This is a genomic window from Pseudoalteromonas sp. SWXJZ10B, from assembly GCF_015864475.1.
Lineage (GTDB): Bacteria > Pseudomonadota > Gammaproteobacteria > Enterobacterales > Alteromonadaceae > Pseudoalteromonas > Pseudoalteromonas arctica.
This window is the reverse complement of the sequence record NZ_JADYXD010000031.1, coordinates 1-44,135: the sequence shown is the minus strand read 5'-3', so window position 1 is coordinate 44,135 and position 44,135 is coordinate 1. Positions and strand designations below refer to the sequence as shown.

The window sequence follows — 44,135 nt, the reverse complement described above, 5'->3', positions numbered from 1 at the left end:
TTGACAGGATAAGTCAGGCTTGTAGTTAGCCATAACAGTTTACCGTGGGTGAATAATATCTATTAGATCACAGCGAACAGATGGATTCAAGGTTAAAAAGCAACCAACCAAGAATAGTTGGATACGTTCCTAAAAAGAGTAATTCTACAGCCTCAACGAGCCTGTAGATTAACTCGTTTTTTTATTTATTTTTATTGATAAACAAACCATAGCTGAGTTCCTATTTTGGTTCAATCGATTACTGTATTTTATGCAGAATATAAAGTGGGAGTTTGGTGTTGTTTTAATTGGCGTTTTGGACGGGATTACGGGTACTTGAGTGGCTTTTATTTAGGGTAAAAGCGCTTACCCTTCTTAATGCATCGTGTTTTGCAGCTTTTCTATATTATGAACAAGACAATACAGTTGCCATTGCGCATTCACTTTCGTTTGACCCCGTAAGGTCAATTTATTCATGCCTTTATTCACTGTAATGTTCCCGAACACTGGCTCAATACACCCGAGTCGTTTGCTATATTGTCGTCGACCTATGGGGCTGTCTATTTTTACTTTCATTTTGTCTACATAGCTCAGCTTTTTGCGTGATTCATTATTTATAAACTGTACTTGTCGCCCCGTTTTAATGGGTGGCTTTCGCATGCATTGCTGCTGTAGCGGGCACGTTTTACAGTCTTTTAAATAACCACAGAATCGCGTGTATTGCTGATTGTGACTTTTTACATTTATCCCGCTTCGCCACATGGCATTGCCTGCAGGGCAGCGGCATGTTTGCGTTGCCTCATCATAATGAAAATCATCTGAGGTAAATAATCGTGGCTTGCCTTTGCTGCGTTTTAGTCGGCGCTTTTCTTGCTCTGTTTCGTATGTTTCGCTGGCTTTAAACAATGGATTTCGTTTTCTAAATTGGTTGTCCGCAATGTAGGTATCGAACCCACTTTGCGCCATAAATTCAAGATTTACTTCGCTGTTAAACCCACTGTCTGCGGTGAATTTGATGGTATGCTCATCTTCCATTTTTTCTGTATTGAGTTTAGCGAGTTGCTGTTTTAATTGTGCAACGGCTGGCTGTAAAGTTTGTTGCTCGCCTACTGAGCCCCACGCTTGTGCTTGCAGGATAATTTGGTGTTTATCATCGTTTATCGCGATGCCGTTGTAACCTTGGATTGTGCCTTTTGAGGTCGTCATTTTTGCACTATCTGGATCAGTGATATTACTTTTAACAGGCTTGCCTTTACTGCCTGTTTTCTCTTCGTGAGTGGCTAAAAACTCGGTGATTTTATCTGCACTTTTATCTAGCTTTTCTTTTTGTTTTAAATCCTGAGTTATCAATTCTTCGCCCAGTCCATCTTGTGATTGGTGGCGTTCAATAATACGTTTGCTTGCGCGTTCTAGTTTTGCTTTTTTGCGACCTAACTCATCGAATGTGCCACTCCACTCTTTACTCGCATTGGACTTTAATTTACACCCATCAATGGCAAACATGTTGCGGCCTATCAAGTCTTCCTCATCACATATCATCAGCACTTGCGTAAAAATCGGCTCAATCTGTTCATGCATTTTAGCAACGAAGCCTGCTATTGATGCGTAATGCGGCTGGATATCTCCCGACACACTCATAAATAAAATGTTCGTCTCACACGCTTTAGTAATGCGGCGGCTACTAATAACACCATGCGCATAACCCAGTAAAATAATCTTTAGCATTACCGAGGGTGGATACACCGCCGCGCCCGTTTTGTCGTTGTTATACCACGTGTCAAAGCCCGACAAGTCGATTTTATTTTCGACAATATAACAAAGGGCATACCCAAAGGTGCCAGGCAAAATTTGCTAAGCAAAATTGATAGGAATGAATTTATTTTGACAGGATAAGTCAGGCTTAACTTCTCTCCCAAAGAAAGTGCCATAACGGTTTACCATAGGTGAATAATATCTATTAGATCACAGCGAATAGATGGATTAAAGGTTAAAATGCAATCAATTGAATGTAGTTGGATACGTTCCTAAAAAGAGTAATTCTACAGCCTCAACGCCGAGTTAAGGTGTGAGCAACGCAATACCGATGCCGATGCCGCCGCATAACACCTTAACCACTAAAACCAACGGATAGTAAAAATGCCGCGTGTTGTGAATCACTCTTAAACAGTTTGCTATGTTTATTTTCTTGGCCATGGGTTATCAGGTTCAACATGTATCATAGGTTTGTCATCAGAGCCCTTTCCCTGACTGCGCCCCTTACCACTAGGAGTACCCCGCCACGGACCCTTACCTGAATCACCACGAGATGCTTTACCTCGCCCAACACCGTCTTTATCGCTACCTTTCGTAGAGCCTTTACCTACGTCGTTACTTTCTTTTTTTGACATCTCAGATACCTTTTGGAACAAAGAAGCTTTCAGGTGGATATGCTTTGAGAACTTCATCGATACATTTTGTTTTTACTGCTTTTTTTTCAGTGCTTTCAGGAGACTTACTGACTAAAGTCGCTTGTTTTTCCATAATTTCATTGAACTTAATTTCGTGAGTTTCATTGTATTCCCTAGTCGTACTGATACTCACTTTTAGCTGTATCAACTCATATGATAAAACTCGATATTCGCTAAGTACTTCTTCATATAGACGCACTCTTTTGGTTATACCTAAGATTGGTTTCGCAACAGATATAACCGCCGAAATGACCAAAAATACTTGCCAAAAAACACCACCCAGACCGTCACTCCACAAAGTTAAGCCAGCTATAGCAGATGTCGAGGCTGTTGCAGCGATAGTAAACTCCATTAAATTGTTAATTCGTACATACTTTTGGAGCCTGTATCCAAAGTATTTCTCATTCAACTTTGCTGTTCGTAGCAAGTCATATACTTCCCAAACGGGATGCCTCTCTCTCAAGTTACCTCCTGTAAATATAACGAGCCTGTAGATTAACTCGTTTTTTTATTTGTTTTTATTGATTAATAAACCATAGCTGAGTTCCTATTTTGGTTCAATTGATTACTGTATTTTTACGCAGAATATAGAAGTATTTGATATTGTTTTAATTGGCGTTTTGGAAGGGATTAAGGGTGCTTGAGTAGCTTAAATTTAGGTTAAAAGGGCTTCCCCTTCTTAATGTATCGTATTTTGCAGCTTTTCTATATTATGAACAAGGTAATACAGCTGCCGCACAATAAATTAAAGGCATTCACTTTCACCAGGCCCCGTAAGGTCAATTTATTCATGCCTTAAATCACTGTAATATTCCGCTTTCTATTTGAAGAAAAGTAGGCTCTATACGGTCAAGTCATTTGGCTTTCTTTAATAAACAGCTGTTGTCGAGCAATTGGTCTGTCTATTTTTACTTTCATTTTGTCTACATAGCTCAGCTTTTTGTGTGATTCATTATTTATAAACACTAAAGGCAAAAAGAAAGACCTGAGCCAAATTATTAAGGCTGTACTTAACATTTTTCTTAAGTACTTAACTATGACATCCGTGTAGGTAACAAAGGAGCATCTTCCCTAGAAAAAACCAAAGGTCAGCGCGCTCTAAAATAGCAGCGCACTATAAGTAATATTTTATATACATTAAGGTTTCTTTATCACGTAAACTTTAATCAGAGTAATTAATTTTATAGTACTATATTTTGTAAGCTCCAAAATATACGGTTTCTTTTATTGCACCCATTTTTCTATAATCGTTTTTCTAAAGTGATATCTAAAAATCTAAACCCACCTGTAGGTAACTGAACATTAATCTTCCCATTTGTGATTTTAAACTCATCCCCTGACAAAATATCTTTAATTTTTTTAGGCGATATAGTGTTAAAGGTTACCTCAGCTAGTGCTGTTTGTGGATTAATATAACCACCATCAACCAAAGTTAAACGTAAGTTAGTCGGTGAGGTTTGCGCGACAACCCAAGCTACATTGCCCTTTACTGTAATGGGTAATAGCTTTGATTTATCCTTAATACTTTTTTCTACCGTTTTATAAAATTCTTTTGCTGGAAAACGTTGTTTACCATCTGCAGAAACATACTCCCTACCGTCAGTTAAGTACTCTTGCATAATGTTTTTATAAATAGGGTGTAAATGATCAACTAAAGCACCTCTAGCTGCTTTATCATCAGCGAATACGCCCTTTTGTGGTGGTGTAATTAACACTAAACCGTTTGGGTATTGAGGTAAGAAACCCAAACGCCTTTCTTTAACACCTGCGGCATAACGTGAAAAATCCCACTCAGTCACAGGAGCCCCAGGCCATGAGCCATTTAGTCGGCTGAATACCATTGGATTTTCATCTTCGACCTTTTGATCATACAGCGACGTTGTTTTAACATTATTCCCTTCATCTAAATAATGATTATCTGGTGGCAACATGCCAATATTTACAGGTGAATAGCTTAAAATTTCATTAGGTTTAGGTATGTACAACGCGCCTTTGCCAATTAAATCCCAAAAGGTTTTCATGTGTGTTTGGTCAACAGGAAAATTATTAATATAAGTCGCGCCATTGGCTGCACTATAGATGTACTGTCGCAGAGCATGATTAGGCAACATTTGATGCGAATTTTGTCTTAATCGATCATAACTTGTGTTATCTCGAGCTAAACGCGCTCCCCAATTGTTAACCGAACCACTAGCCCACAAACCGACTCTACCGGCAATGCTTAATTCCATCGATTTATCAGTAGTTTCTTCCATTGCAGGTACAAAAACATCGGCGAATTCACCGGAAATTAGCCTTGACCACCCTTTTTTATAAACCATTGATTGCCAGAACGTGTGCTTGTTCCTTAAAAACAAGTTGCCGTTGAGTTTTTGTGCCGCCTCCGCTAAAGGAAACATAAAATCTTCTAACATTATTTCAAAATCTTTATCGTAGTGAGCCACTTCAGGAAAAATTAAAACAGATTTTTTCCCATTGGCTACTTTTAAGGTTTTAATATGAGTATCTAAACTACGGTAGTATGGATCGTTACCATGACCGCCCCAATAGGCTGCACCAACATCACCGCTATAGAGTTGTTTGGCTTTTTCTAATATTTCTGCTTGCGATAAATCATATTTTTTTCTTCGGTCACGTTTATTTTGATAAACCTTGTTCGGTATTGCAGAACGATCCCAATTTTCAGTACCCAGGTTGCCTGAATCAAGAAATATAGGGCTATCGTATTCATTCGTGATGTGTTTAACCACTTTCTTTGATGTCTTATTTATATCAGACATTAAATATACAGGTAATGGTTTATGTTTATATGTCGTTTCTTGGTAATGCGTTAACTGCTGGTTTACCTTGTCAATATTATTCAAAATAGCAGCAATTTTCCCAGGAGGATTTAAGTTTTTAAATTGATTATCCCATCCTTTTTTCGCAATATCTAAAACGTGAATGCTGCTACCACCACTTTGACTACTGGCTAAAATAATTTTATTTGTTGCAGGGTCTTTCCACATATCGTTATACGAATACTTTCCTGTAACCACATTAGTTTTAGTTTTAACTTTTTTCATAGTGGCAGGAATAATAGTTAAACTATTACCGTAAAGGATAAATATACTTTTTTCACCTTGATATTCAACTAGTTCGGTTTGAGCTATTCGATAACCAAACTTACCGAATATAGGTGATATTGTTTTTAATGGAATAACGGTTTCAGACTTTGTTTTAGGATCATATAAGGCGATGCTTTGGTTTTTCATTTTAGTGCTGCCCAAAAGCACCTCTTGATTTGCGTCGTCATCAATATCTACTACACGTATATCACCAATGGGTGAGCGCATCGCTTTTAATGGGTCAGCAATAAATGGCTTATCTGCGAGTGGTTTAAATAAATATATAGCGCCAGATCCTTGCATTGAATTAACAACACCTAGCACCGCTAAAACATCACTACCGTCGGCTTGTTTAAGTGCTCTTAAAAAGTTGATTGAGTGACGTTTCGCTGGTTGAGAACGCGCCTGAGGGTTATCTTTGGTTGCTTTGTTTGGGCGCGATTTTTCAATTGAATAAGTTGAAGATGCAATGGTTTTTATTAACTTACCTTGAGTGTCTAAATAATAAAAATTATTATCAAAACCACCGGCGACCACATATGAAGTATTATCTTTTTTTATAGCGGTAACAGAGTACATAGGTGCATCATTAATTTTAAATGACCATTTCAATTTACCTTTGTCGGATAAACAATACACATGACCATCTGCATTAGCGGTCAATATTTCATCATTACCATCACCGGTAATATCTTGTGTCCAAACATCATGGTTCATAAAACCAGACAATTTATTTTCCCATAAAACTTTACCGTCATAATCTACTGCAAATAAAGTCCCCTCGTAACTTGAGCCTACGATGTATGAGCCAGATTTGCGATTAGCTGATCTCACTTTACTAATAGTGTATGGGGTTTCAATACTATACAACGCAGGCGTTACATCAGGCCCTAATCTACTAGGACTAGCGGTAGTGCAACCGCTTGTTAGCAATACACATAATACAAGGTATGACATTTTTTTGATTATAGTTTTCATTTTTATCCCTGAATTAAGTATTTACTCAAACATTTGATATTTCTATTATGCGGAAGGATTAAACAAGAGAACCACTTTAATTACTATAATTAAATAGACAAAGCCGAGTCACTAAATTTACTTTTGGACTAAGCGTTCATCTTTTTACTGAACTAGACTGCCACCCTAATGAAATATACAAAACGGTGCCATTAAATTTAATTTTAGATTAATAATTTATCTTTTATCGCCGGGTTATTTCATTTCATCCATTAAATAAGTCATTAGCGCTCTTACTACAAAACAAGACTGTTGTGATCAACTAATTCCGGACAGTGGGTTAAGTTTGTCTTCTGCTACAGCAGGGGCAAGCATTCGATTATAGCTATATGGCCCGCGCCAGTTATAGTAATTCATCAAATAACGTTACCCATAAAGAAAAAAGCACTCTATAAGAGTGCTTTAATTTAAGTTTTCAATCAGGCTATTCGTCTAGCCAATCTATGGCTGCGGTAGCATTTTCAAAGTATTGAACCTCACCCGATATAAACCAGTTACCTATTTTTGCCATTCGAGCTTGCCACTCTTTATTGCCGTAAATAGCTACTTTTTTAAATTCTTTAGAGTGCTTAACACCTAACTTGAGGTCATCCCACGCTGCGCGTAGTTCCCAGCCTTCAAGTTCGCTGCCATCTATTAAAACATTTACTACAGGATGATTAACTTCGCTAAGTGCTGAATTTATCATTGGGGTAATTATTTTATAGTCGTCATGAGTAAGTGTACCAACGGCTTTAAGTTTTAAAAAAAACTCTCGTCCTGCACGTTCAAGACCAATAGATAAACCATGTGTTGTGTGTACCATTGCCACTCTCCTTAAATAGTAAGTAACAAAAATACACCTTCTAAAGTTAATTAGTCCTGAACTAAATCAATAAATAGTCCTGAACTGGATCAATAAATAGTCCTGAACTGGATCAATAAATAGTCCTGAACTGGATCAATAAATAGTCCTGAACTAGATCAATAAACAATCTCAAATAAACGACTCAATTATGCGTTTTGTACACGAGATATCTGGTTTTCTACATCAGTTAAATGGCCCGTTTTAAGCCATACTTTTGCACCATTACTTCCCGCTTTAACGTTAACAGAGCTATTAATAGGCACTCTTAACCAACTATTTTTTACAAGGGTATCGGCTTGTTCATCAAATGAGCCTTCAAGTACTAGCAGCTCTGCTCCACCTTTTGCGTTTATAACCATGCAGGCGCTGGGCTTAAAGTGCAACAAGCTTACGTCTTCAAAATCGTCTTTGTATAAAGGGGTTACGGCTACATTTTTAAAACTAGGGTGCGCCGTACTTTGCATCAAGTCTGTTTGTAAACGCACGTGGGTTCGATCATCTGGCTGAAACTGCCATAACTTTACAAATATAACGCAGCCATTTTCAGACCCCGGTTTGTGCTTTGATTGCGGTGGGTTACGGATATAAGAACCTGCCACAAAGTCACCATGTTCATCTTGAAATACCCCTTCAAGCACAACAAACTCTTCACCGCCTGTATGAACATGCGGCGAAAATTCACTGCCAGGTGCATAACGAACAATAGTCGTTGCGCGAGCAACTTCGTCGCCCACACGGTCCAGTGCTCGTCTATCAACACCCGCCATTGGCGATGCAACCCACGGTAGCGTTTCGCTATGTACCACAACTCGTTTACTAAAATCGGCAGCAATTTTCATATTTGGCTCCTAACCGTAACTCCACTTAAATTTTAAACTAACAACCTAATTAAGCCGCAACACTTGGGCGTTTTGCTACTTTTTCTTGCCATGCAACTAAATGGGTTAACTCACTCGGGATTGCTATTTGTGCAAATCCAGCAAATACCAAACCAGCATACAATGTAATATCAGCAATACTAAACTGCTCACCACCAACAAATGCTGATTGCGCTAATACATCATTAAAATAGCTAAACCCTTGGCGTGCCTTTTCACCTTGTTTTTCACCCCACGCTACGTTTTGATACGTTTCTAGCTCTGGGCCTAAGCCATCAGTTGCATGATGAAAGTAAGTTGCCACAGCGTCAAGCACCATAGATTCTGCGCGCTTTTGCATCATATTAATTACTGCACGCTCTTTTGCGGTTTCACCCATTAACGATGGACCTTCAAACGCGGTATCAATGTACTCAGTAATAGCGGTACTTTCAGATATAAACGTACCGTCATCCAGCTCTAAAACGGGTACGCTTGCTAATGGGTTTTTAGCTAAAAAAGCATCTGTTCTATGTTCACCATTTAGTAAATCTACAGGCACAAACTCAACATGTGCAGTGGCATTTTTTTCAGCTAAAGCAATACGAACACGAAGTGGATTTGGAAAGTTTTCTACATCATAAATTTTCATAGCAATCTCTATCTTTATTGTTTAAAAGTGAATTAATGGCAGCAACCTACCTACCGGTAGGTAATTTATAGTATTAAACTAAATTTAAGTCAACGTTTAAATTTTTCTGATTTATAGGATTTAACTTAATTCATAATAAAATTAGGGGGTTGCTTAAAAATAAAAACGCTTGTAAATAACTACCTACTGGTCGATAATTTTGCTATTCCAATTGCATTAAATAAGTGATCTATTATTGCGCTAAGAAAATAGCGCAATAACAAGGCGAAAATTATGACATCTAGTTATTCTATATGAATAATTTTTAACGCAGTTAGTGAGTTGTTTAATGCGATACAATGATCATGTTTTAATAAAATTGGTATTACTGCAGATAGGAAAATATTAAAAGTGAGTAAAAAAGAAGCGTTATTAAAAGCAGCTGAAAACAAGGTGCGCCTTGGCGGGTACAGTAATTTTAGTTTTAGAGAGCTCGCAAGCGAAGTTGGAATTAAGAGCGCCAGTGTGCACTATCACTTTCCGACTAAGGCCGATTTAGGTGCTGAGCTTGCTCATCAATATACTAATTCTTTTTTAGCTGCGTTAGGCGAGCCAAACGAGCTTAAAGCAAGCGGTAAAAATCCTATTGATGTGTACACTCAGCTTTTTAGAAGTGCATTAGTAACCGATCGTAAAATGTGTTTATGTGGTTTGCTAGGAGCCGAAAGCGATAGCCTTCCAGATAAAGTACGCCTTGAAGTAAAACGCTTTTTTAATCAAAATTTAACATGGCTTAGCGCTGCGCATTTAGCTAATGGTGAACTCAACCCTACTAAAGCGGCTATTCAAACAGTGAGCTTGCTTGAGGGTGCTATGATGATAAGCAAAACGCTCGACGATAACAGTTACTTTGAACTTGCAACTCAGTAATACCTAAATTTAGTACACAAAAAAAGCGAGCTATTCATTATGAATAGCTCGCTTTTTTAATGCTTGAAATAACTTATGTGATTATTATTAAACCGCTGTTGGTTTAACTTTATGCTTAGAGTGCACAATAGCTAAAACAATTAAGCCAATCACTGTTACTACAGCGCCAATAGGTTTACCTAAATCACTTGATAAGTTAAGACCAATTGCGGCAGTACCAATATAAGAAACCGTTACCGCAGTTGCTATAACAGCAGGAACACTGGCAATCCAATGGAATGTACCACGGTCAAACAGGTACTTAGTGGCAAGCCATAATACGCTTGTAGAAAGCAGCATGTTTGAAAATGCAAAGTAGCGCCAAATTAATGAGAAATCGAGCTTCGTCATAAAGTACGCTATAGCAAGTATAGGCACCGCTACTAATAAACGGTTACGTAAACTTTGCGGAATATTAAACGCATCAACAACGGTTAAACGTAATGAGCGGAACGCTGTATCACCAGAAGTAATTGGGAAAACGGCTACTGCAATAATTGCCATTATACCGCCAAATACACCTAAGTAACTGTTAGCTACATGGTTAACAACTAAACCTGGACCACCTTGATCAAGCAATGCTTTTAAGCCCGCGTAACCATCTGGGAACGCTGCAATACCAGCAAGTGCCCATACACAACCTACAATACCTTCACACATCATTGCGCCGTAGTAAACTGGACGTACGTATTTTTCGTTAGTTAAACAGCGCGCAATAATTGGCGCTTGAGTAGAGTGAAAACCACTAATAGCACCACAGGTAATTGTTATAAATAACAATGGCCATGTTGGTAGTCCATCTGGATTTGGCTCTAAAAAGTCATGAGCGTGATCAGCTTCAAAGTAAGCTAAAAAGTCACTTGGTACCGGTAAGTGCGGCGCATTAATAAGTAATGAAATAGCAATTGCCACTGTCATTACAATCATTAGCCCACCAAAAATTGGGTAAAACTTAGTAATGATTTTATCAATTGGTAGCAAGGTAGCTAAAAAGTAATACGCTAAAATAGCGAGTACCCAAAAGGTATTATTTGCCAGTATTGTACCTTCAAAAAAATCAAGGTTACTTAGCAAACCTGCAGGGCTCATAATAAATACTACACCTACAAAAAACAGTAGCATGGCAGTAAATACAAGCATAAAGCCTTTAAATACGACGTTGTAATAATGGCCTGCGATTTCTGGTAGGCTTTTACCGTCTTCTTTTATACTCATTACACCTGAGAAGAAGTCGTGTACAGCGCCACCTAAAACATTACCAAGTACAATCCATACTAGTGCAACTGGTCCGTATAAAGCACCTAAAATTGGGCCAAATATTGGACCTACGCCAGCAATGTTTAAAAACTGAATTAAAAATGCTCGTACAGGGTGAATAGCTACGTAATCAACACCTTCGCTAAAGCGTTTTTGTGGTGTGTCAGCAGTTGAATCCAAACCGGCTTGTTTTTCAACAAATGGGCTGTAAAACTTATAGCCCAGTATTAAAATAGTGAGGCAGATAAAAAAGATGATCATAAAGCACGTTTCTCTTTTTGTATTTTAGTTATAGAGCGCATTGTGTGTCGCCCCGCCTTTTCAATCCGTGAATAATCGACGAACAATAACAAAGCTTCAACCCTCAAACAATAAGACGTTTAGCTAATACAATAATCGATATAAGCCACTATTTACGCAACCTGCACACTTAACGCTCCACATTGAATATTTATTACACACGTCTTATTTTGGGCACAAAAAAAGCGGTTAAACTTTTACGTTATAACCGCTTTCACACACAATGTTTTTTAAAGTGGGTTCATAAACTCACTAATTTGTTGATGCGTTAAAGTAGGTGTTGCGCCAGAACTTTCGGCGACCATTGCTCCAACGGCACATGCAAAGTCAACGGCATATTGCGCGTCGTCGTTGCTACAAAGCTGATAAATTAACGAACCTAAAAACGAATCCCCTGCGCCAACAGTGTCAATTACGCTAATTAAATAACCTGAATTATAAAAATTCTCGCCTTTGATTGTTAATAAAGCACCGTGGCTACCTTTGGTTACGCATAAGTAATCGGTATTTGTTTGCTGTGCTATAAACGCTAAATTTTGTTCAAGCGAATGAAACTTACAACCCATCGATTTTGCTATTTCGTATAGCTCTTCATCGTTTAATTTAATAAAATCTGCTTTATTCATTAAGTCTACAAGTGTTTCTAGCTTGTAATGCGGTGCACGTAGGTTTACGTCAAATACTTTAAAGTTTGCTACATCAACTAGTTGATTTAATGTTGCTAAAGACGCTTCGCTTCGCCCAATTAAGCTGCCAAATACAAATACATCGCTACTTTTAACTTTACTAAGTAACTCATCAGTAAGCGCTATATTATCCCACGCAGTGTCTGCCACTATTTCATAACTTGCTGAGCCACCACTGTCGAGTGCTACCTCAACCGTGCTAGTTTTTTTGTCACTATTAATAGCAATGTATTCGCAGCTTACGCCTTTGCTAGTAATTTCGCCAAGTAACTCAGCGCCTAACTCGTCGTTACCTACTGCACTTATCATGTCGGCTTTAATGCCTAGTGAGTTAATACGCACACACATATTAAGTGGCGCGCCACCTAGGCGTTTACCTGAATCAAAACAATCCCACAGCACTTCGCCAAAGCAGCTAACACTTACGTTTTCGCCTGATTTATGATTAATTAAAATGCTCATAATTAGTTACTCTTTTGATCAAGTACAGCCTGCATAATGGCTTTAATTTTACTATTAGGTGCATACAACGCAGCAATCGACTTTTTATATTCAGCAGTAAACGTTTCGTTATGCTCAAGCTTACCAAACAAGCTCGTTAACTTTAAAAATGCAATTGGGCTAGTTTGAGTCTCTTGCGCGTAAGAATTAAGCTCTTTGTGCATAGCATCTTGAATTTCAAGTTGCTCACCGTTTTCACTTAAACCTTTATCGCTGTATAAACACCAAGTTGCAATAACAAGCGTTGCCAGTGATACATCTCGACCTTGTACTAGGTTTTCGTTAATAGTGGCAATTAAAAACTTAGGCAGTTTAGCTGAGCTTTCACTACATATACGCGCTAGGCTGTCTTTAATATTAGGGTTAGCAAAACGCTCTATTAACGTATCTTTGTAGCTTTCAAGGTCAATGCCTTCAAGTGGTTCAAGATTTGGCGTTACTTCTTTATCCATAAAAGCACGCAGGTATGTGGCAAATAATTCATCAGATACCGTTTCGTCAATAGTGCCATAGCCATGGATTGAACCTAATAAACCAAGCACAGAATGCCCTGCATTAAGTAAACGTATTTTCATGGTTTCATAAGGCGTTACATCAGTAACAAACTGTGCACCAACAACATCCCAATTTGGACGAGAGTCACTAAATGTGTCCTCTATTACCCATTGTGTAAATGACTCACAGGTAATTGGCCACTCGTCGCTAACACCATATGCATCAACCACGTAATCAATATCACTCTTTTTAGATACCGGTGTAATACGGTCAACCATCGCATTTGGAAACGATACGTTTTGCTCAATCCACTCACTTAGGTCTTTGTCTTGCTCTGTAGCAAAGGCTAAAAGCATTTTGCGTGTTACGTTACCGTTGTGCTGAATGTTATCGCACGACTGCACTGTAAATGCGCCTAAGCCTTGCTCTTTACGCAGTTTTAACGCAGCAGTAATGTAACCAAACGCTGTAATTGGGTCGTTCGGATTATTAATGTCGTTAATAATATCTGGATTGCTGGTGTCAAACTCGCCCGTTGCAGGGTTAAAGTTGTAGCCGCCTTCGGTAATAGTAAGCGACACAATTTTAGTATCGCTGTGCGCTAACTTATTAATTACCGCTTGTTTGTCCTCTGGAGCAAACAAAAAGTCGATCATTGAGCCAATTACTTTGTTATCTATTTTACCGTCTGGGTGTCTAACAGTAAGCGTATAAAGGTAATCTTGCTGCTTTAAAATATCACGCAGACCACGGTTACCCTCTAAAAGGCCAACACCACATATGCCCCATTGCTCAGAGCCTGGGGTTTTTAAAAGCTCGTTAACATATACCGCTTGATGAGCACGATGAAAACCGCCCACGCCAATATGAACAATACCGGCTTTAACTGCGCTACGGTCGTAGGTTGGTGTATCAACATGGCTTGGTAATTGAGCCAAGCTTTGTTGGTTTAGCCCTGTAACTAGAGCGTCAGTGTGTTGATGTTGCGTCATGGTGCGACCTTACTAAACAAAAATAAAATATAAATTACGATACTGTATTACGATAAGTAATTACGATGCTGTATTGAGTACTTTATGGCGTTTTAACGACCAGTACGCAGTAACAAAATAAATAACAGTACAAATAAAACAGGCTATTTCGAATTGCGATTTATTAGCGCTGTACATACTCATAGTTTCACTGAAAAACATCACCTGGCTGGCAAATATAAAAATAATAACCAGTGAAACCGTAGAAACCGCATTAAGTACTTTGGTAAATACAGAGCTGTCAATTACTGGCTTTGGAATGTCTTTAGCTTCAGCAGCTTGATATTCTTTAATATCACGTTGCTCTTGCTCTTCTGCTTCAATCTCTTGTGTGTAATCTTCAGCGGCGCCGTATTTTTTAGCTAAAAGCGTATAAATAACGATTGTGAAAATCCACGTAGGAATAAATAAGTAGTAAAACGACATAACATCAATAGCATTTAAGCCAAAACCAAACACAAGCGCCAGCGCCCAAGAGGCAATAGCCGGTACACTGCGGGTAATATTTTTATACTTAGCCCAGTAACGTGTTAAACCAATTTTAGGAAATAACACATGCTCAGCAAATACAATGCCGCCTACTGGTACTACTAATAAACCAGCGTAGGTAAGTAGCGGTAGCATTTGTGAAAATACAAACGGGAAACACGCAATAATTACGGTTACAACACCTACAATAGCGGTTGTGCGTTCACGTGATTGATTAACAAATATAGATTGTGCTGCAAGGCCTGCACGGTAAAGGTTTGCATTAGCTGTAGTCCAACCGGCAATAATTACAATAACAAAGCCAGTCCAACCTAATGCATGGTATGCAACATCGCCCGGATCAAGTGATGAAATAGTTGTTTTAAGTAATACCGCAACACCTGCGCCCATAATACCGGCAGAGATCCACGCTAAGTAATGACCAAAAAACATGCCCACGCCAGAAAACAAGCCATAGCTTTTGCGTTTAGCAAATCTAAAAATAGCCATGTCAATCAAACCAAAGTGAGTAATTGAGTTAGCAGCCCATGCAAAACCAATTACTTCGAGTAAGCCAATGCCTTTTTCGCCATCCGCATTTGTGCCGGTCCATATGGAGGAGTCGCCTATGGTCATAAAGTCGCTAAAGCTAGTTAAAGAGGTAGAACCTAATACGTGGTTTGAAAGTTCAGGGAATAACGCGAACGAGCCTGCAATAAATATAACAAATAGCCACGGTGCACAAAGCTTTGAAAAGTCAGCAACGGTTGAAAAACCGTACATCGCAACAAACACAACAATAGAGCCTACCGCTAAAACAATGGCTACAAACCAAAAGCTATTTGGATACCAATCAAGTTGCGCTGGTATATCAAACAAAAACCGTACGGCGGTGGAGGATACCGTGATCATCGCGGCCGATATAACACTAAAAATAACCACGTTAGCCCAGTTATAGAGCTTGGTCATTGAGTTACCAGCGATTTTGTTTAAGTAGTTATATAAACTTAAGCGGGTTTCTACTGCAATGGGTGCAGTAATCAGCCACCAAGAACACATTGCTAACAGGTTACCTATTAATAAACCCAGTAGAATGTCGATGGTTGAAGCGCCTAATGCAACAAACGTTGCACCAATAACAAATTCAGTAGCCGCAACATGTTCGCCAGCATATAGCCCTGCAAAATGTTTCCAGCCGTGAAGCTTATTATTAGCAACAGGAAGTTGCTCTTCGTTTACATCTTTAAATGTTTGTGTGTGTGGACTCGTTGCCATGGTATTTCCTATTGTTAACAGCAAAAGATTTAATACCTAAATACTTTGCCTTTTATAATTTGGCTTATAAACGCATGATGTTTCGCCATGTCTTGTTTTATTTTTAGTAAAGCAAAACCATCTACATTTATATTTTGCGTTTGCTTGCCTGTCAGTGTGTAAGGCGAGCAAATCACGTTTAAAACTTTGTTTATTTAAAAAGCCGCGTGTTTACTGCTTTTTAAGTGCAGGGTATGCACTAAAAAAATCTTGCCAATGCGGTAAATGATCAACATTTGGGTAAGCACTGTGCACATGATTAACAGAGCCTTGCATATGTTGCCCACCGCTGTAATGCAGTACTTGCATGTTGGCGTCGATTCCTGCATTTACGCCGGCTTTACTGTCTTCAATCACTAAACAATGCTCTGGCTTTACACCCATTTGTTTAGCTGCATGTAAAAATAAATCGGGTGCTGGTTTGCCACGCTTAACTTCGCTGCTGGTAAAAACCGTATCGCTAAAGTACTTACTTAAACTCACTACGCTCAACGCTTTTGCGGTGCGTGCTGGGCTGCTGCTAGTAGCTATACAAATAGGCACAGCTAAATTGTTAAGTACGTCTTTTATACCGTCAGTCGTGGTTAGCCCTGTTTCAAATTCGTTTAACAGTGCTTCGCGGTAGTCACCTTCAAAGCTTTCAGGAAGAGTGACATTAAATGCATCCGCTATTTTTTGGCTTACTGTTTTAAAATTGCAGCCTAAAAAGTGTTGCTGTACATAAGCACGGTCAATATCAACGCCTTTTTCAACAAGCATATTAATGAGTACTTGTGCGCTTAAAATTTCGCTATCAATAACAACGCCATCACAATCAAATATCACTAGCTCAATGTTAGTATTCATCTTGTCACCTTATTAAAACTGTTTGGTTTAGCTAATTTAAGTATAACGAGTTAAGCGCGATTAATAGTGTGCAGCTTTTTAGTGCAACTTAATAATGAGCATAAGCTCATGAGTTGAGCATATTCCCTTTATTGCACGAATATGTCAACACACTGTAAGTATAAAACGCACCAGCTTGGTGAAAATACACTCTGATAAAACTAAAAATCGTTGTATTTAATCAACTTTATAAAAATGCCTATCGACTAAGGTCGTAGATGGTAAGGCTTAAAAGCACCTCTGAAATTTATTTCATCTATTTTACAAATCATATCAATCTAATTAATCAGTTTTACCGAAGTTAATAAAATTAATACTATCGTTAACAGATTCACAGCCTGCACCACTGCCGGCACTTTTAAATAGATGAGGTCGACAATGAATACTCAAATAAACAAAACAAAATTAACACTAAGTGCGCTAGCACTTGCAATGGCATTACCGGCAAGCGCAGCAATAACTCTTACTAAAGATAACGGCGCAGCTGTTGGCGACAACCAAAACTCGATTACTGCTGGTGAGCGCGGCAGTGTATTACTAGAAGACGTACAACTAATTCAAAAACTACAACGCTTTGCACGTGAGCGTATTCCTGAGCGTGTTGTGCATGCTCGTGGTACTGGCGCACACGGTGTGTTTGTAGCATCAAAAGAGCTAGACGATTTAACAATTGCAGCACCGTTTGCACAAGCTGGTAAAGAAACAGACGTATTTGTTCGCTTTTCATCAGTAATTCATTCTAAAGGCAGCCCAGAAACACTGCGTGACCCACGCGGCTTTGCAATTAAGTTTTATACTGATGAAGGTAACTGGGATTTAGTCGGCCTTAACTTACCGGTATTTTTTATACGTGATGCGATTAAATTTCCAGATATGATCCATTCTTTGAAACCATCTCCGGTAGATAACATTCAAGATCCTAACCGTGTATTTGACTTTTTCTCCCACGAACCAGGTTCTACACAAATGCTAACGTGGGTTTACAGCGACTACGGTACACCAGCAAGCCTTCGTAAAATGGACGGCTGGGGTGTTCATTCTTACAAAATGATTAATAAATCGGGTGATGTTAAATACGTTAAGTTTCATTGGGTAAGCCAACAAGGCATTGATAACCTTGACGCAAAAGAAGTAGCAAAGGTGCAAAGTAAAAACTTTCAGCATTTAACACAAGATTTATACACTGAAGTTAATAAAGGTAATTTCCCTAAATGGGATCTGTACATTAAAACGCTTGATCCGTCGCAGCTTGATGACTTTGATTACAACCCATTAGACGCAACAAAAATGTGGTTAGATGTAAAAGAAACTAAAGCAGGAACACTTACATTAAATCGTATGCCAACTAACTTTTTCCAATCGACGGAACAAGTAGCTATGGCGCCATCAAACATTATTCCGGGTATTGAGCCCTCAGAAGACCGCTTATTACAAGGCCGTGTATTTTCTTACGCAGATACACAAATGTACCGCCTAGGTGCTAACCACCAGCAATTGCCCATTAACCGTGCAAAAGTTGAAGTAGTTAACTACAACCAAGACGGCGCAATGAATTACGGTAACACTACAGGCAATGTAAACTACCAGCCAAGTCAAGAAAACGTTGCTGAAAACCCAATTGCACGTAGAAGCCAAACCGAGCTTAAAGGCTACGTACAGCAAGCCGCGATTAAAAAGCAACAAAACTTCGCGCAAGCCGGTGTTTTATACCGTGGTTTTAGCAAGCAAGAACGTACAAACCTCGTTAATAACCTTGCAGGCGATTTAGGCAAAGTGCAAAACAGCAATGTTAAACACAAAATGCTTAGCCACTTTTACAAAGCAGACAGTGAGTACGGTACACGTTTAACTAAAGCTGTAAACGGCGATATTAAAATGGTTAAACAACTAGCAGCTAACTTGTAAGTAGCTAGTTGTAATTAACTAGCTGTAAGTAATCAGTTGTAAAAATTAGTCCCAACTAAGCAAGCAGCTATATAAGCAACCACAATTATGAGGAAGGGATAACCCCCCTTCCTCTTTTTATAAGAGACAATTGTTATGCGTAATTTATTAATTATAGTCGCTCTACTACTGAGCTTTACCAGTAGCGTTTACGCTCAAAATACCCCAAGTACACAAACACCCAGTACGCAAGTTGAAAGCCAACATTCTGCAAAAACACAATACCAAAGCTTATTTGCTTATTACTTTGCCGCAGCTCGTACAAACGATACAGCCGTAATAGAGCAATTTGTAGATGCCGGTATTCCTATCGACAGTTACAACAATAAAGGTTACACCGCATTAATGATAGCCACTTATCATGGTAATAAAAACACGGTAAACACGCTTTTACACTTAGGCGCTAATGCTTGCATGGAAGATAACCGGGGTAACACAGCACTTATGGCCGCTATATTCAGAGGTGAATTTAGTATAGCTAAAACACTCGTATCACTTGATTGCGACAATGCGCATCAAAACAAAGCTGGCCAAACAGCCGAGCAATTTGCACAAAAATTTGGTCAACAAAAAGTTATAGAGTTACTAGCACAGGTAAATAATGGAAAATAATCTGCACGCAACAAAAAGCCCTAAAATAATAGGGCTTTTGATTTACTAAATATATGTTCAAATTAAACGTACTTACTCTAAAAACAGTGTGTTTATTAAGCTTTCTTGTTCTTTCCCAGCTTCATGTTTTAATGCTCGTATAAAATCCATAGAATTGGCGGGACTGTTTGGATAACCATGATTTTCCCAAACCAACTTGAGCGCATTAATAATGGGTTCATCCCCAATAGCAGCGCGTAGCTTAGCAAAGACAATGGTTGCTTGCGAATATTGGTCAAAGCTTTGTGTAGCATCAACTAAGGCTGATCGCTCCTTTATGTTCATCAACATACTTTGCTCGTAGCGTGTTGTTTCATACTCAACCAGCGCTTGCATTGTCGCTTTCCCATAACGCTGCTCTATAACAACAAGCTCAATATACTTTGCCATAGACTCCACTAAAAAAGCGCTATCTGAAAGTATCCCATTACCAATATCATGGCCAAACCATTGATGAGAGGTTTCGTGAACTGCACGGCGATAGCGTTGATCAAAGCCTGCATTAGCGCTTGGCTTTGATCTAAAACCAACACTGTCTTCAATAAGTATAAGTTGCGGCAATGCATAACCTGTAGCACCAACACTAGGCGAGCCTATTAAACTCAATTGTTTTGCTCTATAAGGGCTTATATTATTAAGCCATTTTATTGTATCGCCCATTGCGCTGAGGTTTATAGCTATAGACTCCGCTCGTGCTGGCTCGTTTTTATCTTTAGCAAACACGTTTAACATCACGCCATTTTGCTGCTTGGTAACAGGGGAATAAGGCACCGTCACCCAAGCTGGGATTGCATTTATGGGTGTACGAGTCTCAAAATGAAATATTTCGCGGTCATCTTTGCTGGTACGTGATATTTCCTCTCCTTGGGTTATAACCTGATAACCACTTGTTGTACTCACTTTACTCGACATAGTAAGCCACTGGTAATGAGTACTTGCTTTCACCGTTTTAGCAAATAGCTTCGTGGGTCTAATAACCGACTTCACTTTAAGTGCGTGTTGCTGACGAAGTATAGGATCGGTTAATTCATAATTACCTTGATAGCCAACAGTCGGCAATAAAGGCACTGATCGTATATAGCTAAATTCAGGGGTTATTATCTGATGGCCTCTTACTGGCCAAAGCTTAGCTTGATGAACATCAAACCGTGTAACTAGTTTACGTATTTCTCCTGGCTGCATTTCATTCTCAAACTTAAACACAGCTTGATTAAGCAAGGGAAAGCTTTTAGCCCTTTGTGCGCCATCGATTTCAATATCGGCCCATTTATAAAAACCAGAGCGCCCAACCAATATCTCTTTAATAGGATCTTGATGGGTGTTTTTTAAGGTATATATTAAGGAAAAATGAGCTTGCTGCTGATGCGGATAAAAGTCTACATTAGCATCAATGTGCACAATTTTTGGCTGTGCTACATTGCGCCATTGTGAGAATGCTTTTTCGTATTGTGCTTTAAATGCCTCGCGTTTATGCGAGTTGGTTAAAAGCTTCTCCTCAACCAGTCTTAAATGTAATTGAGTAAATAGTGCCACAGTGATAAGTAAAGGAATAAGTAACCAAAAATGTTTAACCCCCATTACTCTTTGGCTCAACCCGGCACCTCGGTGATTAAAAATTCCCGTAATTATAACTAAGCTTATACACGCAACTAACCAAACTGATATATAAGGCCAATAACTACTTATACTTGCACGATAACCCCAAAAGTTATCAGGTGCCTGCAAAGGCGTCCAACCAACACTCCACAATGTATGCGTAAGACCAAGATAAGTCATTATCGGTGTAAATTTGATCAGTAAAATAACAGCAATTAGCAAACCTGCAATAAGCTGCGAACGACACAAATTAAATACACACAAAAATACACACGCAATAATGGCAAGCACAATTGCCATCAAAAATAAAATGGTTAAATGTACTTCAAATTGATATGCACTGTGTAAAAACCACTGAGCTGCACTTGCCCCTAATAAGCTCATTGTTAAAAAAACCAATATCATAGTACCTAGGACCAATAACTGACTGTTTAAAAAGTAATATGTTTTGAGCGGTGTGGCAGCGATCAGCTCAGCTATATTATAGTATTTAGCAAAGCAGCTTACTTGCCAGCTCCACAAAGCCATTAATAAAGTGCCAAACAACAATTGCATATCAAATGCATAATAGCTAATTGCATCAAGGCTTGTGGTGCTCATAACACTCATTGGTTCAACATAACCAGACGACGAGGCAACACTATTAAAAACCATCACCGGCCAAACAAAAATAATCAGTAAAGTAACTGGGTGTGAAACCAAATTAACCAGCGTAGTTTTGTATAAACTGGCCATCATCAAAAATGGCTTTTGCGTGACTCTCGCTGTTTTATATTCAGCGGGTTTTAACGTGTTGTAACGAATGTATTCGTTAGTATTTTTACTTTTTTTACTCTTTAATAATGTGTGTTTTTTATTTTTACTAAAAGTAATATAAAAAATACCAACAGCAAGCATACTCACAACAACGCGATTAATAGCAAATGAAGCCCCTAATGAATTGGTTAAACTGTTTATTACGGCTGTGTATGCAAAAGGGTCTAGCCAAACAAATAATGTATAAAAGCGATTGCTTATAATACTACTTCCAGCAAGCATTGGATTTCCGGTAATACTTGCAAGCATTATGTAGCCTATCCACAACACTGTAAAAACAACATAATTGGGTAATGAATTAGCTGATTTATGGCAAACAAAAAAGGCAATAACAACTAAAAAGCAGCTATTTGGTAACAATACTAAAAAGCTATTAAATACAGTAAAATAAACCACATTTGGTATATAGCCCAATTGCCTTACATGCATGTATATCATTACTAAATCGCTAATTAAGCTGATAATAAAAACCAAGAAAATCAGTAAGCATACTCTTGCTAAACTGCGCTTAAATAAACTAGTTTGCGTAGCATAAATAAGCTCCTGCATTGACGCGTGCTGATCTCGTAAAAATATAACGGGTGCCAATACTCCTACAAGCACAGGTAACTGCATCATTTGTAGCATTGTAATATTTAACTTAAATTGTTTTAACGAATCAACTTCAACTGCTGCAAGCCCAGAGGACAACATAACCGCAAATACCAAAGGGATAATAATGCACAGCCAAACAAGTGGTTGGCGCACTGCATATCGCCACTCATTAAAAATTAACATGTTTGACTTCCTTCATTAAGTGCAAAAAAGTACTTGTCTTGAAGCGTAGCGGGCGAGTTTATTGCATTTTGTGCAGGAGCCGTGTCTGCATACACACGAAATGACGCTCTACCATAGCGATGGCTCTTACTTAATACATACTGATTCGGTATGCCCGTGGGTAAACTTTCGAGCTGCCAAATCTTACCTTCTAAAGGAACTAGTAACTCTTTTACGTCACCGCTTTGTATGAGTGTTCCTTGATCTATAATGGCCACGTAGTGACATAAATTTTCAACATCTTCAACAATATGGGTCGATAACAATACCAACCTATTTTGACTAATACTAACGAGTAAATTATTTAAACTTTCTCGTTCCACAGGATCAAGCCCAGCAGTGGGTTCATCCATAATAATTAGCTTTGGGTTGCCTAACAAAGCCTGAGCCACGCCAAAACGCTGCTTCATTCCTCCCGAAAAATTAACAACTTTTTTATTAGCAAACTGAGTCAAATTGGTTAGTTCAAGTAAACTATTAATTTGGTTTTTGCGTGCATTACCATCTATACCTTTTAATACGGCAATATGCTCAAGTAACGCTCGACAACTCATATTGGGATACACACCAAAATATTGTGGTAAATAACCTAGCTGCGATCTAAGCGCATCTGGTTGGCTAATTACATCAAGGCCATTAAAATTAATATGTCCGGAGTCGGCATTTTGTAAACACGCGAGTGTGCGCATAAGTGTTGACTTACCCGCCCCATTTGGGCCAAGTAGACCAACCATACCGGCGGGTAGAGTGATCGTCACATCATTCAAAGCCTGCGTACCATCTGCGTATTTTTTGTTGATATTTTTCAGTGTAAGCATTAGTTTCTTCCTTAATTGGTATAGCACCAGCTTAAGAAAACAAGTCAATACAAGCGAGAAGATAATGGTTAACGTCTTGAAATAAATGATGAACATAAAAAAGTAACGTTGGTCATTTAAATATGACCTTTCATCATTTAGATAAATGGCCTAGTGTGCTTAAAACGGTTACTAACCCTATGAAATAAAATAATTATTTTAAAAATAAATTATGATTGAAACAGTTTTATGGATAAACTAGCGCGCTCAGCGTAGTGAATTGTGCAAAGGTAATGTTTAAAATAAAAAGACAATTTTATCTGAGCGTACCCGCTCAGAAACTATAATAAAAACGGAGTCACATATGCAGCAAGCCAATACACCAATATGGCAACGCTTTAGCATTACCCAGCTAATAATTTTTTTACCGCTAATAGCCGCTATTATGCTCGACTCTCATATACGCTTTTTGTCATCACATATGGATTCAACTAGCCAATATCTGGCTATTAATATTCAACTTTTTTTACAGTGTATTCCCTTTTTTATTGCCCATGCGTTTGCATATCGTTTATTACTTACACCCGCAATCATAGTTTGGCTGTTAGGCTTTTTAGCCTATCCATCTCTCTTGCTAGTATTTAATAACCAACTTCTTAACTTTTCGCAATGGCAATACCTTGATGCACAATGTTGGACACTGTGCGCATCTGCAAGTGGTATATGGCTTATTACTAAACGCACTAATAAAAATAACAATGTGTTGAGTAATAAATGGCTTAAATCCTTGTTTTCACTTGATACAGTCGTGTTTATAGTACTTTTAGGTTGGGCAATAGTTACATCAAGCATACTCAATACGCACACTGATCCTATGTTAAACCAGCCTATTGAGCCTGTTATTGATGTTTATAAAGTATTCACACAGTTTGATACTTTTTTGGGTTACCTTTGGCAAATTACTGTTTGTGCCGGATTAGTATATGGAGTGTATTTATTAAATAGATATTTATTAATACGCTACGTATTAACCTATCATGGCGTATTAATATTTTTGTTTGCAAGTTTAATAAGCCTCGTTGTACTTACACCTATATTAACATCGTGCTTGCTACTGTTACCTATTAACGATTTACCCTCAGGCATTGCTAACTTAACACCAGGCGGTAATGATAATATTTTCAGCCCTGAAAATTATCAGTTCGTATTTTTGTTTTTAGCTATAAGCACACCGATTATTTTAGCGTTTGAACGACAGCAACAACACGTTCAAATTAGCAACATTGCCCAGCAACAAACAAAAACAGAGCTAATGCTACTTCAGCAGCAAATTAACCCTCATTTTTTATTTAATACATTAAACAACCTTTACGCGCTGACATTAAAAAAAGCAGATAATGCACCAGATCTTGTTATGCAATTAGCTAATTTACTGCGTTACAGTGTTTACGAAGGTCAAAAAGCACAGGTGAGTTTAGAAAAAGAAATCAATTACTTAAAAGGTTTTATTGCATTACAGCGTTTACGAAGTGCTGAGCGCTGTAACTTTGATGTGCAATGGCCTGAATATCAACAACACTATTTTATTTCGCCACTACTGTTAATAATGATTTTAGAAAACGCGATAAAGCATGGTGTAGAGCCCACGTCACAAAAAGTAACGGTTGTGTTTAAAATCACCATGGCCGATAACATACTAACGCTATTTTCCTCCAACCCTATTCTACCTAATAACAATTCAGAGCATGGGATGGGACTTAACAATTTACGCCGTAGGTTGACTCTTTTATATCCAAATAAGCACACATTAATTATTAATGAAAATAAAAACCTTTGGCAAACCACACTTAAATTGGAGCTGGCTGCATGCTAAACACAATAATTGTTGATGACGAGCCGCTCGCGCATGACGTTATACTGCATCATTTAAGTGCCCATAAAGATATTAATATAAGCGGACAATACCTTAACGCTAAAGATGCATTATGTGCTTTAGCCACATCATCTATTGATTTGTTATTTTTAGACATAAACATGCCCGAACTATCGGGCATTGCATTACTAAAAGTGCTCGCGAATCGACCACAAGTGATTATTATTAGTGCGTATCAAGAATATGCTTTAGCCGGTTTTGAACTTGACGTAACTGACTACCTACTAAAACCAGTCTCTGCGCAACGCCTTGAACAAGCACTCAATAAAGTACGGAAAAAAAGAAAACACATAACGCTAAATTCCAAGGCACCTCTGACTATTACGCTTAAAATCGATCGTAAAAAACATAAAATTCAATTAAGCGACATAGACATGTTTGAAGCGTATGGAAATTATGTAAAAGTATGGCAAGGTGAAAAAGCATTACTTGCAAGCAGTACTCTCAAATACATATTGCAAGAGCTTGATACTTCATTTATTCAAGTCCACAAATCTTACGTTATTAACAAAAATAAAGTTGTTGCGTTAAGTAATGAAAGCGTTCAACTAGCATCAGGCGTGTCAGTTAAAATTGGCAAGTCATTTAAACAACAAGTGCGCGACATTATTTAATTTAAGCTCGGTTAAAGTTCCCCTTTATTTAAAAGCCCTAATGCTTTAGGGCTTTAAATTATTTTACCTTTAAAAAGTAGCGTTACAATTTCCAATTCATTATTTTAGAAGCACGTTAAAAACGATACGTTACTGAAGCACCTAACGTTTGAGGATTCACTACCGCAACATAACCCGTTGGGTAACGACCACTTGCAGGCTCAACTGACGTAAATGCTTCTTCATCTAATGCATTATTAATAAAAGCACTCACCAACCAATGATCGCTATTATAGCTTATTGTTGCACGCGTAATTGTATAACCTCCGGCAACACGCTCTTCTGTATTAGTTAAATCGCCATAGTAATCGTCTACATAATTAGCGCTCACATTTAACTTTAAGCTATCTGTAAACCAATGCGATAAACCTAAACTTGCAGTTAGCTCTGGTGCTGAGTTTAATTCGTTACCCACTGCATCTGAATAAGTCGCTGATTCATCTATTTTAGTTTTTAATAAACCTAGCCCTGCATGTAACTGCCATTGCTCACCTAGCATGCTATATGCTTCAAGTTCTAAGCCATAGCTATGCGCATCGTCAATATTAGTGATTTTTCGACTTGAGCTTAAAGCTTGATAACCATTAAAGTTATTGTAAAAAATATTAGCACTAATATTTAAATCACCATTATTTAGTACGCTACGCGAGCCTACTTCATAGGTATTTACTGATTCTTGCTCGTAGTAATAGTATTCTTGTGCAGCAAAATCTAAGGCACCACCACCAGCGTTATAACCACGACGAGCACTTGCCGATAAGGTAGTGTTATTAGTTACTTTATATTGAACAGCTACCGTAGGTAGTTTTATCGTATTAGAATTATCTAATTGCTCAACTAATCTGCTGCCACCAAAAGCCATATCAAAATTACGAAGTTGTTCTTCACGCTCAACTCGCAGCCCCGCTGTTAACGTAAGCTCATTTGTTAACTCAAAGCTTGTTTCGCCATAAATTGCTTTAGAGTCACTACTATCGTCACCAAAATAATTGGTTGCACCAACGCTTTTAAAGTCTTGTTCACGGTCAAAATAAGCAATACCTACAAAGCCCGAATAAAAATCACTATTTAAGCCAAAGTTTAATTTACTATCAATTGTGATATTTTTTTCATCCATAGAAATATCAGACTCCGCACTGGCAAGTGCCTCATATGCTTCAAAGCCCCATTCATAATCCATATATGCGAGTAGTATATCGAACGAAAAGTTATCATTTATTTTATAATCAATATTTACCTGAGTCGTGTCTGACTGGGTATCCATATCGCGCTGAAATAAAGGCACATAATCAAACGGTTCATCACCTTCAAAGTACTTACGACCTGTATTACCCTCTTCACTGTAGGTAGAGTAAGTTAGCTGTACAGCTAAATCGGTCGTTGGGGTATACAGTAATTTTGCACGCGTACTACTGGTATTAAGCTGATTTAAGTTTTTATCTGTTGGATTGGTTTCATGTATCGTTGGGTTGCTAAAGGTTTCACCATTTACATATTGAGTAGATAAACGAAATGCTAGTACATCCTCAATTAAAGCCCCCGAAACAACAGCGGCTGTATCAAGGTAACTATCTTGATTTCTATACCCAACGCGTACAGCACCTTCAAAATCTTGTGTTGGTGCTTTGGTTGTCATATAAACTGCACCACCAATGCTATTACGACCATTGCTAGTTGACTGCGGTCCACGGTATACCGCTATTTGATCTATATCCCACAAACCTGTATCACCGGTTAAATCAGCTACAAATGGCTGACTTACACCATCAACAAGCGTTGATACTCTTGCTTTAGAGCCTCCACTAAATGAGTTAAAACCTGTTGCACCACCATTACCCGACACACCGCGCATATCTGGCACGGCTCCAGTAAGTACCACTACATTTGCCATTTCTGCCAAAGCTTCTGAAACCGAACCTAGTTGTCCATTTTCTAATAGTGACTTATCTACCACTGCAACCGATGTAATCGTATCTTTGAGTGACCTTTCGATTTTTTCGCCTGTTACAATAATTGTATCTATTGATTCTCGACTTGTTTCATCAGCAAATGCATTACTTTGAGCCAATAACAAAGAGCTTGTAATCAGTAGTGAAAGTTTATTAGGCTTAAATGAAGCTACCACAGTTATTTCCTTTTATGGATAGTTGTTTTATTTTTCGAAAAAATAGCACAAACACACACTTGTTGCAATTGAGTTTAGTTATCATTTAGAATAGCAACATCATTAATAAGTGTTTTAATTTATGTTGCAACTTACCCTTTCTCTTATTTTATTTACTGCTACATCCCTGTTTTATCTTAGTAACCGCCACCAACGACTTCTAAGCAAACCCATTAACAAAAGCTGGCGCAAGCTCGCATTTATCCTTTTTGTTATTGCAATACCATTAGCCTTATATGCTTTTTCTAATGCGGCAGCCGTATTTTTTATCATTTTAATGATAATGCTCGCTTTAATAATAATTCCGATCGTAAGCCTGATTAAACACAAGGAAGTAAAATAATGTCATCTGCACAAAGGCAAAAAATAAAACCAACTTGGCTTGGCAAAAGTTTGGCTGGTTGTTTTTTAGGGCTAGCGCTAGCGTTTATTCTCGTTGCTTTTTTTGCATGGTACGGAGCGGGAGGCATAGATGCGCCCGACAAAGTGCAATTTAATATGTGGATGATACCCATTTTATGGTTAACTATTTTTAGCTTCACCTACCTGTTTAGTTCAGCAAAAAATGCTTGGCTGACACTTGGGGGCTTAAATATAACGCTATATAGTCTATTTATAATTTTAAGGAATTGGCTATGAGAGTAAGAGCCGATATTTTGCGTACCTACCAAGGCGTGCATACATGGACAGGAATAATTGCAGGTTTAGTACTTTTTATAGGTTTTTATGCTGGTAGTTTAACCATGTTTAAACACGAATTAGCACAGTGGGCAAACCCCGCCAGTGCACCAGTGACTAAACCACACACTAACAATCACCAAATATTAGTTGATCAAGCAATAACTAAGTACCCTGAGCAAATGGGTAATGGTTTTTCTCTCGATTTATTAACAAATCAAGCGCCACTATCTTGGTATAGCCAAGGTAAAGAGCGCGGGATGAAACTTGATAATCAATTACAGGTACTCTATCTAAACCAGCAAAATGATCTTGTAATACAGCAACAAAGTGAGAATAAACTTGCAGATTTAATAGATTACTTACATCGAACCGCAGGGTTTGCAGGCGAAATTGGGCACGACCAATCAGGCGTATATATACTCGGTATAGCATCTGCGCTGTACTTTTTAGCATTGGTGTCTGGCGTAATTATTTTACTACCTACGCTTGTAAAAACCTTTTTTGCGATTCGAAAAGAAAAAGGCGCCAGTCGCTTTTGGCTCGATAGTCATAATTTAGTTGGGATCGCCAGCTTGCCTTTTCATTTAATTATAGCGTTTACTGTGGTGGTATTTGCATTTCATGATCTGGTTTATGATGGTCTATCAGCATTTTATGACGATAAATCCTTTTTTCAACGACCTGCCCCAGCAGCACATAATTATCATATTGCAAACTTACCAAGCATAAATAAGCAGCTCCTAGCGGCAAAAAACTACGCCCCAGGTTATGAGCCAATTCACATTACATTTAGTCGTTTAAATACAAACAGTCCGACAGCAACATTAAAAATGAGTAATAGCAGCGCTGTCGTTCGCGGACCTGATACCGACTACTTATTCTTACACCCCTATACATTAGAAGTACTTAACTCAAGCTATCCGCAAGGAGATGATGGTGTTTGGGGTAATATAGTAGGAAGTTTCTTTTCACTTCACTTTGGTACTTATGGAGGTGAATGGGGACGTTGGGGGTATTTTGTTATGGGGCTACTTGGCGCATTCTTATTTTACTCTGGTAACTTATTATGGCTAGACAAGCGCTTTAAACAAGATGCCAACAAACGAAGTACACGCTTTATGGCAAATTTAACAATTGGTGTTTGCTTAGGGTCAATGATTGCAGTGGTTGCCACTTTATTACAAGCTAAATGGACTAACCAATATATGGGTAACGCAAATTACAGCTATCTCTATAGTTACTATTTGGTATTTTTTGCCTTTGTTGCTTATACCTTTTTTAAAGGAACTCACCACGCTAGCTATTGGGGCTTAATGGGTATTGCACTTTTATCTGCTGGTATGGGGGGGTCAACACTTATACAGGCTTTATTAGCTGATGATTTTTTAAAATATTATCAAAGCGGTTTTGTTGATATTAGCGCTGCAGTATTTGCATTAATATTTTATTATTGTGCAAAAAAAGTTATAAATAAATCAGTAAGCTATGCAGTTATACCTGCAAAATTATAAAGAAAAACTTAATGAGGCGTATTGCACGCCTCATTAAAGGTATAAGTTTAGATTTAAAATATAAAAACATTAACTAACGTAGATTAGTTTACTGTGCGTTTAGGCTTTTCTCGCGTTACAAAGTAGCAAATTAGCGAGCCCACTGTTACCAGTACAACCCCTTGCCAAAACGAAGCACTCAGCGTAATAGATAAATACAACGCCGAAATAATAGTAGAAAACACCGGTGTAAAGTACGAAAGCGTTCCCAAAAGCATTAAGTTACCGCCAATAATAGCTTGATTCCACAGCGCATAACCGCTCCCCACTACTACACCGGCTAATAATAATGTCATGCTTGAGCTGATTGAAAACGTTAATGGCGCTTCATTACTAAAACCATATTGCGCCCACAAACTCATTGCCGTAACAGTAAAAAATAACGTAATGGCATTTTTACCATTACTCAGCTTTTGCGTTACTACGCAATAAATAGCCCATATAAACGCTGCAGCTAATGCCATTAAATAAGTAGCAGGATTATCAGCAAAGTTAGTAACAAGCGTATCGACCGACATTTCTTGATCGCCAGTAATACACCAAGCAACGCCTAAAAAAGCAATAATCATGCTTGGGTAAACCCAGTAACTTACTTTTTTACGACCAATAATAATAGAGAGCAATATTGTTAGCGTGGGCCATAAATAATTAATAACCGCCATTTCCATTGCCTGATGACGGCTATTTGCCATACCAATAGAAAGCGCCAAGCAAATTTCGTACGATACAAATAATAAAGTACCTACTACCAAGTAGCGTTTCGAAAAACCACTAAACTTGGGCACTCCCATAACCAAAATTAAAAATATCGCACTGACAGAATACATAGCCGCAGCACCACCAATGGGGCTAAACAACTCAGAAATATCCCGTAGTAATGCCACTAAGCAACTCCACAGTAATATTGCAGCGACTCCATATAGTGTATATTTATTTTTGCTTATAAAATCCATTTGCCAACCCAAAAGTACTACTCGTAAATTTGAAACTAAACTAACAGTAATTATTTAATTAAACAATTAAAGTTAATAGCTTAAACCTCTCGCCTGTTTTTAACATCCACCCTTTTTAGTAATTGACCTTTTGGTCAGTAAAGCTACAATCAATCAATACGTTAAACACGCAAACTCTATAATGACCACACAAATAAAACCAAATAAAAAAGAAGTGACACGCGAGAAAAACCAAAAATTAATTTTAGATGCCGCCGAGCAATTGTTTTCGCAATTAGGTTACGACGGAGCAAGTATGAGCATGGTTGCTAAAGAAGCGCAGGTGCCAAAAGCTAATATTTTGTATTACTTTAAAAGTAAAGATGGTCTGTACGAGTCTGTGATCGACCGCATAATAGCTAACTGGAACTTGGGGCTTGATAACGTCACAATTAATGACGATCCAGCTACCGTGCTTTATAACTATATTAAAAGCAAAGTAATACTGGCCGTAGACCAACCCATGCAATCTCGCTTATTTGCCAGTGAAATACTGCGCGGTGCACCTTATTTACAAAACTACTTTAGAACCAATACCCGCCCTTGGGTTAAACAAAAGGTTGATGTACTTCAAGCATGGATGGATGCAGATAAAATGGATAAGGTTGACCCGTACCATTTGCTCTTTACTATTTGGTCTACCACGCAATATTACGCCGACTTTCAGGCTGAGGTTTTACTTGTAATGAACAAATTAGAGTACGACGAAACCGATGTGGCACAAATTACGCAGTCAATTGCCCACATAATTTTAAAAGGTATTGGTCTTAAAGTACCTGAGCAAAGCGAGACTTAACCCATGACACCCTTTACTACACCCGATTTATTTGACGATCATCGCGATAACGTACAAGTTGCAGACAGTGGTCTTTTACACTTTGGCAAAAAAACCACATTTTATGGCAAAGTAGTGACCGTTACCTGCCCAGAAGACAACTCATTTGCCGCCGATATACTGCATGAAAATGGTGAAGGTAAAGTATTAGTTATAAACGGGTTTGCGAGCAAACGCTTTGCGTTTATAGGCGACATTATGGCTGAGCGTGCCCTAAATAATGGCTGGGAAGGCGTAATAATAAATGGCTGTTGCCGAGATATAGAAATACTCGCCACGATGAACTTACCTGTAATGGCGCTAGGCTCTACACCGCGTAGTACCTTAAAGCGTGGCTTTGGTGATAAAAACCAAACTATTGCAATGCTTGGCACCACTATCGAACCTAACGATTGGGTTTATGCCGATATTAACGGTTTAATCATCAGTAAAACACCCCTTATTTAGTACTTAAAACCATATAAATAAAGGCCAACTTGGTGCACCTGCGCACCAAATTGGTCTGTTTTAACTCATTTCAATGCCATTATTTTTACAGCTCTCATTTATAAACCTCATACAACCCACCAAAACCTGACCAATTGGACAGGATTTTAATTTATGGCATTCCTCTTGCTTAGGTTTTAAACAATATAATAAGCTAACCGATTAAAAAGCGGATCAGGCTCTGTAAAATAAAAACAAGATGTTACGCAGTGGGCTGAAAAATAATAAAAATTAATCTGTCTTTTTAATCACCCTAAATCTGGACTGCTTGGTCAGATTTTTTATAACGAGTGGTGATATGAGTACCAAAAATAATAATACGCCCGGTATTTTTTGTGACCATGGTCCTAAAGCATGGCAAACACATTACCAAGGCACACTTATTAATAAGCGCCTTGTGGTAAAAGATGTATTTGCTATTAAAGGCGAGCGTAACAGCGCTGGTAACCCACACTGGCTTAAAACAGCTAAACCGGCACAGCAAACATCCAGCGCCATAAACAAATTAATGAGTGAAGGCTGTAATTTTACAAGCTTTACCCATACCGATGAGCTGGCGTACAGCCTAGAGGGAAATAACATTCACTATGGCGCTGCTCAAAACCCTAAATTAAAAGGGCATGCTTGCGGTGGCTCAAGTATGGGGTCGGCGGCTGCAGTTGCTGCTAACTTAGCCGATATTGGCTTGGGCACCGACACTGGTGGCTCAATTAGAATACCCGCCAGCTATTGTGGTTTATATGGCATAAGGCCAAGCCATAACGTGATTGAAAAAGATGGCCTAATACCCTTGGCTCCGCCTTTTGATACCATAGGTTGGCTTACCCAAAGCGCAGAGCTATTAAGCGATGTAGGTAATGTACTGCTACCAAATCAAGCTATTAATAACGTTAATACCTTAGTTATTTGTGAGCCGTTATTTGAACTCGTTGATCCTGCTTTAAAAGCTCCACTTAAACAATTGCTTGAAAAAACCAAACCTAATTTTAAGCACCATAAAGAATTTGAACTACCTAACAGCAGCTTACTAAACGAACTTGCTGATAGTTTTAGAGTACTGCAAGGGCGAGCAATCGCAAAAACGCATAAAGATTGGCTTCAATTGCAGGGGCAACTTCCCCAGTTTGCTCTAGCAATTGCGGCACGTTTTAATATGGCGCTTGCCCTAACCGATCAAGAAGAACAAGAAGCACTAAAAGTACAAACCCAATGGCAAACACTAATAGCTAAAAACCTAAATACAAACAGCTGTTTATTTTTGCCAACCACACCTACAACCGCACCTAAATTAGGCGCCGACAAAAGCGCCTTACGCATGCAAATTATTACACTTTCGGCAATTGCAGGGCTTAGTGGCTCAGCGCAAGTGCATTTACCGCTGGCTGATTTAGCAAATGATCATCCGTATGGTTTTTCACTAATGATGAGCCACGGTAACGATAAAAGCCTACTTGCTTGCGTACAACAATTAGCTGCACACTTTAAACAGGACACACCGGCATGACCACACACAACATTGCATTTACCGCGTCTCATTTTTCGGCCACTGAGGCGGGTATAAATATACTAAAACAAGGCGGTACAGCCTCCGAGGCTATGGTAGCCGCAGCAGCTGCTATTAGTGTTGTATATCCGCATATGAACTCAATTGGTGGCGACAGCTTTTGGCTTATCGATAACCCCAATAAAAAAACACCCACAGCTATTGACGCCTGCGGCCGCGCAGCAACTAATATAACTGCGTATAACATGCTCACGCAAATACCAGATCGCGGCGGATTAAGCGCACTGACTCAAGCGGGTACAATACGCGGTTGGCAAAAAGCGCTTGAGCTTGATGAGCACGCAGCACTGCCACTTTCAAAAATTTTAGCGCCTGCCATTGAGCTTGCTCGCGAGGGCTTTACCGTTACAAAAAGCTTGCAAGCAGGCTGCGAAAAACTAGCCGCTGCGAACAATACCAATGATGCGTTTAAAAACCTTTACATACCCGATGGTAAACCCTTGCAAGCAGGTCAGCATTTTAAAAACCCTAAACTTGCAGCAACATTTGAGCACTTAGCAAAACAGGGTTTAAACGCATTTTATGAAGGCGCACTTGCTAACTCATTTGCCGCCGACTTAGCAAAAGCAGGCAGTTCAATCACCACAGATGACATTGCAAATACCCAAGCCGAAGTAGTTACCCCGCTAAATGCATACCTAAGTGGTATTGACTGCTACAACTTACCCGCGCCAACACAGGGCGTGCATTCGCTGCAAATAATTGGTGCCGTAAATAAGCTAAAGCATTTAGCTAAAACCGATGCCGACTGGACACACTTAATTGTAGAGGCAACCAAACAAAGCTTTACCCATCGCCCTACCCTTTGGGCCGATCCTAATGTATTAGGGGATGATTATAAAAACGCACTAACCGATGAGCGCTTAAGCGAACTTGCCAACAATATTGATATGAGCAAAGCACAACAATGGCCATTTAACACAGAGCCTGGCGATACCGTATGGATGGCAGCACGAGACAAAAACGGGCAATTAGTAAGCTTTATTCAAAGTATTTATTGGGAATTTGGCAGCGGAATATTAATGAGCGAAGGCGGCTTTGTGTGGAATAACCGAGGTTTAAGCTTTAGTTTAAACAATAAAGATACCAACGCCCTTGCCCCAAATAAAAAGCCTGCACATACACTTAACCCAGCAATGGCAAAGTTTAGCGATGGTCGCCGACTTGCTTACGGAACAATGGGCGGTGAAGGACAACCACAAACCCAAGCCGCTGTTTTTGCAGGCTACGCATGGCGAAATAAATCAATAAAACAAGCAATTAGCGACCCTCGTTGGTTACTTGGACGCACATGGGGCGATACAAGTACAAATTTAAAAATTGAAAAAGGGTTAGTTTTTCATATAGAACATGAATTAAATCAACGTGACCACGATTGGGTAAGCGTTGATAATAATAACGAAATGATGGGGCACGCTGGGGCTATTTTAGATACACCTACAAGCCTTGAAGCTGCAACAGATCCTCGTTCAGATGGACGTGCAACAGTAACTACAGCAGGAACACAATGTCAGAAATAATTAACCAATGGCCAATAGTAGTGGCCTTAATAGCAACCGGTATTTTTGCTGGTATTTTAGCAGGACTATTTGGCGTAGGCGGCGGTATTGTTATCGTGCCTGTACTGTACTTCCTGCTACAAGGTTTTGGCGTAAGCCCAGAGTCGGCAATGATGATAGCAACCGCCACATCACTTGCAACCATAGTACCTACCTCGCTTTCATCTATTCGCTCGCACCATAGCAAAGGCAATATTGACCTTGCCCTAATAAAATACTGGGCACCGTTTATATTAGTTATGGCAGTTGTGGGTAGCATTATTGCTCATACCGTTCGCGGTAACGCATTAGTGCTCATGTTTGCCTGTATTTCTATTTTAGTCAGTTTAAACATGTTATTTAGAGCCGGCGCACCTGCACTTGTAAAACAACTACCAGGTAAATTTGGGCAAGGCATTATGGCAAGTATTGTAGGCGGTTTGTCGGTCATGATTGGTATAGGTGGCGGTACTATTGGCGTACCTATGCTAAACGCATTTAACGTACGCGCCCATGTTGCAGTAGGTACTGCGGCCGTTTTTGGTTTATTGATTGCGCTACCCGGCGTTATTACCTTATTAAGTATTGGCACAACGCCAATCGATGCTCCCCTAGGTACGTGGGGGTTGGTTAACCTCCCTGCCTTTTTTCTTATTATTCCGCTGACTATTTTATTTGCGCCTATTGGCGTAAAAATTGGTAGCAAGCTGGATCAAAAACAACTAAAACGCGCCTTTGCCGTAGTCTTAATGATAACCGGCATTCGCATGCTCATTCAGACTCTGGGAGCCTAAACATGTTTAATAACACGCAAGTTCAAACCTTAAACCCACCACAGCGTTTATTAATGGGGCCAGGTCCTATTAATGCAGATCCCCGTGTTTTACGTGCTATGTCGGCGCAGCTTATAGGTCAGTACGACCCAGTAATGACCGGCTTTATGAACGAAACCATGGCGCGCTATCGCGAAATTTTTAAAACCAAAAACGAATGGACCATGCTAATAGATGGCACATCGCGCGCAGGGATTGAAGCCGTATTGTGCTCTATTTTGCGCCCAGGCGATAAAGTATTGGTGCCAATTATGGGGCGTTTTGGGCATTTACTGGCTGAAATTGCAGAACGCGTTGGCGCAAAGGTCCACACAATAGAAGTACCGTGGGGCGAAGTATTTACCCCCGAACAAATCGAAAAAGCCATTGTTGATGTAAAACCCCATGTACTTGCCATGGTACAAGGCGATACATCCACCACCATGAACCAACCTCTTGAGCATATTGGCGATATTTGCCAAAAGCACGATGTACTATTTTATTGCGATGCCACCGCATCCATTGTGGGTAACGAACTTCCTGCCGATGAATGGAAACTCGATGCACTTTCGGTTGGCCTGCAAAAATGTTTAGGCGGCCCGTCTGGCTCAGCACCTTTAACACTCAGTGACAAATGCGCCGAGTGGATCCAAAAACGTAAAAAAGTAGAAGCAGGTATTCGCACAGCCGATCATACCGACGGCACAGAGCCATTTGTACGCTCAAACTACTTTGATTTAGGCATGATAATGAATTACTGGGGCGAGGAGCGCCTAAATCATCATACCGAAGCCACCAGCATGTTGTATTGCGCCTCAGAATGCGCCCGCATAGTAATTGAAGAAGGCGTAGATAACTGCGTAGCGCGCCACAAATTACATGGCGATGCCATCCTAACCGGCATTCAAGCACTGGGCTTAAATGTATTTGGCGATTTAACGCATAAAATGAACAACGTACTGGGTGTTTATATACCCGAGGGCATTAATGCCGACCACGTACGCGGACAAATGCTAACCCATTTTGGTATTGAAATAGGCACCTCGTTTGGACCACTGCATGGCAAAATTTGGCGTATTGGTACTATGGGTTACAACGCCCGAAAAGATACCGTACTACAAACACTTGCAAGTTTAGACGCTTGCTTACATGCCAACGGTTACAAAGGCCCTAAAGGCGAAGCCGCCATTGCCGCCCTTACTCACTATAAATAAAAAAGGATTTAGCATGACGATTGTAAGCCCCCTTTTAAAGCCTTTGTTAAACAAAGAACTTGCTGATGAATACGCAACACGCGCTTTATCTCGCTGTAAAACCCTCAGCGCACTATCGCAAATGCAAGGCGGTATTCACCGCGTGTACTTATCAAAAGAGCACAAAGAGTGTAGCGCTGTTACTGCATCGTGGATGGTTGAGGCAGGCATGCAATCGTGGCAAGACGAAGTGGGCAACCTTTGGGGGCGACTAAAATCATCAAACCCCCATGCTAAACGTTTAATTATAGGGTCGCACCTCGACACAGTACCAAACGCAGGTGCGTTTGATGGTATTTTAGGTGTACTACTGGGGATAGAAATAGCCGCGCTTGCAAATAAGTTAAAGCTCGACCTACCCTTTCATTTAGATGTAGTGGGCTTTTGCGATGAGGAAGGCACCCGCTTTGCCACAACTTTAATTGGCTCAAAAGCCCTCGCTAACGAATTTGACCCACAGTGGCTAAACATTGAAGACACAAACGGCATAACTATGCGCCAAGCCATGCTCGACTTTGGCTTAAATCCTAACGACTACGCAAAAGCCGCACTAAATAAAAGCGAATTACTAGGTTACTGGGAAACTCATATAGAGCAAGGTCCGGTGCTCGAATCGGTTAATCAGGCGTTAGGCGTTGTAACGGCTATTGCAGGGGCAAAACGCGCCATGCTTACCCTAACAGGCCAAAGCGGTCATGCAGGCACTACGCCTATGAATTTACGTCAGGATTCGTTAGCAGGCTGCGCCGAATTAGTAACCGAAATTGAAAAACTAGCAAGCAATGCTAAAAACGGCGAAGTTGCAACCGTAGGGCAAATACAATCTCGCCCCGGTGTAACAAACGTGATTGCAGGTAAAACAACCATAAGCCTAGATGCACGCGCACAAAGCGACACCGATCTCGCTAACTTACTAAGCGCCATACAAAGCAGCGCTCAATCTATAGCAAGCAAACGCAATTTAACACTCGATTGGCAATGGACGCATGCAGCAGATGCCGTTGCGTGCGACACCACTATTCAGCATTTATTTACAAGCGCATGTAAACTCAACAACCAAGCATCGCCTTCACTTGCCTCAGGCGCTGGGCACGATGCAATGGCAGTCGCTCCTATTTGCCCCGTTGGCATGTTGTTTATACGCAGCCCAGGCGGTATAAGCCATCACCCAGCAGAAGCGGTTATCGACAGCGATGTAAGAAAAGCACTCAGTGTAATGTACAGCGCGCTTTTAATTTATGTGAAAAAGTGTGAGTGATTTTAAGGTAATCGAGTAAACCAAGTATATTAACTTGGTATGCTTAGGGGCTTAAACCTCCTCAAAGTCATTTGGAGGTTGTTACTAAATACAGGAATATTCGTTATTTAAAGTAGCTTTATCGGACTGCCCTTTGCTCTTTTAGGCTAAGGCGTTTATGTGAGCTATATACATGTTGAATGTTTGTACCATTAACCAAATATGCATCCATTTCAACGGTAATTAAACCCGATAATGGCTTGATTTCTAGAACACCCAACTCACCTAAATTTGCAGATAGTAAAGTATTATTCCTAATAGCTAACAAAGTTTTGTCAGTATCTCGTAAATCACCATTCACATATAATTTAGCACCACTAAACCAAGTGTTAATTATTTTAACTTTGATTGACTTAACAGTAAATTCAAAGGATTTTCTCATCAGATCTCCATACCCAGAAATGTAATTATTATACTTTGTGTTCTTAAGTGCTTGGCGCACAAGCACTTTATTTTAATACCCGTTTAGTCGATGCTGGGTAATTTTTTAGTGCAGCCAAAGGGCGAATTGGCCGCTGAACCAAATTACCTGAGCAGTTTGGGCACACGTTATTTAACACCGTTTGAGCACAGCCAGAACAAAATGTGCATTCAAATGAACAAATAAAAGCCTCTGTGGACTGTGCAGGTAGATTCTTATCACAACATTCACAATTAGGTCTTAAATCTAGCATTTAGAGCTCCTTCTTATCCACCCAATACTGAGTAAATATCTATTACCTTTTATAACTTTTGATACCTGATGCTCACTTACATCAGGGCGGAATAGCTTAACTCGCTTTGTTTCAAATATCGGATTAGTGCAAATAAACTCACCACCCAAATCTGCCTTTTTAAGCACTATATTCAATCGATAGTGTTTACCAGATTCAACCTTGTCTGTATGTGGTGCTATTTCACTTCCTTGTGGAAATTTAAGCAAATATGTATCAAATTTAATTGGCCACGTAGCACCACAAATCAACATTTTATCGTAGCCTGACTTTTGCCTGCCTCGCTCCCAACAAAATAATTTACTCAAAAAAAACATAAAACTCCTAGATACACCTAACAAGCAGCAGGTTAACTCGTTTTTTATTTTTATTGATAAACAAACCATAGCCGAGTTCATATTTTGATTCAATCGATTACTGTATTTTACGTGGGATATAAAAGGGAGTTTTAATGGTGTTTTGATTGGCGTTTTAAAAGACATTATGGTGGCTATAATTGACAGAAAATCAAAATATAGCCACCCGTTTTACTTTAATGCTTATTTAAGGGCTTATTTAATCGTAACCTTTGCATCACTTACCCATGTCTCAGTTATAGCTTCATCATTTTTATCAACTAAATACGCGCGTATGTTTACCGGATTATTGTTAGCTTGTTTGTAGTCAAACGCTAATCGCCATTGGTTTGTACCAACTACCGGATAAACCCCAATAGGTTCTAGTATTTCACCGTTGCTGGCTTCAACAATCGGCTTTATACCACTTTTGTTATCTAAGTCTTTAAATGCTGGACCTTCAAAATCAATCACCATTTTGTTAACGCCTTCAGGAATTGGCTGGCCGGGAATTCCGCCTAAGCCTTGGCGAGTATTTACAACGCTTGCAAGCGTTTTTGATTTTGGATCGAGTGGACGCCACTCTATATCATAAGAAAAGGTAAACTCATCACCTTTGCGCGCCTCTTTTTCAGGCACCCAATAGGCAACAATATTGTCAAACGTTTCATCTTTTGTTGGAATCTCGATTAACTGAACTGCCCCTTTCCCCCAATCGTCAGTAGGTTTAATCCACGCTGATGAACGCTTATTGTAAAATACGCCGTCGTCTTGGTAGTTATTAAAGTCACGGTCTCTTTGGATTAAACCAAACCCTTTTGGGTTCTCATCAATAAAGCTATTGGTCGACACCGACTGAGGATTATTTAATGGGCGCCAAATGTATTGACCCGATCCTGTGTGAATAGCCAGCCCATCACTGTCGTGAATTTCTGGGCGCCAGTCTTTAGCAGTTGTTTTATCTTTTTGTGAGTACCAATACATGCTCGTAAGCGGCGCTACGCCTAAGCGTTCAACATCGGCGCGCATATACAAATTAGCGCTCACAGAGGTGATATGCCCTTTATCTTCTTTGTTATCTTTGCTTAAACCAAAACGATAAGCACCGGTGATAGAAGGCCCTTCAAGCAATGCCCAAACAGACACACTTTCGCCTTTTTTCTCTGCGGGACCAATCCAAAATGCAGAAAAACGCGGAAATTCTTCTGGTTGATTCATACCCGTATTAATCGCGATACCTCGCGCCGACAGTCCATATTGCCCCTCTGGCCCATCAGTACGAAAATAAGACGCACCTAAAAAAGATATCCAATCTGGTTTCATATCTGGGCGCATTACTCTAAAGCCTGCAAATCCAAATCCTTCAGGGAGTTCGTGAGCTGGGCTGTCATCAGGCATATCAAAAACGTCATTACTAAAAGGTACATTTTGCACCTGATTTTTATCGTCTCTGATATAAATACTTACTGGCTCAGGAAAATATCGGCCAGGGTAAAATAATTGTACAGGTGCGTTTTTTCCACTTGGATATAAGGTTTCATCTTCTTTAAAGCGTATTTTCCAGTGTTCGTCATACGTAATTTTATCGATTAACTCCGGCGCTGGAACCTTGGTTGCCGTATAGGGCTTTTCGGCTGAGGCTTTTGCCAGTACTTTTAAGTCTTCGAATGAAAACTCCGTTTTATCTAATGCTTCTGTCGCGTAAGACGACATCGAAGTGCTAAAAATAATTGCGATAAATAACTTTAATTTCATAAAAAGAATGTCCAATAAATTGAGTCAAATAAAAATGGGAACGCTGCACGAACGTATGTTTAACTTAAAGTTCTGTATGGATATTACGTGACGTAATATGAACTAGCGTTTACTAAGGTATTGTTATTTGACTACAGGACCTCCCATAATTAATTTGTTTTTACGGGAATTAATTTTAAGGGCGATTGCGCGCGTTTAATGATATCGCTGAAGTGAAAATAAACGGAAATAGCGCAGTTTATTGGACGAAGCCGTCAAGAGGTATGGATATATTTAGATTTTAGTTGCCCACTATTCCAAGGCAAATACTTGTAGAGTGGCTGGTTTTTCTATTCGTTGTAGTTACATAGTTGATTTGGGCTAAAGCGTATTATAAGCAGTAAAAAGTGAAGGGTAAGCCTATATAGAACTGTGGTATTTAAATTGATAAGGATTACATTTAAGTGTTGAAAAACAAAGAGGCTCACCACTTTTAAAATTTGCAATTAATAGCTAAATTTGACTAGTCGTCCACCTCAGGGCGTGTTGTTAGCTTTACTTTAAATAACTGCCAAGTTTACTCTTTAGTTTTTTGTGGTGATGCAGAATACAACCAACTAAAAAACTTAATACCAATAAAGTAAAAAAGATAAATAGTCATGAGTTTAATTATAAATTTAATAATATCAAAAGGATCTGACCATATATTATATTCAAAACCTATTAAAGGTAATATCCAATCAGAACCTAATAAAACAAACAGCAGAGTCATATAGGTTGTAAGAAACGGTAGTTCTTTTTTAGATGTTGTCACCAAACCTCCTTGTAATGCTAACGAGCCTGTAGATTAACTCGTTTTTTTATTTATTTTTATTGATAAACAAACCATAGCTGAGTTCCTATTTTGGTTCAATTGATTACTGTATTTTTACGCAGCATATAAAGAAGTGTTTGGTGTTGTTTAAATTGGCGTTTTGGAAGCGATTACGAGTGGTTGAGTGGTTTTATTTAGGTTAAAAGGACTTCCCCTTCTTAATGCATCGTGTTTTGCAGTTTTTCTATATTATGAACAAGGCAATACAGTTGCCATTGCGTATTAACTTTCGTTTGACCCCGTAAGGTCAATTTATTCATGCCCTTGTTGACGGTAATATTGCCGAACACGGGTTCAATACAGCCTAATCGCTTACTGTATTGTCGTCGTCCGATTGGGCTGTCTATTTTTACTTTCATTTTGTCTACATAGCTCAGCTTTTTGCGTGATTCATTATTTATAAACTGAACTTGTCGTCCCCTTTCTATCGGTGGTTTTCGCATGCATTGCTGCTGTAGCGGGCATGTTTTACAGTCTTTTAAGTAACCACAGAATCGCGTGTATTGCTGATTATGACTTTTTACATTAACCCCACTTCGCCACATATCATTACCTGCAGGACAATGGCAGGTTTGAGTTGCTTCATCATAATGAAAATCGTCTGAGGTAAATAAGCGTGGCTTGCCTTTACTGCGTTTTAGTCGGCGCTTTTCTTGCTCCGTTTCGTATGTTTCGCTGTCTTTAAACAGCGGATTTTGTTTTCTAAATTGATTATCCGCAATGTAGGTATCGAACCCGCTTTGCGCCATAAATTCGAGATTTGCTTCGCTGTTAAACCCACTGTCTGCGGTGAACTTAATCGTGTGATCGTCTTTGCGCTTGTCAGTGTTCAATTTATCAAGCTGCTGCTTTAATTGCTTAACAGCTGGCTGTAGGGTTTGTTGCTCACCCACTGAGCCCCACGCTTGAGCTTGCAGGATGATTTGGTGTTTATCGTCATTAATCGCGATGCCGTTGTAGCCTTGAATTGTCCCTTTTGAGGTCGTCATTTTTGCACTATCTGGATCAGTGATATTACTTTTAACAGGCTTGCCTTTACTGCCTGTTTTCTCTTCGTGAGTGGCTAAAAACTCGGTGATTTTATCTGCACTTTTATCTAGCTTTTCTTTTTGTTTTAAATCCTGAGTTATCAATTCTTCGCCCAGTCCATCTTGTGATTGGTGGCGTTCAATAATACGTTTGCTTGCGCGTTCTAGTTTTGCTTTTTTGCGACCTAACTCATCGAATGTGCTACTCCACTCTTTACTCGCATTGGACTTTAATTTACACCCATCAATGGCAAACATGTTGCGACCTATCAAGTCTTCCTC

The 44,135-nt window shown here is 39.2% G+C and carries 34 protein-coding genes and 2 pseudogenes; 13 read left to right on the top strand and 23 right to left on the bottom strand.

Annotation, left to right across the window (positions count from 1 at the left end; genetic code table 11):
- Positions 1-354 precede the first annotated feature (354 nt).
- The 8 genes and pseudogenes from I6F54_RS18860 to I6F54_RS18830 form a co-directional block, all read right to left on the bottom strand.
- Positions 355-1,920, bottom strand: a pseudogene (locus I6F54_RS18860) (transposase).
- 236 nt (positions 1,921-2,156) lie between these two features.
- A complete protein-coding gene (locus I6F54_RS18855; protein WP_165740552.1) occupies positions 2,157-2,366 on the bottom strand; it encodes a hypothetical protein in 210 nt (69 codons plus the stop codon).
- Between the two features lies 1 nt (position 2,367).
- Entirely contained in the window at positions 2,368-2,853 is a 486-nt protein-coding gene (locus I6F54_RS18850) for a hypothetical protein (protein ID WP_165740551.1), read from the bottom strand.
- A 252-nt stretch (positions 2,854-3,105) separates the two neighbouring features.
- Positions 3,106-3,389: pseudogene (locus I6F54_RS20525) on the bottom strand (hypothetical protein); the annotation flags it as partial.
- 278 nt (positions 3,390-3,667) lie between these two features.
- Positions 3,668-6,511: a PQQ-binding-like beta-propeller repeat protein gene (locus I6F54_RS18845; RefSeq protein WP_197142680.1), complete on the bottom strand. Its 2,844-nt coding sequence runs from the start codon at positions 6,509-6,511 to the stop codon at positions 3,668-3,670.
- 463 nt (positions 6,512-6,974) lie between these two features.
- Positions 6,975-7,355 carry an STAS/SEC14 domain-containing protein gene (locus tag I6F54_RS18840; RefSeq protein WP_197142678.1) on the bottom strand — a complete coding sequence of 127 codons (381 nt, stop codon included), beginning with the start codon at positions 7,353-7,355 and terminating at the stop codon, positions 6,975-6,977.
- A 188-nt stretch (positions 7,356-7,543) separates the two neighbouring features.
- The gene (locus tag I6F54_RS18835; protein WP_197142676.1) at positions 7,544-8,236 is read right to left on the bottom strand and encodes a cupin domain-containing protein; all 693 of its coding nucleotides are present in this window, start codon (positions 8,234-8,236) and stop codon (positions 7,544-7,546) included.
- A gap of 49 nt (positions 8,237-8,285) precedes the next feature.
- Positions 8,286-8,906 (bottom strand): glutathione S-transferase family protein, encoded by a 621-nt coding sequence (locus I6F54_RS18830; protein ID WP_197142673.1) that lies wholly within the window; start codon positions 8,904-8,906, stop codon positions 8,286-8,288.
- Between the two features lie 390 nt (positions 8,907-9,296).
- Here I6F54_RS18830 and I6F54_RS18825 point away from each other — a divergent pair, with 390 nt between their 5' ends.
- Positions 9,297-9,815 carry a TetR/AcrR family transcriptional regulator gene (locus I6F54_RS18825; protein WP_101163235.1) on the top strand — a complete coding sequence of 173 codons (519 nt, stop codon included), beginning with the start codon at positions 9,297-9,299 and terminating at the stop codon, positions 9,813-9,815.
- A gap of 87 nt (positions 9,816-9,902) precedes the next feature.
- On the opposite strand, the gene I6F54_RS18820 is transcribed toward I6F54_RS18825, so the two are convergent.
- The 5 genes from I6F54_RS18820 to I6F54_RS18800 form a co-directional block, all read right to left on the bottom strand.
- Entirely contained in the window at positions 9,903-11,372 is a 1,470-nt protein-coding gene (locus tag I6F54_RS18820; protein WP_197142671.1) for a carbon starvation CstA family protein, read from the bottom strand.
- A 269-nt stretch (positions 11,373-11,641) separates the two neighbouring features.
- Positions 11,642-12,559, bottom strand: coding sequence for a carbohydrate kinase family protein (locus I6F54_RS18815; protein WP_197142669.1), 918 nt, complete (start codon positions 12,557-12,559; stop codon positions 11,642-11,644).
- A gap of 2 nt (positions 12,560-12,561) precedes the next feature.
- The gene (locus I6F54_RS18810; protein WP_197142667.1) at positions 12,562-14,085 is read right to left on the bottom strand and encodes a mannitol dehydrogenase family protein; all 1,524 of its coding nucleotides are present in this window, start codon (positions 14,083-14,085) and stop codon (positions 12,562-12,564) included.
- 60 nt (positions 14,086-14,145) lie between these two features.
- A complete protein-coding gene (locus tag I6F54_RS18805) occupies positions 14,146-15,867 on the bottom strand; it encodes a purine-cytosine permease family protein (RefSeq protein WP_197142665.1) in 1,722 nt (573 codons plus the stop codon).
- A gap of 210 nt (positions 15,868-16,077) precedes the next feature.
- Positions 16,078-16,752 (bottom strand): HAD family hydrolase, encoded by a 675-nt coding sequence (locus I6F54_RS18800; protein WP_165728995.1) that lies wholly within the window; start codon positions 16,750-16,752, stop codon positions 16,078-16,080.
- Between the two features lie 417 nt (positions 16,753-17,169).
- On the opposite strand from I6F54_RS18800, the gene I6F54_RS18795 reads away from it, so the two are divergent.
- Positions 17,170-18,696: a catalase gene (locus tag I6F54_RS18795; RefSeq protein ID WP_197142663.1), complete on the top strand. Its 1,527-nt coding sequence runs from the start codon at positions 17,170-17,172 to the stop codon at positions 18,694-18,696.
- Between the two features lie 135 nt (positions 18,697-18,831).
- Entirely contained in the window at positions 18,832-19,347 is a 516-nt protein-coding gene (locus tag I6F54_RS18790) for an ankyrin repeat domain-containing protein (protein ID WP_197142661.1), read from the top strand.
- 72 nt (positions 19,348-19,419) lie between these two features.
- Here I6F54_RS18790 and I6F54_RS18785 read toward each other — a convergent pair whose 3' ends face one another.
- Both I6F54_RS18785 and I6F54_RS18780 read right to left on the bottom strand, forming a co-directional pair.
- Positions 19,420-22,575, bottom strand: a complete 3,156-nt coding sequence (locus tag I6F54_RS18785) for a M1 family aminopeptidase (RefSeq protein ID WP_197142659.1) — start codon at positions 22,573-22,575, stop codon at positions 19,420-19,422.
- A complete protein-coding gene (locus I6F54_RS18780; protein ID WP_197142657.1) occupies positions 22,569-23,432 on the bottom strand; it encodes an ABC transporter ATP-binding protein in 864 nt (287 codons plus the stop codon). Before I6F54_RS18780 ends, I6F54_RS18785 begins: the two co-directional genes overlap by 7 nt.
- A gap of 343 nt (positions 23,433-23,775) precedes the next feature.
- Between I6F54_RS18780 and I6F54_RS18775 the strand changes: the two genes are divergently transcribed.
- Both I6F54_RS18775 and I6F54_RS18770 read left to right on the top strand, forming a co-directional pair.
- Positions 23,776-25,284, top strand: a complete 1,509-nt coding sequence (locus I6F54_RS18775; RefSeq protein WP_197142655.1) for a sensor histidine kinase — start codon at positions 23,776-23,778, stop codon at positions 25,282-25,284.
- Positions 25,278-25,958 (top strand): LytR/AlgR family response regulator transcription factor, encoded by a 681-nt coding sequence (locus I6F54_RS18770; RefSeq protein WP_197142653.1) that lies wholly within the window; start codon positions 25,278-25,280, stop codon positions 25,956-25,958. Before I6F54_RS18775 ends, I6F54_RS18770 begins: the two co-directional genes overlap by 7 nt.
- A 115-nt stretch (positions 25,959-26,073) precedes the next feature.
- Here the strand turns inward: I6F54_RS18770 and I6F54_RS18765 are convergent, their stop codons facing one another.
- Entirely contained in the window at positions 26,074-28,122 is a 2,049-nt protein-coding gene (locus I6F54_RS18765) for a TonB-dependent receptor (protein WP_165739936.1), read from the bottom strand.
- A gap of 674 nt (positions 28,123-28,796) precedes the next feature.
- On the opposite strand from I6F54_RS18765, the gene I6F54_RS18760 reads away from it, so the two are divergent.
- Complete coding sequence (locus I6F54_RS18760; RefSeq protein ID WP_197142652.1) at positions 28,797-30,353, top strand: PepSY-associated TM helix domain-containing protein; 1,557 nt, start codon at positions 28,797-28,799, stop codon at positions 30,351-30,353.
- An 83-nt stretch (positions 30,354-30,436) separates the two neighbouring features.
- On the opposite strand, the gene yddG is transcribed toward I6F54_RS18760, so the two are convergent.
- On the bottom strand, positions 30,437-31,345 hold the full coding sequence (yddG, locus tag I6F54_RS18755) for an aromatic amino acid DMT transporter YddG (protein ID WP_024593249.1): 909 nt from the start codon (positions 31,343-31,345) through the stop codon (positions 30,437-30,439).
- 181 nt (positions 31,346-31,526) lie between these two features.
- Here yddG and I6F54_RS18750 point away from each other — a divergent pair, with 181 nt between their 5' ends.
- The 7 genes from I6F54_RS18750 to I6F54_RS18720 all read left to right on the top strand — a co-directional run bounded on the left by I6F54_RS18750 (position 31,527) and on the right by I6F54_RS18720 (position 39,130).
- Entirely contained in the window at positions 31,527-32,180 is a 654-nt protein-coding gene (locus I6F54_RS18750) for a TetR/AcrR family transcriptional regulator (protein ID WP_197142651.1), read from the top strand.
- Between the two features lie 3 nt (positions 32,181-32,183).
- A complete protein-coding gene (locus I6F54_RS18745; protein WP_197142650.1) occupies positions 32,184-32,666 on the top strand; it encodes a putative 4-hydroxy-4-methyl-2-oxoglutarate aldolase in 483 nt (160 codons plus the stop codon).
- A gap of 337 nt (positions 32,667-33,003) precedes the next feature.
- On the top strand, positions 33,004-34,209 hold the full coding sequence (locus I6F54_RS18740) for an amidase family protein (protein ID WP_197142649.1): 1,206 nt from the start codon (positions 33,004-33,006) through the stop codon (positions 34,207-34,209).
- Positions 34,206-35,789, top strand: coding sequence for a gamma-glutamyltransferase family protein (locus I6F54_RS18735; protein ID WP_197142648.1), 1,584 nt, complete (start codon positions 34,206-34,208; stop codon positions 35,787-35,789). The genes I6F54_RS18740 and I6F54_RS18735 overlap by 4 nt, the downstream gene beginning before the upstream one ends.
- Positions 35,777-36,601, top strand: a complete 825-nt coding sequence (locus I6F54_RS18730; protein ID WP_197142647.1) for a sulfite exporter TauE/SafE family protein — start codon at positions 35,777-35,779, stop codon at positions 36,599-36,601. The genes I6F54_RS18735 and I6F54_RS18730 overlap by 13 nt, the downstream gene beginning before the upstream one ends.
- A 2-nt stretch (positions 36,602-36,603) precedes the next feature.
- Positions 36,604-37,833 (top strand): pyridoxal-phosphate-dependent aminotransferase family protein, encoded by a 1,230-nt coding sequence (locus I6F54_RS18725; protein WP_197142646.1) that lies wholly within the window; start codon positions 36,604-36,606, stop codon positions 37,831-37,833.
- 13 nt (positions 37,834-37,846) lie between these two features.
- Complete coding sequence (locus tag I6F54_RS18720; RefSeq protein WP_197142644.1) at positions 37,847-39,130, top strand: allantoate amidohydrolase; 1,284 nt, start codon at positions 37,847-37,849, stop codon at positions 39,128-39,130.
- A 118-nt stretch (positions 39,131-39,248) separates the two neighbouring features.
- On the opposite strand, the gene I6F54_RS18715 is transcribed toward I6F54_RS18720, so the two are convergent.
- From I6F54_RS18715 to I6F54_RS18690, 6 genes are all read right to left on the bottom strand, one after another.
- Positions 39,249-39,551: a hypothetical protein gene (locus I6F54_RS18715; protein ID WP_197142642.1), complete on the bottom strand. Its 303-nt coding sequence runs from the start codon at positions 39,549-39,551 to the stop codon at positions 39,249-39,251.
- Positions 39,552-39,618: 67 nt separating this feature from the next.
- Positions 39,619-39,843: a DUF1272 domain-containing protein gene (locus I6F54_RS18710; protein WP_166420400.1), complete on the bottom strand. Its 225-nt coding sequence runs from the start codon at positions 39,841-39,843 to the stop codon at positions 39,619-39,621.
- The gene (locus I6F54_RS18705; RefSeq protein ID WP_165729011.1) at positions 39,837-40,199 is read right to left on the bottom strand and encodes a 2OG-Fe(II) oxygenase; all 363 of its coding nucleotides are present in this window, start codon (positions 40,197-40,199) and stop codon (positions 39,837-39,839) included. Before I6F54_RS18705 ends, I6F54_RS18710 begins: the two co-directional genes overlap by 7 nt.
- 234 nt (positions 40,200-40,433) lie before the next feature.
- Positions 40,434-41,972: a glucan biosynthesis protein gene (locus I6F54_RS18700; RefSeq protein ID WP_197119616.1), complete on the bottom strand. Its 1,539-nt coding sequence runs from the start codon at positions 41,970-41,972 to the stop codon at positions 40,434-40,436.
- A 556-nt stretch (positions 41,973-42,528) separates the two neighbouring features.
- Positions 42,529-42,765, bottom strand: coding sequence for a hypothetical protein (locus I6F54_RS18695; protein WP_165729013.1), 237 nt, complete (start codon positions 42,763-42,765; stop codon positions 42,529-42,531).
- A gap of 218 nt (positions 42,766-42,983) precedes the next feature.
- A partial coding sequence (locus I6F54_RS18690) for a transposase (RefSeq protein WP_197142640.1) occupies positions 42,984-44,135 on the bottom strand: 1,152 nt, incomplete at its 5' end.

Excerpts from the sequence above, each read along its gene's own strand:
- I6F54_RS18745 (WP_197142650.1), top strand. The coding sequence starts at position 32,184 with ATGACACCCTTTACTACACCCGATTTATTTGACGATCATCGCGATAAC.
- I6F54_RS18770 (WP_197142653.1), top strand. The coding sequence starts at position 25,278 with ATGCTAAACACAATAATTGTTGATGACGAGCCGCTCGCGCATGACGTT.
- I6F54_RS18760 (WP_197142652.1), top strand. The coding sequence starts at position 28,797 with ATGAGAGTAAGAGCCGATATTTTGCGTACCTACCAAGGCGTGCATACA.
- I6F54_RS18780 (WP_197142657.1), bottom strand. The coding sequence starts at position 23,432 with ATGCTTACACTGAAAAATATCAACAAAAAATACGCAGATGGTACGCAG.
- I6F54_RS18705 (WP_165729011.1), bottom strand. The coding sequence starts at position 40,199 with ATGTTTTTTTTGAGTAAATTATTTTGTTGGGAGCGAGGCAGGCAAAAG.
- I6F54_RS18750 (WP_197142651.1), top strand. The coding sequence starts at position 31,527 with ATGACCACACAAATAAAACCAAATAAAAAAGAAGTGACACGCGAGAAA.
- I6F54_RS18790 (WP_197142661.1), top strand. The coding sequence starts at position 18,832 with ATGCGTAATTTATTAATTATAGTCGCTCTACTACTGAGCTTTACCAGT.
- I6F54_RS18720 (WP_197142644.1), top strand. The coding sequence starts at position 37,847 with ATGACGATTGTAAGCCCCCTTTTAAAGCCTTTGTTAAACAAAGAACTT.
- yddG (WP_024593249.1), bottom strand. The coding sequence starts at position 31,345 with ATGGATTTTATAAGCAAAAATAAATATACACTATATGGAGTCGCTGCA.
- I6F54_RS18710 (WP_166420400.1), bottom strand. The coding sequence starts at position 39,843 with ATGCTAGATTTAAGACCTAATTGTGAATGTTGTGATAAGAATCTACCT.
- I6F54_RS18835 (WP_197142676.1), bottom strand. The coding sequence starts at position 8,236 with ATGAAAATTGCTGCCGATTTTAGTAAACGAGTTGTGGTACATAGCGAA.
- I6F54_RS18805 (WP_197142665.1), bottom strand. The coding sequence starts at position 15,867 with ATGGCAACGAGTCCACACACACAAACATTTAAAGATGTAAACGAAGAG.
- I6F54_RS18730 (WP_197142647.1), top strand. The coding sequence starts at position 35,777 with ATGTCAGAAATAATTAACCAATGGCCAATAGTAGTGGCCTTAATAGCA.
- I6F54_RS18775 (WP_197142655.1), top strand. The coding sequence starts at position 23,776 with ATGCAGCAAGCCAATACACCAATATGGCAACGCTTTAGCATTACCCAG.
- I6F54_RS18810 (WP_197142667.1), bottom strand. The coding sequence starts at position 14,085 with ATGACGCAACATCAACACACTGACGCTCTAGTTACAGGGCTAAACCAA.
- I6F54_RS18800 (WP_165728995.1), bottom strand. The coding sequence starts at position 16,752 with ATGAATACTAACATTGAGCTAGTGATATTTGATTGTGATGGCGTTGTT.
- I6F54_RS18820 (WP_197142671.1), bottom strand. The coding sequence starts at position 11,372 with ATGATCATCTTTTTTATCTGCCTCACTATTTTAATACTGGGCTATAAG.
- I6F54_RS18840 (WP_197142678.1), bottom strand. The coding sequence starts at position 7,355 with ATGGTACACACAACACATGGTTTATCTATTGGTCTTGAACGTGCAGGA.
- I6F54_RS18725 (WP_197142646.1), top strand. The coding sequence starts at position 36,604 with ATGTTTAATAACACGCAAGTTCAAACCTTAAACCCACCACAGCGTTTA.
- I6F54_RS18830 (WP_197142673.1), bottom strand. The coding sequence starts at position 8,906 with ATGAAAATTTATGATGTAGAAAACTTTCCAAATCCACTTCGTGTTCGT.
- I6F54_RS18735 (WP_197142648.1), top strand. The coding sequence starts at position 34,206 with ATGACCACACACAACATTGCATTTACCGCGTCTCATTTTTCGGCCACT.
- I6F54_RS18700 (WP_197119616.1), bottom strand. The coding sequence starts at position 41,972 with ATGAAATTAAAGTTATTTATCGCAATTATTTTTAGCACTTCGATGTCG.
- I6F54_RS18815 (WP_197142669.1), bottom strand. The coding sequence starts at position 12,559 with ATGAGCATTTTAATTAATCATAAATCAGGCGAAAACGTAAGTGTTAGC.
- I6F54_RS18715 (WP_197142642.1), bottom strand. The coding sequence starts at position 39,551 with ATGAGAAAATCCTTTGAATTTACTGTTAAGTCAATCAAAGTTAAAATA.
- I6F54_RS18845 (WP_197142680.1), bottom strand. The coding sequence starts at position 6,511 with ATGAAAACTATAATCAAAAAAATGTCATACCTTGTATTATGTGTATTG.
- I6F54_RS18740 (WP_197142649.1), top strand. The coding sequence starts at position 33,004 with ATGAGTACCAAAAATAATAATACGCCCGGTATTTTTTGTGACCATGGT.
- I6F54_RS18785 (WP_197142659.1), bottom strand. The coding sequence starts at position 22,575 with ATGTTAATTTTTAATGAGTGGCGATATGCAGTGCGCCAACCACTTGTT.
- I6F54_RS18855 (WP_165740552.1), bottom strand. The coding sequence starts at position 2,366 with ATGTCAAAAAAAGAAAGTAACGACGTAGGTAAAGGCTCTACGAAAGGT.
- I6F54_RS18795 (WP_197142663.1), top strand. The coding sequence starts at position 17,170 with ATGAATACTCAAATAAACAAAACAAAATTAACACTAAGTGCGCTAGCA.